Here is a 51,586-nt window from a genome sequence, read left to right on the forward strand (position 1 = left end):
GGCCGCGCACCGGTAAAGTGCCGTGGAACGGACAATTAACGTCCTTGCACTCCTGTTTTGGAGCCTGGACGTCCAATCCAATGTTTTGTGCCATTATGGTATCCTCTTAAAGTCTTATGCTCGCTTGAGCCTCTTTTCAGGAGCCAGAATCAGTGCGGATCCATGTATCTCAACAAGGCTGTTGTCGGGCAGACGGGCCCGGAACGTGCTCCCGGATTTAGGGAGCTTTTTTATTCCGGTCTCAGTCTGCAGGACAACGAGGTTCCTTGTCTCATCGATGATGTGTCCGCCCAGTCCCGCGTGTGAGGGATTGGTGGCTCCTGCTACCAGAACGTCAAGGCCGATCAGCTCGTGCCGTGCGACGTTCTGGCAGGAGATCATACGCGGCTCCTGCGGTTCTTCTCGGTCATCAGGCGGGCAATGGTACGGCGGAGTTCACGGATGTGGCCGGGGTTCTCTGTTGCCCCACCGGCGCTGACCTTGCCATAGTGCTGGACAAGTTCCATCTGGAGTTTTCCCATCTGTTCCTGCAGTTCGACATCCGTGAGCTGCTGGACATCGTGTGCTCTCAAGATTGCCATTTACTGCACCTCGTCACCGATGTCGTCAGGAAGTGCCGGCTCTTCCGTTTCTGCGGAGTCTACCGGGGCGGCAGCTTTGGGAGCTGCCGGCTTTTTCTTTTCCTGCTCGATCACCGCAAAGTGGTCGGGCATCTTTGCATCGGCGGGCACGATCTTGACCTGAACACCGATAACGCCGAGTTTCTTGATGGCGATTGCATAGCCTTTCTCGACGATGGTGTTGCTCGGTTCACCGCAGTGTTTGATGTAGCCTTCGGTGAACTTCTGGGTCCGTGCACGTGCACCGGTCAGCTTGCCGGCGATCACGACTTCGCAGCCGAGAGCGCCTGAGTCCATGACCCGGCGCATGATGCTGGAGCCTGCCTTACGGAAGTACCAGCCGCGTTCGAGCGCGTTTGCCAGCCGTTCTGCCATGATCTGGGCGTTGAAGCTGGGGTTCTGGACCTGCTGGACCTCGATCTGCGGCGATTCGACACCGTAGTTCTGCGCAAGGTCCTGGGTCAGCTGGTGGACGAGCTTGCCGCCCTTACCGATCACGATACCCGGCTTTTCTGCAAAGATCGTGACCTGGGTGCCAAGAGGCGTGCGGGCAATGTCCATGCCGCCGTAGCCTGCGCGCTTGAGTTCCTTGGTGAGGTACTTCTCGACGCGGGCCTTTCTGACGCCTTCAGCAATGAATTTTCTTTCGACTGCCATGTTACGCCACCTCGCGGACAACGATCTCGATGTTCACGGTTTCCCGTGCCTTGGGAGATGCCCTGCCCATTGCCCGGGGGAAATAGGCTTTCTGGGCGCGGCCGCGGTTTGCCGAGACGTGGATGATCTCCAGGTTCTCGGTGTCAAGACCGGAATATTCCGCGTTCTTCTTGATCGATTCGAGGATCCTGATGTAGGCCTGGGATGCCTTGACCGGGTACCGGCCTGCGTCCCAGTTGCCGGGAAGACCTCTCTTGTGGGCAACGTTCCGGTTAAAGTGCCGGAACGGGATCGCCTTCTTGAGCGCCACAACATCGGCGAGGTACTTGAGCGCATCGTTGACGCGCTGGTGCCGGATGAACCCGGCGATCTCGATCGAGTGCTTGGGAGAGATGGAAAGCTCGTTTGCTTTGCCACGGGCGATATTGTCGCCCTCAACCTTCTTTGAATATGCAATGCGTGCCATTTCCATCACTTCAGCGGTACGTACTTGCTGCCCCTCGTTGCACCGATACCGGCGGAACCGTGGGTGACCTTCTTTCTCGTGAGTGCGAATTCCCCGAGGTAGTGGAAGACCGACTCCGGCTGGAACTCTACCTTTACGAACTCCTTGCCGTTGTAGATCTCGATGCTCTTTCCGATCATCTCGGGCATCACGATCATTTCACGCAGGTGGGTACGGACTTTCTCGTCCCCTCCCCGGATCTTCTCAAGGAGTGTCTCTTCGCCGCGGTTCAGGCCGCGGTTAAACTTCCGGCGTGCGCGGGCTGGCATCAGCGGGATGAGTTCGCTTAAGCCCATCGCCTGGAGCTCGTCGATTTTGTGCCCGCGATAGGTGAACTCTTCACGCCGTCTGGGCATTCTCTTCTGTGTTTTCTTTGGTGCTGCCATATCCGCTCACTTCCTGCTTCTGCCTGTCTGGCGTGCTGCTACATGTCCGACCGTACGGCCTGGAGATGTTCCGCGGGCAATGGTCTTCGGGCGTCCCGGGTGCTGGTGTCCACCGCCACCGAACGGGTGGTCGATGACGTTCATTGCGACACCACGGACACGCGGCCAGTTCGATGCAGTGTTCCGCATCTTGTGGGCCTTGTTGCCGGCCTTTACAAACGGCTTTTCCACGCGGCCGCCACCGGCGACAATGCCGATGGTTGCGCGGCAGCGTACGTTAAACCACTTGGTCTTGCCGCTGGGCATCCGCACACCAACGCGATCGCCAATCTTGTCGACGACGACAGCCTGGACCCCGGTCGAGCGGACAAACTTGCCGCCATCGTTGGGGCGCGACTCGATGTTGCAGATGTAGGACCCGGTCGGGATGCTCTGGAGCGGGAGCGTGTTCCCGTTCTTTACCTCGACATCAGTTCCCCAGGCAACGACCTCGCCAACACCGACACCCTCGGTGACCAGCATGTAGACTTTGGTGTTGTCCTCAAGCTGGACACGGGCAATCGGGGCGTTCCGTGCCGGGTCGTGTTCGATATCGATGATCGTACCGGTGATAGTCTCGGAGCCATCGCCGATATGTTTTAACTCTGCCTTGTACCGGTGGGACGGGGCGCGATAGGTCGGGCCTCCCCTGCCACGGTTCTGTGTAGTAATTCGATGTCCCATGTTCCCCACCTTACATGATGCCAAGCCGGCTCAGGATTTCCTCGGCGGCTTTATCGTTCTCGAAGCTTATGACGGCTTTCTTCTCGCCGTGCATGGTCATGACCGTGTGGACTTTCTTGACCTTCTGGTCAAATGCCTTCTCGATGTCACGCTTGATGTCCTTTTTCGTGGCCTGCCTGTCGACAAGGAACTGGATCTTGTTCTCGTTTTCCAGGGACACCATGGCCTTTTCTGTGACAAACGGGTGCTTTAAGGTAGACATTTACCTTCCCTCCAGGCGGGTAACCGCACTCTCGGTCCAGACCGTCAGGCGTCCTGCCTGCATGCCCGGGGCGAGGTGCTCGACATTGAGCTGGTCGACCGTTACGACATCCACTCCGGCGAGGTTGCGTGCTGCGCGGAACTCGGGGCCGGATGTGACAATGAGCAGGCTCTTCCTCTGCCTGTACCGGCGGCCACGGAGCTTGCCCCGGCCTGCACGGACTTTCCTGCTGTCCTTTGCCTTCTCGACATCCGCATAGACGCCTGCACTTATCAGTGCAGAGATTACATCCTGCGTGCGGGCGAGGGTCTCGAACTTGTCCTCAAAGATGCACGGGACTGCGCCATTAAAGAGGTGTCCCCTGCCGCTGAGAAGCTCCGGGACGATACTGGCTGCAACCGCAGAACGGAACGCCTTCTGCTTCTCCTTTGCATTGATCTCCTTGATGAGGACCTTTGCGGTTGTCGGCGGGTGGGCCTCACGACCTCCCTTTGCCTGCGGGACCTTTGCTGCACGCGAACCGTTCTTGAGACGGGGGACGTGCGATGCACCGCGACCGCTTCCCCAGCCGACTGCTGACGAGCAGATACCGGCATACGGGTAGGAGCCGTGCGGCTGCCTGCGGGTGCTCTGGAGTGCAAGAACTGCCTTCCTGATCAGATCGGGGCGGTACTCTTCTGAGAACATGACCGGGAGCTCGATCTCCTTTGCCACGCCTCCATCAATCTTTTTGACCTGCGCTTTCATCTCTGATCACCCCTGCTTGCTCTGGACGCTCACGAACTGGATCGCGGGCGACCGTACTGCGTGTTCTCCCTGGCGGATTGCCGGGCGGATGCGGATCAGTCTCTTTGCGGGGCCGGGAACCGAACCCTTGATGATGACATACCCGTTCCGGAGGACACCGTAGTTGAGGAAGCCTCCTGCCGGGGTAATTTCCGCACCGTTCTCGCCAATCTTTAAGATGCGCTTATTGAATTCGGTGCGCTGCTGGTAGCCCATCTGGCCACTCTGCGGAACCTGCCAGCGGATGTGGTGGGGGTTCCACGGACCAAGGGTACCGACGTGGCGTTCTTTGCCACCGACAGAGTGTTTCCTCTTACGGAGGGTGACACCCCAGCGCTTGACCGGTCCCTGCGTGCCCTTACCGATAGTGATAGCGGTAATGTCGGCATACTGGCCAACCTGCATAACGCTGTTGAGCTGGACCTCTTTTCCTAAGAGACCGAGCGCAAACTCGTACTGCTTTGCAATATCCCCACCGGCGACCTTGATCTCCATGAGGTCGGGTACCTTTTTCGGGACACCGCTCATGATGGCTGGCTGGGTGTATGCAAGTGCATAGAGCTCAACAACAGTTCCGGCGGCAACCGCATCTGCCAGTTTCTTCTTGGCTGCAGTGCTGTCGTAGTTCTTCGGGACGGTAATCCGGCGGGAAAGCTGGTTGTCCAGCGGTTCTGCCCAGAGTTCCGTGAATGCATGCTTGCCGTAGGTATCCTGCGAATAGGCACGCACTGCGGCAACCTTCATGGTCGGGATCTCAATAACGGTCACCGGTACCATGATCTCCTTGCCTTCAGTCGGGCTGTCCTTGTGGTCATCCACCATGAGAACATGCGTCATCCCCACTTTATAGCCGGCAAAGCCAAGCAGCGCCGGTGCGCCGGTGTGCTCGGGCCATGCTTTGTATTTGGGTATGGGGCTCTGCGCACGCTTCCGTGGGCTGAATGCCAGCGAGCCTCGACGTGGTCTGTTTATCTTTGGCATGTGTCAATCAATCCTTTTCATTCGTGTTTTTTTGATTTTTTTTGGTGACACGAATTTTTCAAAGATGATTCCGAGACTGAAGTGATATCACGTGCCTGTCTGGTAAGCCAACACGCGACCGGCAAAATATAAAAAAACCACCGGAAACCGGTGGTTTTTCCTTTGCCGGCACACCTTCACCGAAAAGCCGGGCACATTACTGCCCGGATTCCCGGTTCGGGTGTTTTTTTTCGTTTTCGCGAAAGAAGACCCTGACATTGACGCATCCCCGGGTATTCCAGGGAACAGGCTCGTTTCTCTTGGAAACGTCCACCCGTGCGTCACGGTCAGATCCCACTCTGTCAGCCCGTTGTGACGGATCACAACTCCTTCTCGGGATCCCCCGCATTGTGTGCGGGGGTCACCAATCGGGAAATATCCTTACGGCAGGATCGTCCCTGTGTCGTTTCCGGTCCGATCCCGGCCGCTGCATCCTCCCGGGTTAAGGGGAGATATACGAGGAAATTTCCTTATCGGCTTCCTTAAATATTGACCAAAAAAGCATATATATCTATGCCCCCGATTTCAGGGCACAGATTGCAATACCGGATCCGGTAGCATGTCCGGAGCTACCATCGATGCAGCTTATCCGAAATAGATCTCTCCGTCATCGGTAATATAGATCTGCACATCCTCGCAGATGCACCGTGCCTTATAGGATTGCGGGCGGGACTCGCGCAGCCGGTTGATAAGGGAGATCGTATCGTACTTCACTTTGATCTTTGCCTTCTCCGCTTCGGCAAAGATCATCCCCGGGACTTCGAAGAGATCGGTCCCGGAGGGGATGGTGCAAAGGTGCGTTGCATCGAGGGTATACAAAAATTCCAGCGTCTCCTTTGCCCGCCGGATATTCTCCATTGCAGATTTCTCGATCGTGCAGACATTGGCCTTTGAGGTCTTGATAATGTCTGCGATCTGCTGCTGGGTCATCCCCTGTTTGCGGTAACGGAGCACTTCCCGCTGTCTGTCGGTGAGCAGACCATCTTTCATAATATCCATTCCACCCCATTGATTTAAACACTTTTCGTTAACACTGCAGGTTCCGGCCCGGTTCTTCCAGGGCCATAAGGCGGATAAATCTGACACTTCCCCGCCCCGGTCCGGCCCAAAACCCGGGCACGCACCGGGCGTCAGAGGAGCCCCGACCATACAATCCCAAGGTACAACGGACAGATCTGCCGGCGTAAAAAGTGATTTCAAAATGTTTATAAGAATACCGGGTCATATTAACGTTCTATAAAACAAATAGAGGTGAAATTTTAATGGTTGTTAAAGTAGGCGTAGCCAAGTTAGGAAATATTGCAAGTGGTGTAATGGCAGAACTGCTCCTCGACGAGAGAGCAGACCGTGAAGACATGCAGACATTCATGGCGACCAGCGGCACAAAACTCGAGCCGGCAGATGTCGACCGTGTAGTTTCAAACCTGAAGGCATACCAGCCGGACTTCTGTATTGTCGTTTCCCCCAACGGGGTTCTCCCCGGCCCGACCGGTGCCCGCGAACAGCTCGCTGCAGCAGGTATCCCGACCATCATCATCACTGACGATGTAACCACGAAGAAGGAGTGGGAAGGCGTCAAGGCTGACACCAAGTTCGGCTATATCATCATGAAGGCAGACTCCATGATCGGTGCACGCCGCGAGTTCCTCGACCCCGTCGAGATGGCCGACTACAACGGCAACCTCGTCAAGGTTCTGGCAATTACCGGTGCATTCCGCAAGCTCCAGGTAGCTCTCGACAAGGTCATCGACCAGGTCAAGGCAGGCAAGAAAGGCACAGAGATCGAGCTCCCGAAGATCATCATGACCACCGACAAGGCGGTTGACGGCGAGTTCACTAACTCCTACGCTCTTGCTAAGGCACGCGCTGCACACGAGATCGCGATAGCTGTTGCAGGCCAGAATGTCAAGGGTTGCTTCATGACCAAGGAATGGGAGAAATACATCCCGATCGTTGCAAGCGCTCACGAAATGATGAGGGTTGCAGCAGAGCTTTGCGATCAGGCCCGCGAGCTTGAGAAAGCAGGCGACAGCATCCTGCGCCAGCCCCACAAGAAGGATGGCACGCTCGTCCGCAAGACCAAACTCGTTGCAAAATTCGAGTAACTTAATTTTTTTCTTCTTTTTTTCGATATTTCGTAAGCCAGAACTGTGCTTATCTGCCTTCACTCCGATAGTACCGGCCGAGCTCCTCCGGAAGCGTCATGATGATCGGCTCATTGTGGAGACGCTCCATGAACGCCGAGTCGCTTGTTGAGAGAGGATTCGGATTGATCCGGGAGATGAGCGAACAGAATGCAGAAAATTCCTCATCGTTTTTCCGGGCAAAATAGATCGCCATATTATACGCCACGGTCCCGAGTTTCTTATAGAGCGAGATGACCCGGAGTATCCCCTCGGAAAGGGTATCGATATAACTCTCCAGCTCATCCAGTCGTGCCACCGGGATAAGCCCCCTGACCTCGCGCTCCCCCACCGGCACGGCATGTGCGGACCAGAGGATCTCGTCCCCAAACAGGAACCGCTCCGAAGACCGTTCCTGCTCACGCACCGTTGCCCAGTAGGAGGTTTCGGTCTTTCTCCGGTATTCCTTACCTGCGGACAGGTACCGCTCTACCAGCCACGACGGGCGGGTATCGCAGATCCCCTGCATATGAGGATGGATGATACTGGCACCGGAGGAAGGCAGGTAATTCCAGTTGATCGAGGGATAGCCATCAAACCGCAGGAGCGATGCAACCTGGCCGCGAAGCGCATCGGCTATCTGCTGTCGGGAAAACTCCGGAACCGTATGCGCCCGGGTGATCACTGTCACCGTGTGCCATGCGGCAAAGGGGAACATGTTGGGAAACGTGACACTCTCTCCCACCATGATACGTTTCCCATTGGGGAATTTCGGAGTTATTGAAAAAATATTTTGTTCGCAGAAGGGGCAGTCTGCTGTTTCCTGCGGAAGCTCAAACGGGTGATCAATATGGCGCTTGACCCGCTCCGGGCTGATCCGGCACCGCAGGCCGGTAAACCGTTCCTCCCGGTATTGTAATGTTCCCCGCCCGGTTGCAACATCAGTTACGGTAAACAGGTCCATATTCTAAAGGGAGTACTTCTTTTGGACCAGATAGTCATTTGCAATTTCCCTTAGGTTCACAGGATAGTCCAGTACGCAGGATCTCTCATGCACGAGAGGTCAAAGACGAAAAAGAAAAAAGGTTTTTTTACTATCTGCCACGGTTCCCAAAGGGAACTTTTTCGGCGGTATTCAAAAGCAGATAATTTAGATCTGCTTATACGACATACTTGCCGAGCAGGCGGATAGAGGTGGTCATGTCAGGACCGAGTGGTGAACCGAAGATGATCTGGGTAACGCCGGCCTTTGTAAGGTCTTCGCACTTTGCCTTGACCATTTCAGGGGTACCTGCAATGGTAAATGCGTCGATCTCCTTGTCGCCTACAAGTTCTCCAACGGTCTTGAAGTCGAACTTGCCGAGTGCTGCCTTGATCTTTGCCACGTTGTTGAGGTCAAGACCATGGCGGGTGAGCAGTGCTTCCGGAGAGCCGGCTGCAATGAATGCGGCCACGATCTTTGCTGCATTGCGTGCCTTCTTCTCGCTGCGGTCAATCGACATAGCGGTGTATGCACCGACATCAAAGGTCTTCTTGCCGGCTGCATCGGATGCCTTCTTGATGATCGGGATCGCGATCTGGAAGTCCTTCGGGTTGGATGCGTTGATCAATGCACCGTCGCCGACCTTTCCGGCGAGCTCAAGAACCTTGGGGCCCTGTGCACCGATGTAGACCGGGATACCCTTCTTGCCGGGGAGCGTGACACCAGTCAGCTTTGCACCATCGTAGTCGAAGAATTGCATGCCGGACTTGTTAACCTGTTCGCCGGCAACGAGCTTGCGGAACTGGACGACTGCCTCTTCGAGGCGGGCAACCGGCTTCTCTGCGTGGATAGCGATCTTTGGCAGGGTCGAGAGGTCGCCGGGGCCAATACCGAGCACTGCACGCCCGTCAGAGATTTCATTGAGGGTGCACATGAAGGATGCCATGGCGGCCGGGGTGTCGGTAAACGAATTCATGATACCCGGACCCATCTTCAGGGTGGTGGTCGCCTGTGCGACTGCGGCAAGGACGGGATAACAGTGTCTGTTGTTGTAGTGGTTGGTGATCCATGCGAAGTCAATATCTTTGGATTCAGCAAGTTTGCAGAAGTTTACAACCTGCTTTACGTTGACATTTCCTGGTACAAATTCAATTCCATATGTCAAGGCTTGTTCACCTCATGGAGTATTACCGTACACGCATTTAAATAAATTATCATTTAAATCTTGACGCAGGAGCCCCTCCGCACGAATTGGTGCCCGATTATTCGTTTTTGGGCCGGGCATAAATGAAAAAACCGGCAAATCCGGGATAAACGCAGGAAGAACCGGGGATTCAAAGACTGATTTTCGGGTTACGGGTTTTCAGGATAATGCTGATGGGTCCATGTCAAAATCTTTTTCTCGGGGTACCGGCCGGTACACATTTTTAGCGGAAGATATCCTATAAGATATTGAAGAACAGAGGAGAATATATACGGTAGATTATCAGGGTGGGAACCCGACTCGGGTTCCTGTGCGGGCGTGAAGGATGAGGATACTTGCGATTGGCCTAGGAGGTGCCGGCTGCCGGATAGCGGATGCTCTCTATGCCAACGACCGCAAAAGCAGTAAGGTGACCTGCGTCCAGGCATTTGCAGTCGATACCGACAACGAAACGCTTGCCCGGTTATGGGCCCTGCCCGAACATGCAAGGATCGGGTTTGAGCCGCTGGACGCAGGCCTCTCGCCCGTAACCAGCACCACCAGGCAGTCCGGGGTCGATATCGGAGAGATCATGGCCCGTATCCAGAACCGGGAAGGCGAGGAACCCGATGCGATCCTGGTCTGCTGTGGTCTTGGCGGGAGCCTGACAGATGCTGTGCCCGGCCTGGTTACTGCCCTCAAAGGGTCAGTCACGGTACCGGTCTTTGGCCTCATTACCCTGCCCGCACTTGCCGAGGGCGAGAAACGATCGGCAAAGGCCGCCGATGATATCGAGCAGATCGCTCCTCTCCTTGACGGGACAATCCTTTTCGACAACGAAACATGGTTAAAAAAGATCGCCCGCCGCCGCGACCAGATCGTTGCCGATATGAACAACGATAAAGGCTTTTTAGGCCTTGGCAAGAATGCCCCGAAACTCACCCCGCAGGAAGTCACTGACCGCCTGCTCAACCAGAATATTATCCGCCGGATCAGCCTTATCCTGCGGGCCGGGGAGTTCCGGGCAGACGGGGGAATAGATCTTGCCGAAGTCGTGATGGATTCAAGCGAGGTGCTCAATACCCTCAAAGGCATGGGGTTTGTCGCTATAGGATATGCGGTCGAGCACCTCCGGCACAGTCCGCTGGCCTTCCTCTCAAAACTGCGCTCCACGGATAATTCCGAAGAACAGCGGAAGAGTGCCGAACGGATTATCGAACTGGCAAAACAGGCGATCTACCAGGAAGTTTCTGTCCCCTGCGACATGACCAGCGCTGCAAAGGCACTCATCCTCGTTGCCGGCCCCTCCCATGAGATCTCGATGAAAGGGTTCATGACGGTCCGTAAATGGATCGACCGCAGTATCGCAGGCATGGAGACCCGGTCCGGGGATTATCCGGTCACAAACTCGAATTATGTTGCAATCATCGTTGTTTTGAGCGGCCTCCAGAATGTCCCTCGTATCACTGAGATCCAGGAGATCCGCGACCAGTATCGGTACGGCTCCGTGCGGAGAGCGCCACCGGCCGGGTTCAGCCTGCCGCCCGAGACCCTCCGCGAGGCGTCCGCAGTGCTTCCGGAGTTCTATTCCGACTCGGGCAGCAGCGCTGCCCGGGACAATATGATCGCCATTCCCCGGGAAAGACCACAAAAACAGCACTACGAACCGCAACAGGTACCGACGGAGCTGCCGGCGTACGAGGAAGTCCCGCTGCGCACCGCAAGACAGAGTGCGCCGGGAGGATATCCACATGCAGCGCCGGCGACCCGGCCTGTTCAGGACCGCCAGAATGCAGGCACCTCCGGAAGGGAACTGCCTCAGCCCCGGTACCAGGATACCCGGGTAACTCACGAGGATGGCACATCCCGGGGAGTTTCCCCCAAACGGCCTTCATCACCTCCGGACACAAGTCGGACAAAAGAGCCGGAAGAGATCCTGACTCCTGCAGCAAGGAGCGGCAGAATCTCGAATCCCGAACGGATTGCATGGGATCTGCAGAAAAAACGGGAGCAGGCCCGGCATACCGCCGTACGCACGGAAAGTACGACCGTCAAACCACATCCACCGGTTCAGGAGGTTCAGGAAAAGAAGGTTATCCTTCGGAGATCCCCGGTAAAATCCTCCCCACAGGGATCCTCTGCCCTGTCCGATCCCGCAGAGAGAACAGAGAAGCGGACCATCATCAGGATACGAAAGAAAGAACCAAAAGCAGAAGAGCCCGTGGACTGGGACGAACCAAAAGAGTCCGCAGGTCCGATCCAGGAAGAACTCGAACCCCTCTCAGAACCGGATACCGGTATGCCTGTACCCATCGATGAAGATGTGATAACTGCCTCTAAAGAGAGGAAGGCTCCCTCGCATGACGATATGTTCCTTGGGAAAGCTATCACGAAAAAAGAGACCCTGCGGTCAAAAGACTCCGCGCTTCTCCATACGGATATCGGTACAAAAAAACCAAAACACGTCCCTGATGAAAACATCCAGGAAAGCCCCCAGGCAGAGCAAGAACCAAAAGGAAAAAAGCCCAGGAAACCCTCGGCGCATGGCGATGATATTTCCTGGGTCAGCGATTGATATCGATCACTTTTGAAAGCGAGATATTCCCGGCGCCGATCTCCGTATGGATATCGAGACCCTGCTCGACACAGCTGCCGATATGGTTGAGACCGCTGTAGGCCACGATCGACAGCCGGTACGGATTATCCGGCAGATTGAACACCTGGTTTCCCATTGCCACCGGGAAGACAAAACCGCAGTCGTTCATCTGCTTTATTGTCAGTTCAACCTCGCTCTGGGCAGAACAGGGGACTTCCCGGACGTTTGCAAGGGCGATCCCGGTCCGGGTTTTCGTAAAGGCATTGATCGATGTCAGCCCCGAGGAGATAAAGAGTTCCAGCGGGTCGATGGTGGTTCCCCGGTACCCGATGAGATCGCGGAACCCCAACGGCTTGTTCTCTTCTATCTCAAGGCGCCCGCCATACGCCATCTCCACCGGGATCCCGTTTCTCTGGAAGACACCGTCCATCGTGATACTGCAGAGCGTGATCACGCCCACACATCCCGGGGGCACCCGGGGGTCGTGGTCGATAATACGGTACGAACTAAAAAAACCGCACCCCGCTTTTATCACCGCATCGAACCCTGCAAGCGCCAGATCGAGGCTCTCCTCCGGGACAATCGAGAGGTTGTAAGCAACATCGCCGGTCCCGGTCACAGGGTCAAAGGTGCTCCGGTAGGCCAGGCGTTCGAGTTTTGAGATGATAAATCCAATCCGGTTATCGACGAGGGCATGATCGGATTCCTGGAGCCCGGCTGGAGTCAGGAGCCGACCCTGGTTCCCGATCTTTTCGGTAAACCCCATCGAGTCCAGGTAACTGAGATAATACTGGACGGCCCGGTCGCTTAAAACAAAACCGCGGTCCGCCATCAGTTCGGAGAGCCGCTTTGCACCCACCGGCTCCCGGTGCTCCTTTAAGATGCGCAGGATCTCGATATACTTCCTCTCGGTCCGGATCATTTCCCTTTTGCCTCCATAACGCCGACACTGTCCTGGTACCGCCCGTTATACCGTTCCCCGCCGTTTCGAACCTCATGCAGGATCATCTGGACGATCCGGTCTGATGCATGCAGCTCGATATCCGCAGGTCCCATGTTGGTAAGACAGAGCGTCAGCTGTCCCCGAAATCCCGGGTCGACAAAACCCGCACCCATCAGCACTCCCCGCCGGCCAAACGATGACCTGCAGCGAAGGGTGCCTGCAACATCTGGCGGCAGTTCCACGTGTTCTTTGCTGGGCACAAGTGTGCAGGTACCCCGAAGAAGCCGGGTATCCTCTGCTGCACGGAGATCATATGAAGCAGGCTGCTGGCATTCAGATGCATAGGGTTCGATGACCAGTTTTTCCTGTACGCTCTCGGTATGAATCCTGCGGATAATCTCCTGGGCAGACAGAATCATTCACTATTCTATCGGTAGAGAATACTTAATATCTTTTGATAGAGAAACGTTGGGGAAGGATCCATAGGGTAGAGGACATCCTCTTGGGCTTCGAACCCAAGGACGCGGGTTCGATTCCCGCTGGGTCCGCTGATTTTTTTAAAAATCACCGGTACAGATACCGGCTCTTTTATTATACCCAACCCGTCAGGAAAAAAAGAAAAGATCAGATCTCGTCACGTCTTCCCGAGGAATGGTGAGCCGCTCTCCTGCCCACAATCCGGAGGATTAACACAATGACGATTATTACCAGGATACCCAGCCCGATCATGGTAAGGAAACCCAGGTCGAGGTTCTTCTCAAGCGTGATAGTCAGGGGGGACGTAGTATTCCCCACCGAAACGGTCTGCTGGACGGTCTTGGCACGGAACCCGTCAGCAGTCACGGTAATATTGTAGGGGGTGCCGTACACCAGCTGGGTATCCAGCTGCCCGCGGGTATCCGTGGTCCCTGCAGAAGCCCCGTTTAAGAGAACGGTGGCACCGGCAATATTCTTCTGGTCGGTGTCCTGGACATAGATCGTCTGGCTCACTGAGGATAGGGATAAGATCACGGGAAATTCGCTGGACTCGTTTACTATCGTGATCGTCTGGGTCACGGGCGAGTACCCGCTCTTCTTCACAACAATCGTATAACCCCCGGGAGTCATGCCCGACAGCGTTGCACGACCAAAGGAATTGCTGGTTGCGACAACGGCGTTGTCGATCGAAACCTCAGCCCCGTTTACCGGCTGGTTATTCTTATCATAGATAAAGACGAAGGCACCGACAGGCACCGATGTGAGCTCGACCGCATCGACAGCTTCGCTGGAGCTGATGGTCTTAAGCTGGTTAACCGTCTGGTAGCCATCTTTACTGATCGTGATGGAGAGCGATTTTCCTCGGCTCAGGGACGTAGTCAGGACTCCACGTGAATCCGTGGTTCCTAACAGCGCAGAATCCACGCTGATGCTCGCACCGGGAACAGCCTTGTGCGTTGATTTGTCCGTTACCACAAACGAGTACTGGTTGCTCGACAACAGCCAGTATTGCACGTTCTGGTCTTTCGAGGCCATCTCGATGGTGTCGCTGCGGGGCTGGTAATTGGACGCGGAGATATTGAGGCCGTAATAGGTATAGGCGGTTGTTGCGAATGTTGCCGCACCGTTGGAATCGGAGGTCTTGGACTGCGATGAATTCCCCGACACCAGATCGAGAGTTGCCCCGGAGACCGGCTGGAGCGTATTGGAATCGTACAGCAGGACATTAAGAGTGAGAGTCCGTCTGACCAGGGTCACTGAAAGGGTAGTTACATTTCCACTCACGGTGTTCGACCAGTCGTCATAACCGTCAAGGGATACGCGCAGGGGGAGATCTCCCTGGCCGGACTGGAGCAGGAACTGGCCGGCATTGTTGGTCAAACCGACATTTGCACCGCTCAGGTAGACCGTGGCATGGGGAACGGTCGTGTTGTCGATACTGTCCTGCACCGTGATCAGCAGGTTCGTTGCCTGTACTGCGCCGCAGAGCATCCCAAGGCACAGCAGCACAAAAAGGAAACGAATTCGATGATTATACATACTAAAATATCCTCCCTTGCTCGTATTTTATCCCATCGGTTCTTAAAGCCCGCTATTTTTTACAGTTCCGAAGGAGAGGGAACCCGGTCAAGGAGCATCCCCTCGACAATCACCGGCATGAGGTGCCGTCCTTCCTCGATTGCTTTCTGGAGCCGCCATTCCCGGTCAGCATAGATCGTAAACAGGGGTTCGCCGGCCTTGATCAGTGTCCCCTTCTTTGCGTGGAGCAGGATCCCGGCACCCCGGTCGTGGGGGGCGCCGGCCATCCGGGCAAGCGTGATGAGGGAGGTATTGTTCATCTCTATCACATAGCCGGATGCAGGGGAGTTTACCACGTACTCGCGATCCCCGGGCCGGATATCCCCGGACTTGACGTTGGGATCCCCTCCCTGGATCTCAATGATCTGCCGGAACTTTTCCAGGGCCTTTCCGTTCGAGAGGATCTCCTGTGCCATCTGGGCACCGGTTCCCCGGGCAGCCTTACCGGACATTTCAAGGGCGATCCCGGCAAGCGACACGCTCTTCTGGATAAATGAGTTCGGCTCGGATGCGCCCTCCAGAACGCGGAGTGCTTCCATGACCTCAAGGTTCGGCCCGATGCTGTGCCCGACCGGGATATCCCCGTACGTCAGGGCACATTCCACCTTCATGCCCAGCCGTTCCCCGAGTTCGATGAACTCGCGGGCCAGTTTCCTGCCGTCCTGCATGGTGGGGACTTTGGTACGACTGCCCACCGGGATATCGATGACCACCAGGTTTGCACCGACTGCAAATTTTTTTGCCATGACACTTGCGAGCATCTGGCCCCTGGCATCGATCTTAAACGGGTACTCCTGGATAATGATCCGGTCGTCCGCCGGGGCAATATTGGTCGCCCCTCCCCAGACAATGGTACCCCCGACCTTCTCGGTCATCTCCTGCACTTCGCGGGCAGAGAACTCAACATTCGCAAGAACTTCCATGAGGTCGGCGGTCCCGCCGGCCCCGGTGATCGCACGGGAACTGGTTTTGGGGATCTTGAGCCCGCTCGCTGCAATGATAGGTACGACGACAAGAGAGATCTTGTTGCCCGGCACACCGCCGATCGAATGCTTGTCGACAATGGGCCGGGAGGCGAACTTGATCTGTTCCCCGGTCTCGACCATGGCACGGGTGAGGTGCTCCACTTCATCCATGTCAAGCGGATTGATGTAGGATGCCGTGATAAAAGCAGTCAGTTCCGCTGCCGAGATATCATCGTTGACCACATCTTTTATGATCGTCATGGTCTCGTCTTTGGTGAGCCGGCCGCCATCCATCTTCTTCTTGATAAAATCCAGCGATGCCGGCCGATCGGCCTCGCGTATCTCTACTTCCTCGTCATCTGCAAGGTTCAGCCGTTCGTTGGTAATCCGGTAGATCCCGGCATTTCCCTGGCCGGCAAGCGTGGATGTTGTCGTTACAACGGCGGTTGTGGCGATCCCGTTCTTCGGGTTAATCACCTGGACCCGGTCGCCATCGAGAACGCCGATGTTCCGGGCATCGATGCGGTTGAGCAGCACGCCGCGCCGTGTTGCAATATCGAGGATCTTGATCTTGAATTTCATACTAAAAACACCATTTCCCGGGAAAGACCCGACCGTATAGAGAGGGTATGGATCGTTCAGGCTAAAAAAACGTCCGAAACCTGAAGGTAATAGAATACTATCACAAAATTTCCGCCGGTCACGGCAAAAACTATGGGGAGATCACGTGCCGTCGAAGGTAAAGAAGACGGAGCAATAAAAAAGAAAAATTTAGATTTTAGTTCAGTGCTTGCGCACGACAAGGAGTGCAACTGCGCCGAGACCAATCAGGGCAACCAGTGCACCAAAGCCCGGCTGTGTGGGGGTCTTGGTGGGGGTAGCTACTGTGGTCGGGGGCTGGGTTGCAATCGTGGTCGGAGCTGCAGAGGTAACGTTCGCAACGATTGTCGGGGTTGCGGTCGGGGCAGATGCCTCGAGAACGTTGAACAGTGCAGTGCCGGTTGCGTCCTGGAGGACGGCAGATTCCTTTACAAGGTACTCGTCGGGCTTGAACGTGGATGCGTCAACATCGAACGAGATCTTGTTAAGGCCGCTGTCACCCTTCGTGACTTTCACGGTGCCTGTTGCGCCGCTGAACTCACCGCTCTGGCTCTTCTGAGTCGGCTGGAATGATGATGAATAGACCTCTACGAGAACTTCGTCGTCAACGGCGAGGTTGGTCGTTGCAGTGATGGTGAACTTGTCACCGACGTGCCTGTCGCCAACCGGGTCGACGTTAATGACCGGGTTCTCGATGAGGATCTGGAGCTTGGTGTAGGTATCATCGACATTGGCGCTGTTGATTGCTTCAATCAGTGCCTCTGCCGCATCGGATCCCTGCAGGCTGTTCATGCCGCTGAGTTTGAAGTCGATGCTCGGGGCCGAGTTGACGGTGTTTGCCTGATCACGTGTCCAGACAACAGCTGCCTGGTTTAAACCGATAACGGTGTTTTGACCAGCAGCATCAGAGGGATACACATCAAACCGGTTGTTCTGCATCGGGTGCTGGGCAACGATGAAGTACTGGCCGGCGTAGAGAGGCTTTGTAGTCTCTTTCTTGATCTCGTACGAGAACGAACCATCGGAGTTCACCGACTGGGTTACAATGTTTGCATAGTTCTTGCCGAGGATCCAGATCATGACGCCCGGTGTGGGCTGGCCCTGTGCGGTACCGGTGATGAAGACTGCGTCACCCTGTGCAACGGTCGACTGAGAGGCAGTTGCGCTGATGAACGGCTTCTTGATGATGATGGATACAGTACCGTACGCTACCTTGGACAGCGAATTTGAATAGGCAGATGCCGGCTGGCTGGTGGCGTAGATTGTGTAGGTACCTGCATCGAGTGCAACGCTTGCAGTTCCCCACTTGTAGCTCCAGGTGTTGTCACCCTGAACTGCTGCTGAAACTCCGACCTGATCTGCGGACGGGAAGTTATCCAGAGCGGCACTTCTCGGGTCATATCCCTGGAAACTGGCACCATTCGTACCAAGGTTCGGGCCTGAAATGAACAGGTAGGTAGTCTGGGACTCGGTGTTGGTACCGGAGAACTTAATCTCTTCCCCGAGATAGTAGCTCTGGTCGCCGGCAGCAACGATTGTGACTGCGCCCTTCTCAACCTTTACGTCCACTTCGTCACTCTTGTAACCAATTCCACTGCCGAAGTACTGCTCGACGCGGATGGTGTACTTCTGGGCCTTGGTCCAGTTGGTCGTGGTGAATGCAACAGTCCTTGTACCGGAGTTGCTCATGGATACGTTTGCATACAGCCGCGTACCGTTTGAGACCTCCTGCGAGTTACCAGCAATTTTACCGGTAGTATCCTGAACGAGGTTCTGTCCGCCACCATTCTGGTAGGTGTAGTTACCGTTGACAATGGATGCATTGGCCAGGTCGCTAACAATCACAGGTATACTGTAACCATTGACGAGACCATTAACGCTGTCGGTTACAACGCCGGCCTGGTTGGCTGCAATCATCGGGGGCTGGTCATCGTAACCACCGGTCATGGTGCTGACGCCCTTGACCCACACGTGGTAGACCTGGTTCGGCTTACCGGTGATGGTTACCGAGAACTGCTTGCTGCGGACAACAGAGTCCTTGTTGGCCTCGATCTTGAGCGTGTTGGACACGATAGTGATCGTCTGGGTCTCTGCTACGGTCTTGCCAGTGTATGCTGCGCCACCGGTCTTGTAGTTGTCGTACATACCGTTCATGTAGGACTCTGCCCAGACCTGGTAGGTGCCTGCCGGGTATGCCTGCTGACCCGTGGAGTCAAGCGCATCGGTAGACCAGTTATATCCATTTGCAGCGTTCAAGAACCACTGACCGTTATTCGGGCCCAGTGCCTTCAGGTTAACCGTGTTCGTAGAGATGACTGCGGGTGTCGAATACAGTGCCGTCAGCGTGTTACCTGAATCGGTCTTTACCTTGACGTCAAGGTACTTCTGGGTATCATTGGCATTTGCATCCGCCCTGCGGAAGATATTAACTGCCGGTGAACTGGAGTTCAGACGCAGGATCGGGTCAATTGCCGGATACAGGTTGTTATCAACCCGTACTGTCAGGTTTTCACCCTGGATAACAGACTGGCCATTTACATTCAAGGCCTGACCTGCATCCCAGACAACAACGGCGAGACTCGGGTCTGAAATCGTGAAAACACCCACAGTCTGGCCATTTACGCGGTTACCCGTGGAATCGGTCAGATAGTAAGTACCTGTGTATGGGAAGCTCGATGGCAGGACATACAGGTTACCGGGTGTAGTTCCGACAGGGACTGTGATAGTCGGGCTGGTAGAACCAATCTGAGCTGCCGATGCCCACCAGCTGACGTATGCGTCGGTGGTATTGATAGCCACATCGTCACCCAGGTAACTGGGAGTGCCATACTGCGAAAATGCAGTTGCATTTGCCTGGTTCAGAGCATGGGTAATGTTGAGACCCTGCTCCCCATAAAAGACAGTTGCACCTTTGTTGATCGTCGAGTTGGTCGAGTAGAAGGTTGCCGATACCGGCATAACTGCTACAAGGACCAGTGCGACCAGTGCAATCAGTGCAATGGTTAATCGCTTAGTCATTCGTTTTCCTCCAAAGTATACATCATACATTTCAAGCCGGAGAACCGTTTCGACATTTGCCGAATAACGATTCTACGAGCCCCATACTCCGTTTAAACGGAATATGGAGGAATATTTGTAAAAGTGCCAATATATCCTTTGTGGTTGATTCGGCTTTCTTATCCGGGGGAGAATCCATGTCGGATCCTTGTTTCCCCACTATATTGGAGTTCTTTGCCACCCGGGGACCTGCAGGAACACCCGGGAACCTTCACAGGTCCGGCTTAAAGACTGATCCGGTTTCGCGCATCTGGATTGTACGATACCAGGTACCCGATACGGGCTCCTTGTACAGACATGCACTATATAGATTCTCAGCACAGCATCTGCAGTGTCTCACAATGTTACGTAGTATATACGTACATCTCAAAGCACTTACCGTTTCCCCAAATTCTGCTACAATATTATAACCGCACTACGGAGACCACCTGCTCACAGCCCCAATATTGCAACACATATATCGTACCGCCGCCAAACGCTACTCTCATGAGAGTGATCCGGGCTCCTGCAATAGGGAAGGCACACGAACTGGTCGTAAAGATGATCCTTGAGAAAGGGTGGATCCTCCGGACCGAAGATGCCGAGGAGACCGTGGAGTTCGAGGAAGTCGCCCTCCAGGTAGATACTCCGCTTGCAGAACCGCTGGTGAGCCCCTACTCCCGGTTCCAGCAGAGGTTTGTCGAAAAGTACGCGTCTGACCTGTTGAACGGCTCGAAGGCATCGTTCGAGTACGACTACCACGGCCGGCTCTTTGACTGGGGAGAGCGACTCTCGGTCAACGGCGAGCCGGTGCATGTCGACCAGATCGAATATATCGTGGAGAAACTCCGCCAGTCCCCGGTCAGCCGCCGGGCCATCGCTATCACCTGGAACCCGGTCATCGATGAGAAACTCGACGACTGCCCCTGCCTCCAGCTCGTCCAGTGCGTGCTCCGGGACGGGAAGCTTGCCATGCGGGTGATCTTCCGGAGCAACGATATGCTCACTGCGGCAGGGGCGAACATGTACGCTCTTGTCCAGCTCCAGAAGTCCATTGCCGACAAGCTGGGAGTTCCTATTGGGACCTACACCCACATCTCGCTCGTGCCGCACATCTATTACCTCCGTGACATGAACGACATCGAGCCGTTCTGCGGAAAGGGGCAGTTTATCCAGCCAGTACAGGAAGTCTGCCGTGCCTGCGGCAGATGCCCCCGGGCAAAGACTGCCTGATGGGGCCCTAAAGCCGTCAGTTTAATTAAGCAACAGCGGCAAAAAGTATGAGGCAACATAGCCCGGTAGTGTAGCGGTCAATCATGCGAGACTCTGGATCTCGCGACAGCAGTTCGAATCTGCTCCGGGCTACTCTTTTGTTCCATTGTTTTTCTGGCAGACCGTAAGGGGGGTTTTGCTGCATGCGTAACCTTTGAGGTGGCGGGCAAACGTATCCGGAGGGAAATAGTTCCGGGCCGTACCGGTTTTTTTTGCCAAAAAAAGATCCGCGAAAAAAATTTCAGCTGAAATTTTTTAGAAATTTTCAACTTTCAAACCAAATTTTTTTGGGCCGGCCAACTTTCAACCGGAATTTTTTTTGTTTTTTCAACTTTCAAACCAAAAAAAATCCCGAAAATGCAGATCGCGGGTGATCGAATCGCGGCCGGTCTACGACGTGAATGTGAGTTAGTTAGCTAACTAACACCTTTTTTTCCAACTTTCGCGCCAACTTTTTTTGGATTTTTCAACTTTCAACCGGAAAATTTTTGCGATTTTTAACTTTCGCGCCGAAAATTTTTCCGCCCGGGAACTTTCAGGCCAAAAAAATTGCGCGGAAAAAATTTCAGCGCGGGCGTGCCGGGCCCGATCGGTTGTACAGGATTTTGTACCGGATCCTCCTCTCCATCGGTGAAGTCGATCGTGAACGGGCGTTTTTCCGGATTTTGCTGCGATCGTCCGGAAATTTTTGGGCCGTACGAACTTTCGCGCCAGAAAAATTCCGGTAGCCGGCCGTTCAAACGCGAAAAAGCACCTGAAAGTCTGTTAAAAAAAGAGCCGGCACAATCTCATGCAATAATGGCCGACAGGATGCAGCCGATAAAGATCGCGCCGAACGTCCCTGCCCCGCCAATACTGACCTGCGGCACTTCGAGATCCCCCGCATGGGGCAGGTGCGCGATGTTCGCACCGAGCAGGATGCCAAAGACTGCGCTCACAAACGCGATGACCCCCGCGGAAAGGCCAAGTCCCTGCGCAAACAGGATCCCGCAGAGAAGGGCCGTAAGTCCCGGGACAAAGAGCGGGGTACGGATCCCAAGGCCAACCACCGGCCGGGTCGTCACGTATGCAATCGCCGCGACAATCAGGATAGCCACCGCCACCTGGAGATACAGCGTGTCCCCGGTCATGACATCCGTGGCCTTGTACAGGAGCCAGCAGGCCATTACCGCGGGGATGATCGCCCCGCCAAGGTTTACCGCAATCGAGGTCTCCCACATCCCGCCGACTTCGGTAGGCGTGAACGCATCCGGGAACTGCCCCGCCTCGCCATGCGGCATCCTGATCGTCTCTTTTCTGACCTTCCAGACCGGGATGTTCACGAGACTGCAGATCAGGATCAGGATGACAAGCGCGGTCGCGGTAATCCACGAGAGGCCGACAAGGTTCGTGAACGCCTGGCCCACGAGTCCCAGGAACAGAAGCGGGACAACGATAACAATGAGCCCGATGATGACCAGCAGTGCGATGACGGTCAGGGGGCTGGCAGAATACACACGCATATCGGATGGCATGATGATCCCGGAAGGTTATTTTTTACAGATAATGGCCGCGTGGTCTTGGTGGTAGGGGGCAAGCCATGTACTCTCAACTACTGTGAGCCCGGCAGAGATGAGGATATCGAGCGTGTCGCGGAAGACTGCGGCCGGTTCTTTCCTGATATCCACGCTCCGGGTCTTGAGCATGAGGATGAGGTATCCGCCTTTTTTTAAGAATGCGCAGTTCCTGATCGCGATCGCTGCCTGGTCCGGCTGGGCAACATCCTGGTAGAGGAGGTCGACTGCCTCCACCAGCATTGCATACTGCTCGGGGCAGGATGCATCGGCAAGGATCGGCATCACGTTTTTGCGCCGGCGGGCCACTTCGAGCAGGTCCTGCATGGGGCGCGGGGCAAACTCGATGGCATAGACTACTTCCGTGTAATCGGCAACATGGGAGACCGTGGTGCCGTTTGCAGCCCCGAGATAGAGTACCTTCATATACGACACGAGTTCGATGCCGTTTCCCACAAGGTACAGGGCCGCGAGCTTGCTTCGGTACGGGTCCCAGACCCGGTACCCGTCCAGCATCCGCTCGCTGTACACCCCGCCTTCGCCTTTCGATACGAGCACATCGCCGATCCGGATCATGACCTGCCGCCTCCGTCCCCGCCGGCATCGGGGGTTCCCGCACGGTCGATCGTTGCCTGCGCATCTTCAAGGAATGCCGGTTCCGCCCGGCCCCGGTAGTAATCGATCCGGGCGGCAATCGCGAGCTTTGCGGCAAGCACCCGGGCTACCTTCCCCCGCACCTCCCGCGGGGCATTGTGCACCCGCCGGTGCTGGAAGATGATCCCGTGTTTTGGTGCAGGAGCATGCGTGCGTATGTGCGCAAAGAGCGCGGTCCGGGCCCCGAGCACCTGTATCGTACTTCCCGGGAGCCGCGAGAGTTCCTTTAATCCCCCCGCGCAGGAGAGGAGCCGGGCCGCGACAAGCCCGCCGATGAGCTCGCTTGTATTGGGCATCACGCCGCATGCCCGGGCCGAGACCTCCTTTGCAAGCGCAGTCCGGGCTTCGGCAAGGCCGGCAATCTCCTGTGCAACCCGGTTGAGTGCTCCGCCCCCGCCGCGCTCCCGGCCCCGTTCCGCAATCGAACGGACGAGCACGTGCGCCGGCGTCCTGCGGTACTTGCGGGAGAACGAGGGGTGCCGGATCTGGTACCAGTCCGCCACCCGTTCAGAGAGGAGATTTGTTACCGTGTCCATCTCGTCAAGCGTCCGCACCATCTGGAGCAGCTCGACATCGCCCGAAGCGTACCGCTCCCGTATCCCCTGCTCCGATCCCGCAATGCAGACTTTCTGGAGGATGGCGAGGTATTCCGCACGGTCGCGGCAGACCCCGCAGGCCACGGCCTGCTCCCAGAGGAGGGGGGTAAAATTGTCCATGCCGACCCGGCTCTCTTTTATCCGGAGGGCATACGCTGCGGCGTCACCGGTAAACGGGGCGCACGTTTCCCCGGAAATGTCGCCGAACCAGCAGGACTGCATGGTACAGATGTGGGGGCGCACGGCTAAAAAAAGATGGCCCGCAGGGAACCCGTGCCCCGATGGTCAGATCCACGCAATCCCAAACGAGTACAGGATAACCGGCACCATGATGGCGCCCATGCAGTAGACCCGGGAGACGTTTATCATGTGCGGCACGAGCCCGAGAAGTACCGCAAGGACGAGAATGAGGATCCCGAACGGCCCGGTGAGAACGATACAGAGGCCCACGACAAAGAGGATCACTGCCCGGTTGAGCATCCGGCCGTTGATCCCGTCGAGCCTGCCTGCGGATCGGGACAGGGCGATCGTAATGACATAGGCAAGGCAGGCCGCAAGGACACCGATCACCACGAGTTCGCTCATGGACGGGAGCGGCAGTTCGGCGAGCGCGACCATGACGCCGTTTCTGGTCCGTGAGAGCGCATAGAGCGCGGCAAGGCCGATGAACGCATTTGCCGTGTTCGCTGCGCTCGTGGCAAGGATGTAGGCCCGGCGGTCCTTCTCGTACCCGATCACCGAGGCAAGAGCGCCGTTTGCCGTGGCAGTCGAGAGCCCGGGCAGCCACCCGACCGCGATGCCGGCAAGGGTGCCGAGCACAGAGCTTTTCACGACCGTCCTGTTCTCCACCCGGAGGCCCCGGAACTGCTGGACGGGAAGCCGGCCCTGCGCAGCAACGAGCAGGACGGAGATCCCAAAGAGGCCGGCAAGGAGCGGCATGAGTACCGCGGTAGTTCCCCCGAGCGTGTGCCAGCAGAGGAAATCGTACCGCAGCGCAAACGCACCGAGCAGGCCGGAGACCGAAAAGATTGCAAGCGCCCACCCGGGCGATTCGCTCATGACGATCATGTAGCCGATGACAGCAACGATCAGGATCCCGATGCCCCAGTCGAAGTACGGCTGGAGGGCGGGCAGGAAGACAAAGCAGAGAACCGAGAGCGGGACGGAGATAATAATCGCGCAGGCGCTCCCGAGGGCGGCGATCCTCACCGCCTCCTCGCCGTTCCCTTCAAGGCAGAGGGCATGGGCCGGAAGGACCGCAAGCGAGGTGTCTGCATCGGGAATACCCAGGAACGTGGACGGGATGCACTCGACAAAGGTATGCGTGATCAGGGCGGCAAAGAGGGTGCCGGCGAGCGCAAGCGGTCCGAGTACGGCAAGAAGGACGGCCTGCGCACCGAGCAGGATCCCGGCAAGCGTGTTTGCGTGAACGCCGGGGACAAGACCGCTCGCGGTGCCAAGGATGACGCCGAGCAGGACACCGATCACGATCTCGATCATACCAGAAGGTACGGGAGAATGGACATAAATCAACCGAAATGCATACCCTCTTAACATACGGGGGTGAAAAATCCACCAATGAAGATCGCAGTCACGCGCCTTTCAGGGAAGGAAGAACGGGATGCGGCACGGTGCGCAGCGTTCGGGCACTGCTGTTACAGCGTCCACCCGCTCCGTTCGGAGATCCAGAACAAGGTTGTCTCCGCATTTGCCGAAGCCGTGGAACGGGGCGAGTTCGACTGCATCTTTTTCACAAGCGCCCTGCCTGCAAAGATCCTGGCACCGATCCTGGTAAACCCCCCCCGGGTAATCGCTATCGGCCCCGAGACCGCACGGGAACTCGAACGGTGCGGGATCGCGTCCGAGACCCTGCCCGGTTTCTACTCGCGCGATTTTGTCCCGTTCCTTGGCGCATGGATCAGGGGAAAGACCATCGGGCTGCCCCGCGCCGATGTCCCTAACGCCCCCCTCATCGGCACCATTGAGGCGGCCGGCGGCATTGCCAGAGAGTTCCGCTGTTACCGGCTCGCGCCCACAAACGAACCGCTCGACCTCGCGCAGGCGGACGCCCTCCTCTTTACGAGCGCAATGTCGTATAAGAAGGCAGTCTGGACTCCCCGGTGCGGCCTGCTGGTGATGGCTATTGGCGATGTCACGGCCGATGCAATGCGGTGCGGGGGAACGTTCCCGGATATCGTGGGAGACGGGTCGCTCGAAGGGACGCTCGCGGCGCTCAATGAATACCGGGAAAAGACACGGATAGTGCGATGACAGACTCCACAACGCAGGAACAAACAGAAGCCCCGCGAGCCGTGCCGCTCTGGCACGGGGCCGGCATTGTCGTGATCGACAAGCCCCGGGGGCCCTCCAGTCACGAGGTTGCCGCATGGGTGGGAAAGATGCTCGGCTGCCAGGTGGGCCATGCCGGCACCCTTGACCCGCAGGTCTCGGGGATCCTCCTGGTGATGCTCGGGAACGCCGTGCGTCTCGCCCCATTGCTCTTAAAGCACGACAAGGAATACATCTGCCTGATGCGGCTCCACAAGGAGGTGGACCGGAAACGGATCGATGAGATTGCCGCGGAATTCACCGGCCGGATCTACCAGCGTCCGCCCCGGAGGAGCGCGGTCAAACGCCTGCTGCGTATCCGTACCATCAAAAAGCTGGAGATCCTCGGGGTTGAAGGCCGGCTCGTGCTCTTCAGGGTCGAATGCGATGCGGGGACCTACATCCGCTCGCTCTGCCACCACATGGGCCTCGCGCTCGGGACCGGGGCGCACATGCAGGAGCTGCGCCGGACCCGGTCGGGAGTGTTTGACGAGCGTGTCATGCACACGCTCCACGACCTCCAGGACGCCCGCGTTGCGGCAGCGGCAGGAGACCGGGCAGCCCTTGCATCGATGATCGTTTCTGTCGATGCAGCGGTTCCCGAGCTTCCCGCGGTGATTGTGCGCGGGACTGCGGTAGATGCACTCTGTCACGGTGCGGCCCTCGCCGGGGTCGGGATGCTCCGCTGCGACGAGTTCAAAAAAGACCAGATGGTCGCCGTGCTCACGGAAAAGAGAGAGTTCGTGGGCCTTGGTATGGCGCTCGCCCCGTCCTCCTCATGGAAGCCCGGCACAACCGGTCTTTTCGTTGCCATGACCACGGTTTTTTTAGCGCCCGGCACATACCCGCGGGGCTGGAAAAAAGCTGCCGGCCCCCGGAAACCCGGGCCCATGAAAGGATAGCATTAAAAAAATACCCGGCAAATACATGGGATACACTTTTTGCTGAGGTAGTCTAGCGGTAGGGCGCAGGCCTGGAAAGCCTGTGGTGCGAAAGTGCCTCGGGGGTTCAATTCCCCCCCTCAGCGTATTACCTTCTTTTGAAGAATCGGGCAGTTATCTGGGGTTATTTTACGGGGCGGTCCCGGCCGCCCGGCCCAGCTCGAAGGCTTTGGTATTGACCGCGACCGTCTTTGGCGGGACGAGCTTTTTTACCGCTTCCAGCAGGGACTCGGCTTTCAAGGGGATCGACCACGAGGCCGCCCCGAGGATCACGACGTTCTGCGCAAGGGCGCTCCCTGCTTCGACTGCAATCTGGTCGGCATCGATGATGCAGGGCGCAAACCGCGAGAGCTGAGCTGCTATCTCTTCTTCCTTCGGGGCCGGGATCTTCTGGGTGAAGACGGAAGTCGGGAGGACCATGTGGCGGTTGACCACCATCTTCCCGCCCTCCCTGAGATAATGGGAATACCGTAATGCTTCAAGCAGGTCAAAGGAGACCAAGAGATCGGCGGTACCGGGCACGATCAGCGGACCGAATTCCCCGTCGATCCTGATATGGGTCTCGACCGAACCGCCGCGCTGGGCCATGCCGTGGGTCTCGGCGCCCTTCACGTGCCGGCCCTCGCGGAGGCAGGCCTCGCCAAGGATATTGGAAGCAAGGATAGTACCCTGCCCCCCAATCCCGACAATCAGGATATCGAAGCTTTTTGTCATTTCCGTCCCTCCTTTGCAATGGCCCCGGTGGGACAGAGCCGGGCGCAGACCGCACACCCGCTGCACAGGTCGTTGATCCGCGCCATCTTGTCCGCGAACTCTATCGCCGGGCACCCGAACCGGACGCAGGTGCCGCAGCCTATGCAGATCTCCGGGTTGACCACGTAGCGGCCCCGTTTGACCCCGGTACGGCGCGCCACGATCACGCACATCTGCTTGGCGATGATCACCTTGACGCCCGGTTTTGCCTTTGCTGCTTCGAGCACGTTGAGCATCCCCGTCATATCGTACGGGTCGATGGTCTCGACAAAGGTCGCCCCGCAGGCGCGGCAGAGGGCATCGAGGGATACCGGGGGTGTCTCGACACCCGCAGCTGTCAGGCCGGTGTTCGGGTTGGGCTGGTGACCGGTCATTGCCGTGATCCGGTTGTCGAGGATCACAACCGTCATGTTCGCGCCGTTGTACACGGCATTCATGAGCCCCTGCACGCCCGTGTGCAGGAATGTTGAATCCCCGATGGTGCAGACCACATCACGGGTGGCATCGGAATGGGCGAGCCCGCTCCCGACCGTGATCGACGCGCCCATGCAGATCGTGGTGTCGACCGCACCGAGCTGGAGCCCGAGCGTGTAACAGCCGATGTCGCTCGGGTAGATCGCCAACTCCCCGAAGACCTTCTTCATTGCATAGAACGCGGCCCGGTGGTGGCAGCCTGCGCAGAGGATAGGCGGCCGGGGCGGGAGGTTTTGCACGGCGTCCCTTGTGGCAAACGGGTTCTCTTTTAAAAACCCGGCCTTTACCATCACGGCAGCGACGATCGCCGGGTTGAGTTCCCCTTCATACGGGGCATACCCGTTGATCTTCCCAAAGACCGGCACGCACCCGGCAACCTGCCGGACGGCCTCCTCTACCACGGGGGCGAGTTCCTCGATCACGAGAATCTTCTCGTGCTTTCTGGCGAATTCACCGAGCCATCCCTCGTCGATCGGATACGCCCCGATCTTCATGAACGAGACGCCCTTTGGCAGGAGCTCCTGCACGTACGAGGCACCGATGCCGCTTGCGATCACCGCGGTCTTCCCGGCAACGGTAGCATGGTTGAACCCGAGTTCCACGAGGCGCTTTTTTAAGGCCGGCTGCTTCTCGTTGAGTTTCTTGTGCAGGATACGGGTGTGGGCGGGGATTACCACGTACTGCCGCGGGTCCTTGTGGAACTCGCCCTTGCGGGTGTTGGGAACGGCTTTCCCCAGGGTCACGTCGCCCTTCGAGTGACAGATCCGGGTCGTGGGGCGGAAGATCACCGGGAGACTGAACTCCTCGGAGATCGCAAACGCAGCGGGGATCATATCGTGCGCTTCCTGCACGCCCGCGGGATCGAGACAGGGAAGCCGGGCGAAATGGGCATAGCAGCGGGTGTCCTGTTCGTTCTGGGAACTGTGCGCGAACGGGTCGTCTGCGCTCAGGATCACAAAACCTCCCGTGACACCGGTATAGGCGCTCGTCATGAGCGGGTCGGCTGCGACATTGAGCCCCACATGTTTCATGGTGCAGATGGCGCGGAGTCCGCTCCACGCGGCGGCAAGCGCGTTTTCAAGCGCGACTTTCTCATTGACCGACCATTCCACATGGTAGCCGGGGTCTTTTACTGTACGGAGCACATCGACAACTTCCGACGATGGGGTTCCGGGGTACCCGCTGACAAAACCGATGCCCGATTCGAGGCACGCGTGGGCGATTGCCTCGTTCCCGAGAAGATACTGCCGTTCCATGATCCCTGATCCTGTAAACATGTATTTTTTATCCCCGCTTGGTAAAGCATTATCCTGTTCGCTCCTGTCCGCACCTGCGCCCAGCAGAGGATTCACAAACCTATAAAAACTCTAATGGAATATCTAATAAGGTAAATTTCAAGGCAATCCTTTTGGGCCCGTAGCATAGCCCGGTGGTGCGCCCGGCTGATAACCGGGAGGTCATGCGTTCGAATCGCATCGGGCCCACTCAATCATTTTTATATTTTTAAAATATTTTTTTCCTACGGCGTGAATTTTGGTCACCCCCCATCGGGGATCCCCTTTGCAAAGGAAAATAAAAAAGTTATTTTGATGCAGCCGGGGCTGCAAAAACATAGGCAATTACTTTTTCGAGCGCGTCGAGGAGTTCCTGTTCTGCCGTGGAGTAATCGCGGACTGCCTTATACAGCATGAACATGATGTCGTACCCGTACTCCTCCAGGGCGGCCTTTGGCTCAATCGGATTAAGATACGAGTCGGTGACAAAGCCGTCGCTGCTGTACATTAACTCGTAGAACTTTCCCTTTTCAGACAGGACGCAGAACTGGTCGGCGATCTTTTTGGCGGGATTGTCGGGGCGAAACGGGGCGGGTTCTGCCTTCCCGAGGATAATCATCTTCTCGGTGTAATAGTTGGTATCGTACAGCTCGTTTTTCGTATCCTGTTTGCCGATCTTGAGCAGGTTGAGCCCCACCGAATCCACTACAGGCACAGCCAGTACGGCCATGCGCCCCAGCAGTTCTCCGTCATGTTTTCTGACGTTTTCCGCGAGCGGGGCATCCTTCTTTTTCATCTCTTCGATCTTTTCCATGATCCGGGTAAATCCGGTCTCGATCTCGTCCATCTGACATCTCCTCGTTATGCTGGCGTAAAACAAGAATAGGTGCGGGTTATGCAATAAACCATTCGTCATGGGGATGACGGGTCCGGTACCTTCCTGCCCATGAAGAAATATTTCCGGTCGCGGGTGAGGACGGCATTGATACGGGATCCCAGCGGCAGGTCTTTTCCAAGAACCACACCGGTATACTCGGCGGTCCGGGCCATGACCGAGCCCGGCCGGAGTTTCTCGGTCACCATGCAGGAGACCGTTGTCCCGAGCAGGGACCGGTTTGTCGCAGAGTACTGTTCTTCGGCATACGCATTGAGTATCCGGGACCGGTCTTTCTTGACCGCATCCGGGAAGTCCTTCTCCTCAAACGGCCCGGTGAACGGGCGCTTCGAGTACCGCGTAACATTGACCTTGGCTGGCCGCACCCTGCCGATAAGCGCCAGGGTCCGGGAAAAATCCTCTTCGGTTTCGCCGGGAAAACCGACAATAACGTCGGTCGAAATACCGATTCCGGGATAGCGTGCGCGGAATGCGGCAACGATCGTCTCGAACTCCTGTACGGTATAGCCCCGCCCCATCTGTCCGAGAATGCGGTCCGACCCGGACTGGACCGGCAGGTGCAGGAACCGGAAGATCCGGTCGCTGGAAAACACGTCCACAAGATCGTCAAGGAGGGGAAGGACGGTTGCCGGGTTCATCATCCCGACGCGGATCCGGTAGTTCCCGGGGACGCAGACGATGGCAGAAAGGAGCGCCGGCAGGGACGTACCGGTATCGTGGCCATAGGCACTGACATCCTGTGCCGTCAGCTGGATCTCGCAGGCACCCGCGGCAACAAAAGCCTGCACTTTCCGAACAATCTCCTCTGTCGGGAAGCTGACAAGAGGCCCGCGTGCCCTGCGGGTGAGACAATAGGTGCAGTGCCCGAGGCACCCCTGCGCGATCTGGACAATCCCGACACCCCCGGCAGGGGAGACGGTCAGCACAGAACGGTATGCCTCCCGGATGGTGTCGGGATGGATGAAGACGGGAGTGCAGACCGAGAGGATCGCCTCGCGCTGGACAAGCGGCATACAGCCGGTGACGTACAGCAGTTTTTCCCGCAGGGCAGAAAGGCGCCGGAGCATACGGCGTTCCGTCGGGCCGACCACCGTGCAGGTATTGACAATCACTGCATCTGCCTCCTCCGGGGATTCGACAACAACACTCCCGTAATACCGGAGAATTTCAACAAGGTTTGCCGAATCCCCGAAATTATAGGCGCACCCGTAGGTCTCGATATATACCCGCTTTCCCGCAAGCGGCGCAAAGGCAGAAACTGGATCTGTCAGCGGTTCGCCGGGCCGGGGAGGTTCCATGATCGGTTCACTATTGTTCTGGGAGACAAAACCAGTTAAAGATCGGTGAACGTGTCCCCCTTTTGTGGGTAACCATTAATCCATGGTACCGATAACCTGATCACCATGTTACGCATCGGGCTGCTGGGATGCGGGAATATCGGGCACATCCTGGCACAGAATGCAGAGGGGTTTGTTGTCTCTGCTGTCTACGACAAGGTTCCGGAGCGGGCCCGGGATCTTGCCACCACCTGCCATGCAAAAGCCTGTGATACGTTTGGAGATTTCCTGAACGCAGATATTGATCTCGTCGTTGAAGCAGCATCGGTAGCTGCCGCGCGGGAACATGCCCGGGAAGTGCTCCGCCACAAAAAAGATATCGTGATCATGAGCGTCGGGGCGCTCACCGATACCGCGTTTAAGGACGAGCTTGTTGCAACAGCACGAACGACCGGGACAAAGATCCATATCCCGAGCGGGGCAATCTTCGGTCTCGACAACCTCAAGATCGGGCAGATCTCGCCGATCAAAAAACTGCTTCTCGTAACCACGAAGAGCCCGCAGTCGCTGGGCCTGAAGACCACAAAAAAAGAACGCATCTTCTCCGGAAAAGCACACGAATGCATCAAGTCCTATCCAAAGAACGTGAATGTCTCCATTGCGCTGGGCCTTGCCGCCGGGCAGGATGCAGACGTGGAACTCTGGGTGGACCCGGCCGCAGAAAGGAACGTCCATGAGATCTATTTCGAGGGCAGCTTCGGCGAGACCTACATCCGGGTGACCAATCTCCCGAGCCCGGACAACCCGGCAACGAGTTACCTTGCCGCGCTCTCCATCCTCTCCCTGTTAAAGAACCTCGACAGCCCGCTCGTTATCGGGACATAAAAACAGGTATACCTGTCATGGTGCCGCTGGAAGAACTCCTGAAATTTGTCCTGGAGGATGCGCCGTTCGGGGATGTTACCTCCGATGCAGTCATTCCGGATATGCACTGCCATGCCGTCATCCGGGCCGAGCAGGACGGCGTTGCCGCAGGTCTTGGGGAGGCAACAGCCCTCTTCTCACACTTCGGGGTAACCGTACGGCAGGATACCTGCGATGGAGATTCCGTAAAGAACGGCAAGGTGCTCCTTTCGCTTGACGGGCCTGCAAAAGGGATCCTGCTTGTTGAACGTACCGCGCTCAACCTTATCGGGAGAATGAGCGGGATCGCTACCCGGACAAACATCCTGGCGGAGATGGTGCGTGCGGAGAATCCCTGCTGCCGGGTTGCAGGAACGCGAAAGACCGCCCCGGGCCTCCGGGCGCTGGACAAGAAGGCGATTGCCCTCGGCGGCGGCGATCCCCACCGGTCCAGCCTGAGCGACGGGGTGCTCATCAAGGACAACCACCTTGCACTTGTACCGGTAGCAGAGGCAGTAAAAAAGGCAAAAACGGCAAGTGCCTACCGGAAGATCGAAGTCGAAGTCGAATCCGCTGAAGATGCATGTACGGCTGCCCGGGCAGGAGCCGACATCCTCCTCTTCGACAACATGACACCGGCACGGGTACAGGAGACCATCAAAGCCCTGCAAACCGCAGGTCTCCGCGAGAAGGTGCTCGTGGAACTCTCCGGGGGGATCACGGCAGAGACCATCCGGGACTATGCCCGGACCGGAGCGGATCTTATCAGCCTCGGGGCACTCACCCATACGGTGAAAAACTTCTCCGTGACACTCGAGATCCAAAAATAACTTTTTTAGAGAGCCTCACCACGGGTCCTTCACGGGATTTGCCGGATATCCTCGGCTGAGCCGATCACGATCTCTTTTTTGCCCTCATACGTCTGGACCGTACCGTAAAGGGTTACCTTGGTCCCCCTGGCAAAGGACCGGTCACCGGCAACCGTTGCCGGGATAAACACCGAGACGTTCCGAACCGACAGGATAACGTGGCCGCCGTTTTTTATCACCGTAGCCTGATCGATGGCACCGTCCAGACGCACAAGGCTCCCATCGGCACTCTGGGGCGTATACGGCGAGGCAAACGGCTCTTTTCCCACATACCCGAGTACGAGCTGGGCGGCTATCACGGCAAGGGCTACGCCGCATAACAAGAGGATCGCGACCCGTTCCTGGCGCCCGAGCATACCAGTGGATTGAAACCGGGCATATAAATTACCGACAGGTTGATATGTTAACACTGTTAACACTACAATCATGTATCAGCAAACTTTACCCCCATCCTCAAAGACGGTCCTTGCGATACTCGACACCGGTGGTGCCATGACCCACAAGGATCTGGTACAGAAGAGCCGGCTCGCACCGCGGACGGTGCGCTATGCGCTAAAGAAGCTCAAAGAGCGCCATCTCATCATCGAGAAGTTCAACTTCCGCGATGCACGCCAGATCATCTACCAGAACAGACCGTTAAACAGTACTGAATCGCAGCCGGCGCTTGTATGACCAAACACACCTGCACGCTCATGCACTGTGATAGCATGGTGCGAAACCTCCTGCCCCCGATGAGAGCGGAGATGGTATGCAGGCTCGTAAACAAGCAGGGCCTCAGCCAGAGCGATGCAGCAAAGAGACTGGGCGTCACCCGCGCGGCAGTCTGCCAGTACATGAGTAAGAAGCGGGGATATGGCGCAATCGAACTGTCATCCGAGCTCGATGCAATGATCGACCGCTGGGCGCTTGCCGTTGTCACCGGGGAGAGCGATATCAACCTCTGCGATGTCTGCCAGTGCGCGCTCAAGAAATTCTAAAACAAAGAAGTCCTCACGCCCGTCGTGATGCTATTCCTGTTTTTTTAAAGATGAGCTTAAAGAGCGGCAGCAATCCTTCCCTGCAGTGCACCATCACCGGCGGTGCTTCCGGTAATACAGGACACCAAGAAGCCCGATTACCGCAAGTACGCAGGCAATTTTGAGATAATCTGCGGTTTTCTGCGGCGAGCGCACCGCCGGGCTCCAGTCTGCATCGAAAACCTCTTTGAAGTACCGGGCTACCCCGGGCTGTTCGATAATGACCCCGGTCTCCCGGTTGAACCCGGGTGAATTCGTGTTCCAGTTGATGCTGCTCACGAGCACCGCCCGGTCATCGACAATAACGCCCTTGTTGTGGATCTTCTCAAAGCCGTTTGCCGCGAGATCGACACACCGGGCCTCCAGCGGAAGATGCTCATCCGCCGCGATCCGGTTGATCAGCGCGGCCATCTCATCGTTATCGGCCTCGTCTTCCGTGTTGTACCAGTACGAATCTAGGAGCACCCGTACCTGCACCCCGCGTCGGGAGGCATTGATCGCTGTTGCAAGGTACGGATTGAGCCGGGTCTTTGACTCGTTGGTGATATAGGCCTGCTCGATCTCGATACTATCCTGCGCAGAATTGAGCAGGTCCGTGATCTCACTGCTGGTATCGGGCGCGATAACCGGCGTCACCTGTGCGTCGGAAAACGTTACCGGTAAAAATACCGGGGTATATGCGGATCCGGTACCTACTTCCGGAGATCCCGCACTGCCGTACACCGGTACGATAGCCGGGCCGCGCATGTCCTCAAAGAAAAGGTCACGGAAATACGCAGCTGTTGCCGGATCCTCGATCCAGACGCCCCATCCCCGGTTCCCGGTCTCACCGGTCGGGGGAAACCCGGTATGCCCGAAGTTCTCGCTTGTCACGAGCACGCTCCGGTCGTCGACGACCACGTATTTTGCATGATCGTACCGGTACGGCGCGTGCCCGCCTTCCTCCGCGGCCATCTCAAAGACGGGTATCCCGCTCTGGTTTAACTGCCGGATTGCCGATCTCTCCTCGTCACCGATCCCGCCGACCGGCCCGCCTTCGAGAAGAACCGTTACATCAACGCCCCGCTTCCGGGCGCCGACGAGACTGTCCGTGATATTCGTACTCGTGAGCTCGTAGACATTCACGAGAATCCGGTCCTGCGCGGAATCAACTGCACGGGAGAAGACCGCAAGCGAACTATCCGGGGAGGCAAATGTCGTCACGGTCGCGTTCCGGAATGTTTTCGGGCCACGCCGGGACTGGCCGAGCATGAGCACGCGGGGATCCCAGGTACCGTTTTCAAGGTAATGCACCTGGCCCTGCCGGGGTCTGACATCCCCGGGCCAGGAAATGTTCTGCACGAGCCGGCCGTCCTGGTAAAGCTTCAGCTCGTCCGCAGAATTTGCAAGCCGGAGGTTACCTCCGGAGATCACATCAGGGACCGCAGGGGAGTTGTCCTGCCATTCAAAATCCGGATACTTCCCGTGGGTCTTTTGGTACGCGGGGCCGCTCCGTGCAACCGTGAGCATCCCGTCTATCGTGGTGCCTGCCGGAAACCGAAATCCCCCGTGGTTGTCAGAAACTGCCACACCGTCAAGGGAGCCATGGCCGGCAATGACCACATACTCGTCCGGATCATCGGCCAGATAGGGGTCGGGGCAGAACTCAACGATCTGCACGGCGCTGCACGGGACAACACAGAGAAAGACCAACAGGAGTACCCAGATACAGCGCATGAAAAGCCCCGGCATCTTTCCTTTTATAATCAGGGAATATAACAGTTGGGAGATACCATGCAGGAGGATCGCCACGGCAAAAAAACGGGAGGGCTCGTAGTAAAAGTGGGCGGCAGCCTCGCCCCGCATATCCCGGCAATCGTCCCGGTCCTGCAAGACTCCCCCCGGCCCCTCCTGGTAGTTCCGGGCGGCGGCCTGTTCGCCGATGCAGTCCGCACGTCCGCATGCGCAAACAATGCCGACGCCGCCCACTGGATGGCCTGCGCTGCCATGGACCAGTACGGCTGGCTGATCGCTGCCAACGGGCTGGTGACCACCACGCAGATCGCAGTCCCGGAAACGACCACGGTCCTCCTCCCGTACTGTGCCCTGCGCCGGCACGATCCCCTGCCGCATTCATGGGACGTGACCTCGGACACCATTGCAGCATGGGTGGCAAAAACGGCGGGGTGCGACCTGCTCGTCCTCAAGTCCGTGGACGGGATCGAAACCGGGGGGAACGTGGCGCCCTGCATCGATCGTGCCATCGCCACGGATACCGTGGACCCCTGCTTTATCCCCTTCGTGCTGAACCACCGGATCAGGACCTTTGTCATGAACGGATCCGATGCAGGACGACTTGCCGGGTGGCTGGAGGGAAAAACCGTGCCGGGAACCCGTCTTGGTACAACCTTTTAAAGGTACTAAAAGAGATACTATAGGAATCCTTAAAGGAGCGATATCATGTCAGATAAAAAGTGTACGTCCTGCAGCGCTCCGCTTGCAGAAGAGGGATCAACGGCTTTCGCGTGCCCCTCGTGCGGTGTCGAGATCACCCGGTGCTACCGGTGCAGGGAGCAGAGTATTCCCTACGTCTGCCCGAAATGCGGATTCGGGGGACCGTAAGGCATGGGGAGCGTTGTAGCCATTCTCAGGGTCATGCCGGAATCTCCCGAAGTCGACCTTGAAAAATTAAAAGCCGCGCTCAAAGAGAAGCTGCCCGGCATCAAAGACATCCAGGAAGAACCGATCGGCTTTGGGCTCAAGGCCCTCAAGCTTGCCGTGATCGTCAACGACGCCGGCGGCGAGACCGATGCGCTCGAGGGAAAACTCAGCGCGGTTCCCGGTGTCGAACGGGCAGAGATTATCGAAGTAACCCTGAACTAAAACGAATAGGGATACCAATCCTTATTCCGACCTTTTTCCCCTTTTTAAAAAGTTACTGCCCGGACTTTCCGGAAGGGTTTTTCTTTACTTTTTTCGGTGCAGACGGCTCGTTCTCGCTTTCGAGCTTTGCCATAACCTGCTCGATTGAGGCGCGGATCTTCTCCACGGATTCACGGTATGCAATGACCTCGGATTCATCCAGCCGGATCGTAACCGGGAATGCACCGTTCTTGTTGATCCGGGCGGGAACACCGATACAGACCCCGCCGATCCCGTGGACCTCGCTCTTGACATAGGAAGATACCGTCAGGATCCGGTTCTCATCGCCAAGCACGGTCTTCACGAGCGACGCAATAGCTTCGCCGGGACCGTACACAGTCGAGCCCTTGTTCTTTATGATCTGCTCCCCGCTGGTCTTGACGGACTGGATAAAGTCCTGCACCGGGAGATGGGCAAACGCCGGGAGGTTGGAGATCTTGATTCCCCCGATAGTCGTTGCCGACCAGAGGGGCACCATGCTGTCGCCGTGCTCCCCGATAATACGGGTATGCACTTCGCTGACATGGACCTTAAAATAGGACGCAATGAGCGATTTGAGGCGCATCGAGTCAAGATGCGTGCCCAGGCCAAACACCTGGGTGGGCTTCATGCCTGAATACTTGAGCGCAACGCAGGTCATCACATCGACGGGATTCGTCACCATGAGGATTTTTGAAGACGGTGCAACGGTGCCGATCGTACGGGCGATGGGCGCGATAATCCGCGCATTCCCGTATGCCAGGTCAAGACGGTCCTGACCCGGGCCCCGGGGGGTACCCGCAGTAACCACAACAATGTCTGAACCGGCGATATCCTTGAGATTTGTCGTCCAGGTGACACGGATATTGGTTCCCCGTGCAGCAAAGGAATCGGCGAAATCCTGGGCAATCCCTTTTAAGAACGCTTCACGTCCTTCACGGCCGTAAAGCTGGATCTCATGGATATGGGGGTCGACAGAAACAGCATATGCGGCAAACATTCCCACGTTGCCGGTGGCACCGATAATGGTGACTTTTGACATGATATCACAGGAAACGGGGACGTGTCATCGGTCGACTGTACGTCTCTTCTATCGCCCATGTACTCCTCCTCCGCCCCGTTACCCCATGGGCGCCGGATGTCTGCGGTAAGTCTGCTCCCTTCCGGGCCTGAACCGGTTCCCGCAGCGACAGGTCGCCATTCCCTCCGGAATTTTGATACCTGGCCATCGACCTCATGGGACGAGGTTTCAACGTCAGAATACGAGAGGCTCCAGCAGGTCGTTGCAGCCTTCGTCAAACTTCGCCCCCCGCGTACCGACGGTTTCGGGTTACAAGTGACGCCGAGCCACCCGGGCTAGTCCCCATATCACTTGGGCTGCCGGTCAATAAATCCTTGTCACATTCAGCCCGGAGTACATCGGGGTGGCTGCGTATCAGGAATACTGCCCGGGCCGCTTACGGAACGAACACGGATCCGCCGACCCGGGACTGCCAGTCGCGGAGCAGGGCGGATACGACACCCTGATCCTGCTTGTCGAAGATATCGAGAGCCGTCACGGGCCCGGTATCGCGGGGAATTACGGATACGAGATTCTGAAAATCCCCCTGGTACACCTCAAGAACCTGCCGGCCCCGGGTCTCTGCAACCTTTTCTGGCACCCGCAGGACCGGACAGGCGGCCATCTTTGCATACTGCGCGCAGATCTTCACGTCATCGACCGCAAAATACCTGCGGTTGACGCCGATATTGACCGCAGACCAGAACGCTGCGGCATACCATGCATCGTTCAGGATAACATGCGGAACGCCAAGGCTTGCCGCAGCAAGACCGAGCGTGCCCGGCCCCGAACAGGCATCCACAAAGAGCGGCGCCAGGGGCTTTCCCACGCGGGCAGCAACCGACCGTATCTTGGGATACCCTGCACGCGGGAACTCGACATGGATCACCGACTGCTGCTTGTAAACAACGAGCGTCTGTTCGCCCACCGGGACAAGGTCTGCCCGGACATCGCACCCGGCAAGGAGCGTGTGGGACCGGGGTACCGCACCCGGTTCATGGGAGGCAAGGCCGGGGATCCCGGGCGATGTCTGCACCACACCCTGCACTTCCGGAACTTCAGCAGCGATCCGCCGTGCAGTCTTTTCGGTCACCTTCCCGGACAGCAGGACCAGGGATTTTTCCGGGAGGAACGGGGGCCGGTCCATGGCAAACCCCGGGTGGACGAGCGGCGAACCGACTGCAATAAGCGGGTCGTCCCGGGTGAGATCCCCCTCTTCGCGCATGATCACGTAGAGGTGGGCGAACACCCCGTCGATAAACCGTTTCCCGCAGGAACAGGGTTCGGGATAGGTCAGGACAGGAAGCGGGGCACGCTTGTCAAGCACCTGCATCCGGCAGGAGGGGCAGGGAAAAAACCGCGTGGGGAGTGCTGCGAGCACCTCATGCGCCGGGCGTACACAGTCACCGCCACACACGGGACAGTCCATGGTGCTTGCTATCTTTGCCCTATCATAGATACTTTGCCAAATATACGTTACCGGATTTTTTTTTAAAGGAGCGGGGGCTCCCTGCCCGGCTAAAAAATGGTCCGACCCCCTGCATCGTTTTTTGCGTATTACGACGAAAAATCCGATCATCCCATCCTTATTTTTGTATCCGACCCCCTACAGGGGTACCCCACAACTCTGCAAAAAACGGGTGTCTTACCGAAGAGAAGAATGCATTGCCGGGCGCAACAGCGCATGATGGGGGTCGCGCAGGTACTTAGTAGTTTTACGGATGACATTTGGACAACGGGCCGGACAAAAACGCTAAAATCAGACCGTGCGGTTCCAGTGAGGGGATGAAGAAAAAATGTCAGAATGGGCCTGATGCGATTCGAACGCATGACCGCCCGGTTATGAGCCGGGCGCTCTAACCGGACTGAGCTACAGGCCCAAAAAGCGCCGCCAACAGGACTCGAACCTGTGACATGCTGGTTAACAGCCAGCCACTCTACCAACTGAGTTATGGCGGCATTCAGGGTTTTGTGCCTTAATAGATTCTTTGTAGGGACTTTTAAAGGTAACTAAGAAACAGGCAGGGCGTAACAGGGCGCCTGCCGGCATCCGGGTCCCGGCCAAACGGGCCATCCGGAGTTATTCCCGTATTTTTAGCGTTTTTTCATGGCGTTAAGGAGCCGGATGATATCGTCCAGATCCTCATTGAGGTGCATAAAGAGTTCCCGTGTCTGCTCGGTCGCAACCGCACCGTCCGATGATGCGCGGATATAGCCCAGCTGTTCGAGCACGTGAAGGGAGTACCGGATCCGGTGGGAGGGAAGATCGAGGATCTCGGAGAGCTTCATGATCCCGATCGGCTGGTGCTCGGCAACCGCACGGGCAACCTCGATATGCCGGCTCAAGAGCTCGATCTCGTCCTTCATCTTCCCAAGCATGGTACCTCCCGGAAACGGATCTCCTGTCGGGTATCCTTACTCTTACCTGCACCTCAATGCTCATGAAGCCATGCCTTTGTAGCACGGTACTTCCCGATAAAATTCCAGCTGAGCACCGCGGCAACTACCAGCATGATGACAACCGCGGGGAGCCGGTACGGCTGGGGCGCAAGGAACACAAACAGGATTGCAAGCGCAACCAGCAGGATGATTGCGTTGAGCTGGATAGCCAGCCGGTAAAATTTCCACTTGAACTGCTCTTTTGATTGCTCGTCCATTGCACGTACGTTGATTTCGGGAATAAAAGTACTTGACGTTTCAGCGCGTACTTCTATGGCAATGGATCCACTGGACGCTGCAATGAAGGCGAGCGGGGCGGATGCGTTCGTCCACTACGCTGGCGGAGAGGACGCCGATATGCGCTACCTCACCCGGTTCGTGATGCATGATGCTTTTGTCTTCTATAAGAAGCGCAGGCTTCCGGGAACCATCATTGTCCCCCAGATGGAGGCCGAACGCGCCGGGCGGGAATCCTGCGCTGCCGTGGTCACCCGGACGCAGGCCGGCCTTCCGGATATCGTCAAAAAAGAGAAGGATCCCTGGAAAGCGGCCGCGCGGATGATTGCGGGCCAGACGGGAAAGACCCTCCTTGTCTCGCCCACGCTCCCGGCAGCACTCCTGCGGGCGCTCGAAGAGGAATGCCGTGTCGTGGTCGACAGCGGCACAACAGAGAAGATGCGGGCGAAGAAGACACCGGAGGAGATCCGGCTCATCCGCGCCGTGCAGAAGCGGACTGAAAAAGCAATGGCGCTCGGGATCGGGCTTATCGGCAGTGCAACGACAAAGAAGGGCGTGCTATACCACGACGGCGCGCCGCTCACCTCCGAGATCGTGCGCAACGCTATGCACAAGCAACTCATGGACGAGGGGTGCCGCGCGGTGGAGACGATCATCTCGTGCGGAAATGATACCGCGTTTCCCCATATCATCGGGAGTGGACCGCTGCGCCCCCACGAGCCGATTGTAATAGACATGTTCCCGAAAGACGAGGCAACGGGATACTATGCGGACATGACCCGGACGGTCTCGAAAGGGAAGCCTTCGGGCCGTATCGCCGAGATGTACGAAGCGGTAAAAGAGGCGCAGAAGATAGGGATTGGGAAGATCCGCGCCGGCGTGCCGGGCGCAGAGGCCCACAATGCGGTGGTGGATTACTTTGCGGATCGCGGCTTTGAGAGCGATACCCGGGGATTTATCCACAATCTCGGCCACGGGGTCGGGCTCCAGGTCCACGAGATGCCCACGGTCGGACCTTCCGGCGGGCCTCTCGAAGAGGGGTCCGTGGTAACGGTCGAGCCGGGCCTGTATTATCCCGGCACCGGGGGGATCCGGCTCGAAGATATGGGCGCGGTGCGGGCAAAGAAGTTCGAGGATTTCACAAAGTTTGAGGAGACGCTTGTGCTATGATGAACGATGAGATACTGGATAATTACAAAGCGGCAGGAAAACTGGCAGTAAAGATCCTGCACGAGGGAGTACAGGGTGTCAGGGCGGGTAAATCGTACCTTGAACTCATAGATTCCGTGGAAGACCGTATCCGGGCCGAGGGCGCCGATCTCGCGTTCCCCCTCAATGTCTCCTTAAACGAGGACGCGGCCCACGATACCGCATCTCCCGGGGACGAGCGGGTCTTTGCGAAGGGAGACGTGGTGAAGTTCGACCTCGGCGTGCAGATCGAGGGATACGTTGCGGACACTGCGACAACGGTTGACCTGGGGAACAACTCCCTCCTCCTCGACGCATCCCGCGCTGCCCTCGATGCAGCGATAGCCTGTGTCCGGCCCGGTGTCACGACCGGGGAGATCGGCGCGGCGATCGAACACGAGATCGTGACAAGGGGCTACCGGCCCATTGCCAACCTGACCGGCCACGGCCTCGACCAGTACGTTGCGCACATGGACCCCTCGATCCCCAACATTGCCATCTCCGGCGGTACGGTGCTCGAAGAGGGCATGGCCATTGCAATCGAGCCCTTTGCCACCACCGGCAGCGGGAGGGTCGGGGAGAAGACCCGGGTCGAGATCTATTCGCAGATCTCTGAAAAGCCGGTCCGCACCCCGTCCGCCCGCGGGGTCATGGAGAAGATTCGGGAGCGCCAGGGACTCCCGTTCTCGCGCCGCTGGCTAAACGATAAAAAAGCCGGCCTGGCGCTCATCGGCCTGTGCCGGTCCCAGATCCTGCACGGCTACCCGGTCCTTTCAGATATCCCGGGATCGCTTGTCTCCCAGCACGAGCACACCATGATCGTGACAGAAGACAGCTGTATTGTGACTACCCGATAAGATAGGTATATGTTTTCAGGCGTGAAATAATGAAGGTTACAGCCATGTCCGGAGATAGCGATAGCCTGCGCATCATGGAAGTCCTGCTGACGGCAGAGATTTTTAACCAGAACCCGACGCTCGACCTCAATGATCTGACCCCGGCCTGCCGCGAGATCTTCTGTTCGGGAGACACCAAGACCATCAAGCGCCCCGTGTACGTGAGCGACGGGATGGTCAAGCGCACCCTCGGGATTGCCGATGCACACGAGAAGATCGCCAAAAACCCGTTCGTCTCGTACGAAGATTTCGGCCAGCGCCTGAAGATCACGACGTTAAAACCGGCCGCCGAATGGTTCCTTGCGCAGGGCGGCAAACCCCTTATCGGGGTCAACCCCGCGCTCGCGTTCTTCTTTGAATCCTTCGACAGTACCGGCGTTTCCTATGCCGAGGTCAGGAAAGCAAACCCGCCGTTTGAGGACACCAAGGCAAGCCTCGATCTCAAGATCACCAAGATCATCGGCGAAGACGAGAAGATACGCAACGCGCTCGACCTTGTGATCGTCACAGCCCCCGAAGAGGTCGAGCAGAATATGGAAGACCTGGTCTGTTCGCCGGAACAGCTCGCGGTCATTGCCAAGATCCACCACGCGCTCCACCACCGGGACTTCCTGTGCAAACACCGGATCTACGAGGTGGGAAAGCTCCTCTTTGTCGGCCCGCCCGGTACCGGCAAGACCTCGCTTGCCCTTGCGATGTCCCATTCCATGCACATGCCGGTGCTTGAAGTCCGGCTCTCGATGATCACCTCCCAGTACCTGGGGGAGACCTCGAAGAACATCGACAAGATCTTCGATCTCGCGAAGAAACTCGCGCCATCGATCCTCTTCATCGACGAGTTCGACTTCGTTGCAAAGAGCCGTGTCACCGACGACCACGGGGCAATGAAGCGGGCGGTCAACGCGCTCTTGAAAAATATCGACCGGATCAGCCTGATCCGGAACGGCGTGCTCCTGATCGGCGCCACCAACCACCCTCAGCTCCTCGACGAGGCTGCATGGCGGCGGTTCGACGAGGTCGTGGAATTCTCCCTGCCCGGGGAAGAGATGCGCCGGGAGATCCTCAAAAGCGTAACCTCGTCCATGACCTGCACCTGTGATTACCAGGAGATTGCAGCCATGACCGAAGGGTTCTCGGGGGCGGACATACGCCTCATGATCAAGGAGGCGCTCCTGTCGGCACTCATGGACACGCGCGAGGCCATCAACCGCCAGGACCTCGATAAAGGTATCCGCATGGTCAGGAACCGCGATGCAATCCGGAACCTGAACTGGAAGCAGGAATGAAGTTTGTACTGCTCGGGACCGGGGACGCCATCGGGACACCGAAGATCGGGTGCGACTGCCCCCAGTGTACCCGCGCAAAGAATACAGGTACGGGACGGCTGCGGAGCTCGATCCTGATCGAGAAGGACGGGCACCATATCCTTGTCGATTCAACCCCCGATCTCCGGCAGCAGCTCCTGCGGGCCGGCTCTCCGCACATCGATGCCGTGATCTGGACGCACGGGCATTACGACCACTTCATGGGATTCGGGGAGTTCTACCGGGTCCAGAAGATCCCGCCGGTCTATGCCGCCGAACCGGTGCTCCGGTACTGCGGCGAGACCTTCCGGTTCCTTGATTTCAACCGCATTCCCGTAGTGCCGTACGTGCCGTTTACTCTTTTTGGGATCACCATCACGCCGTTTATCGTAAAACACCCGCCGGCGTATACCTGCGGGTTCCTCTTTGAGGCGGAGGGAAAACGCATCGGGTATACCTCGGATACCAACCGGGACATCCCGCAGCAGAGCCTTGCCCTGCTCGAAGACCTCGACCTGTTGCTTCTGGATGCGATCGTCCCCTCGCACATGACGATCACCAAACACATGAACTATCTCGATGCCTGCACGCTTGCCGAAAGCCTGCATGCAAAACAGTTCCGGTGCATCCACATCAGCCATGTGATGCCGTGGGAATATCCTCACCTGGCCCATGACGGCGAGACGTTCGGGTTTCCTTAAACCGGGTGCCGGGACAGGAGTGGCCCCGGCATACCCGGGCCCACGGCCGTACCTCACCCATACCTTAATAGTTTACAGGTTCCCAAACATAGGTGCATGATTGTAAAGGTACTCGAACTCGAAAAAGATAAGGCACGACTCGTCATCCAGGGAGAGGGTCATACGTTCATGAACACCCTGGTTGAGGAACTCCTGGCCGATCCGGACGTCGATGTCGCAAAATACACCATCGAGTTCCAGTTCTCCGACCCCGTACTGCTCGTGACCACCAAGAGCGCAAAGAAAAACCCCTTAACCCTCGTCAAGAAGGCCTGCAAGAAGATCTCCGGCAACTGCGATACCCTGCTCACGGGCCTTGCAAAACAGAAATAATACTCCCGGAGATACGCATACTTTTTTCCCGCACAGAGTGCGGGTTTCCCTTACATAGTTCCTTTAAAAAAAACGAATCTGTTACGAAAGCTGCCTGCCGGAAGATTGCAGGTTAAAAAAACAGATGCCGGGGTGACCCCGGCGATATTAACGGACTGACCTATTCTGCCCTTTCGGTAAAGACGATCGAACCGGAGATCCGCGAGATTCGGATCTTCACGCTCTGGCCGGGCTTTGCATTTGCCACGTACATGATGTACCGGCCCATCTTGACAACACCGTCGCCACGCTTGGAAAGCGACTGGATCTCGACGTCCATGATCTGCCCTTCTTCAAGGTTCTCAGAAGCCGGCTCGGTCCTCACCTTTCGCTTCCGGACCGGCCTGTGGCCACCGCAGGCATCGCAACGGAGGGTAAGAACCCGGTCATCCTTTACAAGACGCGTATCAGGCTTGCCGCATTCGGAACAGATCACGTAATCGTCGACGTAACTCTTGATGATCATCTTAAAAAGCGAGATCTCGAACTTTCCGTTAAAGATGGCCCGGTTCCCGTCGATCTTGCCCGAGGTTCCCAGCTCGCCGAGGATGTACTTCATCAGGTGGTCCTTGTCGCGACGGACTGTGTCGGCGATTTCGGCAAAATTTTCCAGGATTGTTGTCTTCCCCTCGATGTAGGCCTTTGCCTCAGGAACAACAAAACGTTCCGAGGATTCGGTCTTCTCGGAAATGTGAGAATAGGCCTTTTTTAAAAGGTCGTCATAAGAGTCCGTCATATGTGTATAGTATAAAGGCTACACCGGTGCAAAAGTCTTTCCCAGAAAAAAAGAGACGGTTTGCCGCCGGATGCGGACCGACGTTTTACGGCCGCGCTGCGACTGCTTATCCAAGGTAGGAAGGGACTGCCGCTTTTACGAAACGAACCACATCTGCATTCTTCGTGTCGTCTTCGATATCTTTCTGGTTGATATCCTTAAAGCCGGCAAACTGCATACCCTTTCCTTCGATCCATTTTTTGAAGGTCTCTTCGGCCTTCCCGGGTTTTCCGCCGTGCGTTGCAAAGGCGACGGCGTGCTTCTTCTCGCAGCCGGAAAGGGCGTTAATTGCCGTGTGGATGGCAGGTGTCGGCTTGAACGCCCAGACCGGCGATCCAAAGACAAGCAGATCGTACTCCCGGACATTCAGCTGCGCCGGTTCGATCATTGTTGTGTCCTCGCTCATCGCGGCCTTGCACTGCATAAGGAAGCGGGTGACCCGGGAATGCTCTGCACGATCGGCGATCTCGATAAGCCGGCTGTCGGGGAAGGCGGACGCAATGTGCTGGGCAATGTGCCGGGTATTACCGGTCTCGCTGTGGTAGATGATGCAGATCTTCATGCAGAAATGATAGTACCCGATCCCCAAAAAGATTTCATACAAAACCGGGCGTTTTAGCGGCTTACTTCAGGTAAAAAAGATATGAAGGTTATTTCCTGAACTGGGGCATCATTGCCCGTACTTCCTTGCCGGTCGTTTCAAGGAGGTGTTCTTCGTCGGCCTTGGTGAGGGCGGTAAAGACCGGGCGGTTGACCATATTCTCAAGCATCCATTCCTTTGCAAATTCCCCGCTCTGGATCTCACCGAGGATCTCTTCCATTGCTTCGTATGCCTCAGGCCCGATTACCCGGGGCCCCCGGGTCATGTCGCCGTACTGCGCCGTGTTGCTGACATACTGGCGCATGTTCGTAAGCCCGCCTTCGTAGATCAGGTCGACGATCAGTTTTGTCTCGTGGCAGACCTCTAAATATGCCATCTCGGGCGCATACCCGGCGTCAACGAGGGTCTCAAACCCGGCCTTGATAAGCGAGGAGATACCTCCGCACAGTACTGCCTGTTCGCCAAAGAGATCGGTCTCGGTCTCCTCGCGGAACGTGGTTTCAAGGACAACCGCACGCGTTGCCCCGATACCTTTTGCATATGCGAGCGCGGTCTTGTGGGCCTTACCTGTGTGGTCCTGCTCGATCGCAATAAGGGCAGGCACTCCCTTGCCTTCCTCGTACTGGCGGCGGACCATGAAGCCGGGGCCTTTTGGCGCGACCATGATCACATCGACATTTGCCGGCGGCACGATCTGGCCGAAGTGGATGTTAAAACCGTGCGAGAACATCAGGGTCTTGTTTTCGGTAAGGTGCGGCATGATCTCGTTTTTGTAGACTCCCGACTGGAGTTCATCCGGCAGGAGGATCTGGATGATATCGGCCTTCTTTGCCGCTTCCGCGACCGTCATCACGGTCATGCCGTCTTTGGTTGCCGCATCCCAGCTCTTTCCCTTGCGCAGGCCGATGATAACGTCGAGGCCGCTGTCGCGCAGATTCAGGGACTGGCCGCGTCCCTGTGACCCGTACCCGATCACGGCGATCTTCTTGCCCTTGAGCACCGAGATATCGGCATCGGACTCATAGTATTTTTTCATCATAGTCGATCCCTTGTGATATCGGCAACAAAGCACATAAATATTATATGAAAAAACTAAAGAAGCACACTTGTAAAACCTGCAGGGAAGCGATGACTTATTAAGCACCCAGAAGCGGATAAAACCCCTGAGGAGCCGTTCAGCGGGAAACTCCCCGATGTCCAGGCAACCTCCCCGGACGTCAGGATCAACCTCACACGTGTCGGGGTAAAGAATGTCAAAAAACTCGTTGAGGTCACCCGTCCGGATAAACGGCCGGTGGTCTTTATCTCGAAGTTCGATGTCTACGTGGACCTGCCCGGCAGCCTGAAAGGCGCCAACCTCTCACGGAATTTTGAAGTAATTGACGAGGTTCTCCAGCAGGCAATCGATGGCGAGGTCAACGAGATCGAGAACCTCTGCAGTGCCGTTGCACGCAAGCTGCTCGACCGGCACGAATATGCCGACCGGACCGAGGTGCTCATGCGCAGCGAGTTCATGGTCAAGCGCGAGACCCCGGTCAGCCATACGACCTGCCACGAGGTCGTCAAAGTCCATGCACGGGCGATCGCAAAAAGGACGTTCCGCGAACCGATCGTACGAAAGAGCATCGGGGCGGAGGTCACCGGCATGACCGCCTGTCCCTGCGCCCAGAATATCATGAAGGAGCGTGCGAACCACGTCCTCGAAGGGCTCGGGGTCGATCAGAAGACCATCGATGCGTTCTTTGTCGAGGTCCCCATGGCCACCCACAACCAGCGCGGCAGGGGATTCCTCTGTATCGAGACCGATGACGACCAGCATGTCAACCTGGAAAAGATTATCCAGGTCCTCAAGGAATCCATGAGCGCCGGCATCTACGAACTCCTGAAGCGCGGCGATGAAAGTGCGGTCGTACTTGCCGCGCACAAAAATCCGCGGTTTGTGGAAGACTGCGTGCGGGAGATGGCAAAGAAAGTACTGACCGGATTTTCCTATCTTCCGGGCGATGCGGTCGTTACCATCAAGCAGACCAATGAGGAAAGCATTCACCAGCACGATGCATATGCCGAACGGAGGGCAACGCTCGCAGAACTGCTGGACGAACTCAATGGCGATAAAAACCGTTCCGGATAAAGCGGGGAGGTTTAATAAATCCCCCCATATACAGGCATAAAAAAAACGTGTTTTTTCTTACCGGTCTGCGCTGCTGAAAAAAACAGGCAAATTTTCTTTTGATTCTATTTTAATGGCCGATACACCCGTTATTTCACACGGGCCTTTTCCGCAGATTAAAACAATAAACGTTATAAAAGGGTTCGTTAAAGATAGAGATGAACGTACTTTGTACGGTCAATTATCTCTAGAGATGAGAGATGTATAGAGTAATTTTGTACTGTAATACGAACAACTCAACATAACATGAGGCGATTATATTGTCGAAAGTTGTAGAGATTTCCCCAACCACAAGACACGAGGGACACTCGAAGCTTGTCCTGAAGGTCAACGATGCAGGCATCGTTGAGACAGGCAACTGGTGTTCCATTACTCCGGTGCGGGGAGTTGAGAAACTCGCAGTCGGAAAGACCCCTGAACAGGTACCAAAGATTGCATCCCGCGTCTGTGGTATCTGTCCTATTGCCCACAACCTTGCAGCAACAGAGGCAATGGAGGCATCCATCAAGGTCGAAGTACCTAAGGATGCCAAGATGCTCCGGTACATCCTCCAGATGGCTAACCGGGTGCACAGCATTGCACTGCATGATATCCTGATCCTGCCCGATCTCTATCTCCCGGGCACCGATGTCAAGATCAACCCGTTCTCCCCCGAGGAGCCCGTCCGGTCCGTTGCAAAGCGGATCCAGAGACTCCGTGAGATCGGTCAGACCATCGGCCAGATTGCCGGTGGAGAAGCCATCCACCCGAGCAACACCCGCGTCGGCGGTATGTACATGAACTGCTCGGAGCAGGCAAAGATCAAGATGTACGACCTTGCAAAGGAAGGTCTCGTCCTTGCCCACCAGCAGATGGACTTCATGATCGCAGTCCTGCGCAACTACCAGAAGAGAGACTGGGTCGATGTCGGCGGCATGAAGGTCGCACTGCCCAAGGATCTCGGGTACCACGACCAGGGCTACCTTGCAACCCACCCGTTCTACGGCTGCTCCAGCATGGACGAATGCCCCACCTGGGACATCAACCGGTTCAAGGAAGTCCGGCCCTGGGACTGGTACATGGGCGAGATGGAGATTTCCCTCGAAGAGCCCAAGTACCCCGTTGGCGGAACCACCAAGCTCGGCACCAAGGTCAACCCGCAGATGGAAGCCTGCACCGGCATCCCGATGTACGACGGCGCACCCGTTGAAGTCGGTCCCCGTGCACGTCTTGTCAAGTACAAGAACTTCGACGAGAAGGGCACCATCGGCCAGAACGTTGCCCGTGAGATGGAATACACCGACTCCTTCTACGAGATGATCGACTGCATCGACGCACTTAACCCGAAGGGTAAGGTCGTTGCAGACTACATCCCGAAGGGTGACGGTACCCTCGGCTGGGCTTCCAACGAAGCACCCCGTGGCACGGATGTCCACCTTGCAAAGGTCAAGGACTGGAAGGTCCAGTACTTCTCAATGCTTGTTCCGACAACCTGGAACTTTGCAACCTGCAGCGCAGCACTCACCGGTGCACCCTGGCAGCTCGCCGAGGTCATCATGCGCGGGTACGACCCGTGCGTCTCGTGCGCTACACACATGATCGTAGTCAATGAGGACAACAAGGTAGTCGCCCAGAAACTCATCCAGCAGTGAGCGTACACACAATCATGCTGTATCCGGAGATTGTAATCGCAGGGTGTGGAAACCCCCTGTTTGCAGACGATGGCTTTGGTCCGGCAGTCATTGAGGAGTTGCAGAAACTCACACTTCCCGACAATGTAAAAGTAGTGGATGCAGGCCTTGGCGGCCCGCACTTTATTTTTACGCTGCTCGACCCGGAAGTGACCAAAAAACTCGTGATTGTCGATATCGCTGACTACGGCGCAGAGCCGGGATCGATCACCAAGCTGCGTGTCGAGGACCTGCCCCCGGGCAGTTACCGCGATGCACACTCGTGGGATCTCGCAGAGCCGCTCCAGCGGATCAAGGACAAAATCGATATTATCGTCATCGGATGCCAGCCTGCACGTGTCACCGATCCCGAAATGGAGATCGGGCTCTCGGATGAAGTTTCAAAGGCAATTCCCAAAACGGTACGGATAGTACTGGAAACAATAGGTGTTGATTATGGGACTGCTATCAAGTGTCTTCAAGAAGAACGCCAGCGAGGCTCCGCAGAAACCTGCGGCACCTGCAAAAACAGCTGACGTAGCACAAAAAGTGGAAACAACTAACAAGGAGGTTAAGCCTGTGGTAGACAAGATTTCAGTGGGCTATACGCACCTGAGCGGATGCACCGGTTGCACGGTTGCACTCGCAGACAACTACGGCGGACTATTAACACTCCTCGACCGGTATGTCGACCTGAAATACCACCTTACGCTTGCCGATGTCCGGCACATCCAACAGGTCGATGTCGCAATTGTCGAGGGTTCCGTCTGTATCCAGGATAAACTTGCAGTTGAGGAGATCAAGGAAACCAGGGAAAAGGCAGCAGTGGTCGTCGCACTCGGCGGCTGTGCCTGCTACGGTAACATTACCCGGTTCTCCCGCGGCGGCCAGCAGAACCAGCCGGCGCACGAGTCCTACCTGCCGATCGGCGACCTTATCAAGGTCGATGTGTACATCCCCGGATGCGCCCCGACCCCGCAGATGATCAGGAATGTCTGTGTCATGGCATACCTGCTCCTCAAGGGAAC

The 51,586-nt window shown here is 56.8% G+C and carries 55 protein-coding genes, 6 tRNA genes, 1 other RNA gene and 2 pseudogenes; 25 read left to right on the forward strand and 39 right to left on the reverse strand.

The genetic code is table 11. The annotated features are described in order from the left end of the window. The 11 genes and pseudogenes from rps17p to BP758_RS11715 form a co-directional block, all read right to left on the reverse strand. A pseudogene (gene rps17p, locus BP758_RS11665) lies at positions 1-94 on the reverse strand (30S ribosomal protein S17); the annotation flags it as partial. A 20-nt stretch (positions 95-114) separates the two neighbouring features. Beyond that, positions 115-381: a ribonuclease P protein component 1 gene (locus BP758_RS11670; protein WP_292371062.1), complete on the reverse strand. Its 267-nt coding sequence runs from the start codon at positions 379-381 to the stop codon at positions 115-117. Continuing rightward, complete coding sequence (rpmC, locus tag BP758_RS11675) at positions 378-581, reverse strand: 50S ribosomal protein L29 (protein ID WP_292371063.1); 204 nt, start codon at positions 579-581, stop codon at positions 378-380. Before rpmC ends, BP758_RS11670 begins: the two co-directional genes overlap by 4 nt. Continuing rightward, positions 582-1,277, reverse strand: a complete 696-nt coding sequence (locus tag BP758_RS11680; RefSeq protein ID WP_292371064.1) for a 30S ribosomal protein S3 — start codon at positions 1,275-1,277, stop codon at positions 582-584. It abuts the gene before it with no gap. A 1-nt stretch (position 1,278) separates the two neighbouring features. Continuing rightward, entirely contained in the window at positions 1,279-1,743 is a 465-nt protein-coding gene (locus tag BP758_RS11685; RefSeq protein ID WP_292371065.1) for a 50S ribosomal protein L22, read from the reverse strand. Between the two features lie 5 nt (positions 1,744-1,748). Continuing rightward, a complete protein-coding gene (locus BP758_RS11690; protein WP_292371066.1) occupies positions 1,749-2,168 on the reverse strand; it encodes a 30S ribosomal protein S19 in 420 nt (139 codons plus the stop codon). A gap of 6 nt (positions 2,169-2,174) precedes the next feature. After that, entirely contained in the window at positions 2,175-2,891 is a 717-nt protein-coding gene (locus tag BP758_RS11695) for a 50S ribosomal protein L2 (RefSeq protein ID WP_292371067.1), read from the reverse strand. A 10-nt stretch (positions 2,892-2,901) separates the two neighbouring features. Beyond that, positions 2,902-3,153 carry a 50S ribosomal protein L23 gene (locus tag BP758_RS11700; RefSeq protein ID WP_292371068.1) on the reverse strand — a complete coding sequence of 84 codons (252 nt, stop codon included), beginning with the start codon at positions 3,151-3,153 and terminating at the stop codon, positions 2,902-2,904. Next, positions 3,154-3,900, reverse strand: coding sequence for a 50S ribosomal protein L4 (rpl4p, locus tag BP758_RS11705; protein ID WP_292371069.1), 747 nt, complete (start codon positions 3,898-3,900; stop codon positions 3,154-3,156). Between the two features lie 6 nt (positions 3,901-3,906). Then, complete coding sequence (locus tag BP758_RS11710; RefSeq protein WP_292371070.1) at positions 3,907-4,920, reverse strand: 50S ribosomal protein L3; 1,014 nt, start codon at positions 4,918-4,920, stop codon at positions 3,907-3,909. Between the two features lie 624 nt (positions 4,921-5,544). Further along, positions 5,545-5,949: a Tfx family DNA-binding protein gene (locus tag BP758_RS11715; RefSeq protein ID WP_292371071.1), complete on the reverse strand. Its 405-nt coding sequence runs from the start codon at positions 5,947-5,949 to the stop codon at positions 5,545-5,547. 272 nt (positions 5,950-6,221) lie between these two features. On the opposite strand from BP758_RS11715, the gene BP758_RS11720 reads away from it, so the two are divergent. Continuing rightward, positions 6,222-7,064 (forward strand): F420-dependent methylenetetrahydromethanopterin dehydrogenase, encoded by an 843-nt coding sequence (locus tag BP758_RS11720; RefSeq protein WP_292371072.1) that lies wholly within the window; start codon positions 6,222-6,224, stop codon positions 7,062-7,064. 49 nt (positions 7,065-7,113) lie between these two features. Here BP758_RS11720 and BP758_RS11725 read toward each other — a convergent pair whose 3' ends face one another. Both BP758_RS11725 and BP758_RS11730 read right to left on the reverse strand, forming a co-directional pair. Then, the gene (locus BP758_RS11725) at positions 7,114-8,046 is read right to left on the reverse strand and encodes a galactose-1-phosphate uridylyltransferase (RefSeq protein ID WP_349680513.1); all 933 of its coding nucleotides are present in this window, start codon (positions 8,044-8,046) and stop codon (positions 7,114-7,116) included. A gap of 196 nt (positions 8,047-8,242) precedes the next feature. Next, positions 8,243-9,229: a 5,10-methylenetetrahydromethanopterin reductase gene (locus BP758_RS11730; RefSeq protein ID WP_292371073.1), complete on the reverse strand. Its 987-nt coding sequence runs from the start codon at positions 9,227-9,229 to the stop codon at positions 8,243-8,245. A gap of 364 nt (positions 9,230-9,593) precedes the next feature. Here BP758_RS11730 and BP758_RS11735 point away from each other — a divergent pair, with 364 nt between their 5' ends. Then, positions 9,594-11,822, forward strand: a complete 2,229-nt coding sequence (locus BP758_RS11735) for a hypothetical protein (RefSeq protein ID WP_292371074.1) — start codon at positions 9,594-9,596, stop codon at positions 11,820-11,822. Here BP758_RS11735 and BP758_RS11740 read toward each other — a convergent pair. Beyond that, positions 11,812-12,765, reverse strand: coding sequence for a DUF128 domain-containing protein (locus BP758_RS11740; RefSeq protein ID WP_292371075.1), 954 nt, complete (start codon positions 12,763-12,765; stop codon positions 11,812-11,814). The genes BP758_RS11735 and BP758_RS11740 overlap by 11 nt on opposite strands. Then, a complete protein-coding gene (locus tag BP758_RS11745) occupies positions 12,762-13,205 on the reverse strand; it encodes a dCTP deaminase (protein ID WP_292371076.1) in 444 nt (147 codons plus the stop codon). The genes BP758_RS11740 and BP758_RS11745 overlap by 4 nt, the downstream gene beginning before the upstream one ends. A gap of 57 nt (positions 13,206-13,262) precedes the next feature. Between BP758_RS11745 and BP758_RS11750 the strand changes: the two genes are divergently transcribed. Further along, positions 13,263-13,334 (forward strand) — tRNA-Arg (locus tag BP758_RS11750). A gap of 76 nt (positions 13,335-13,410) precedes the next feature. Here the strand turns inward: BP758_RS11750 and BP758_RS11755 are convergent. The 3 genes from BP758_RS11755 to BP758_RS11765 all read right to left on the reverse strand — a co-directional run bounded on the left by BP758_RS11755 (position 13,411) and on the right by BP758_RS11765 (position 19,424). Next, positions 13,411-14,772 (reverse strand): carboxypeptidase regulatory-like domain-containing protein, encoded by a 1,362-nt coding sequence (locus BP758_RS11755; protein ID WP_292371077.1) that lies wholly within the window; start codon positions 14,770-14,772, stop codon positions 13,411-13,413. 89 nt (positions 14,773-14,861) lie between these two features. Further along, positions 14,862-16,388 (reverse strand): AMP phosphorylase, encoded by a 1,527-nt coding sequence (locus BP758_RS11760; RefSeq protein WP_292371078.1) that lies wholly within the window; start codon positions 16,386-16,388, stop codon positions 14,862-14,864. Positions 16,389-16,589: 201 nt separating this feature from the next. Next, positions 16,590-19,424, reverse strand: coding sequence for an MEMAR_RS02690 family S-layer glycoprotein (locus tag BP758_RS11765; RefSeq protein ID WP_292371079.1), 2,835 nt, complete (start codon positions 19,422-19,424; stop codon positions 16,590-16,592). Positions 19,425-19,949: 525 nt separating this feature from the next. Between BP758_RS11765 and BP758_RS11770 the strand changes: the two genes are divergently transcribed. Continuing rightward, the gene (locus BP758_RS11770) at positions 19,950-20,675 is read left to right on the forward strand and encodes a thymidylate synthase (RefSeq protein WP_292371080.1); all 726 of its coding nucleotides are present in this window, start codon (positions 19,950-19,952) and stop codon (positions 20,673-20,675) included. 59 nt (positions 20,676-20,734) lie between these two features. Further along, positions 20,735-20,807, forward strand: a tRNA-Gln gene (locus BP758_RS11775). Positions 20,808-21,211: 404 nt separating this feature from the next. Here BP758_RS11775 and BP758_RS11780 read toward each other — a convergent pair. The 5 genes from BP758_RS11780 to BP758_RS11800 form a co-directional block, all read right to left on the reverse strand. Beyond that, positions 21,212-21,454, reverse strand: a complete 243-nt coding sequence (locus tag BP758_RS11780; protein WP_292371081.1) for a hypothetical protein — start codon at positions 21,452-21,454, stop codon at positions 21,212-21,214. Positions 21,455-21,502: 48 nt separating this feature from the next. Next, entirely contained in the window at positions 21,503-22,228 is a 726-nt protein-coding gene (locus BP758_RS11785) for a DUF1614 domain-containing protein (protein ID WP_292371082.1), read from the reverse strand. A gap of 15 nt (positions 22,229-22,243) precedes the next feature. After that, positions 22,244-22,843, reverse strand: a complete 600-nt coding sequence (locus BP758_RS11790; protein WP_292371083.1) for a fibrillarin-like rRNA/tRNA 2'-O-methyltransferase — start codon at positions 22,841-22,843, stop codon at positions 22,244-22,246. Continuing rightward, positions 22,840-23,739 (reverse strand): NOP5/NOP56 family protein, encoded by a 900-nt coding sequence (locus BP758_RS11795; protein WP_292371084.1) that lies wholly within the window; start codon positions 23,737-23,739, stop codon positions 22,840-22,842. The genes BP758_RS11790 and BP758_RS11795 overlap by 4 nt, the downstream gene beginning before the upstream one ends. A 63-nt stretch (positions 23,740-23,802) precedes the next feature. Beyond that, entirely contained in the window at positions 23,803-25,017 is a 1,215-nt protein-coding gene (locus BP758_RS11800) for a tripartite tricarboxylate transporter permease (RefSeq protein WP_292371085.1), read from the reverse strand. 78 nt (positions 25,018-25,095) lie between these two features. Between BP758_RS11800 and BP758_RS11805 the strand changes: the two genes are divergently transcribed. The 3 genes from BP758_RS11805 (at position 25,096) to BP758_RS11815 (ending at position 26,872) form a co-directional block, all read left to right on the forward strand. Beyond that, positions 25,096-25,788: a uroporphyrinogen-III synthase gene (locus BP758_RS11805; protein WP_292371086.1), complete on the forward strand. Its 693-nt coding sequence runs from the start codon at positions 25,096-25,098 to the stop codon at positions 25,786-25,788. Beyond that, a complete protein-coding gene (locus tag BP758_RS11810) occupies positions 25,785-26,747 on the forward strand; it encodes an RNA-guided pseudouridylation complex pseudouridine synthase subunit Cbf5 (protein WP_292371087.1) in 963 nt (320 codons plus the stop codon). The genes BP758_RS11805 and BP758_RS11810 overlap by 4 nt, the downstream gene beginning before the upstream one ends. Before the next feature lie 41 nt (positions 26,748-26,788). After that, positions 26,789-26,872, forward strand: a tRNA-Ser gene (locus tag BP758_RS11815). Positions 26,873-26,915: 43 nt separating this feature from the next. Here the strand turns inward: BP758_RS11815 and BP758_RS11820 are convergent. Continuing rightward, positions 26,916-27,500, reverse strand: a complete 585-nt coding sequence (locus tag BP758_RS11820; protein WP_292371088.1) for an indolepyruvate oxidoreductase subunit beta — start codon at positions 27,498-27,500, stop codon at positions 26,916-26,918. After that, the gene (iorA, locus tag BP758_RS11825) at positions 27,497-29,269 is read right to left on the reverse strand and encodes an indolepyruvate ferredoxin oxidoreductase subunit alpha (RefSeq protein WP_292371114.1); all 1,773 of its coding nucleotides are present in this window, start codon (positions 29,267-29,269) and stop codon (positions 27,497-27,499) included. The genes BP758_RS11820 and iorA overlap by 4 nt, the downstream gene beginning before the upstream one ends. Positions 29,270-29,423: 154 nt before the next feature. Between iorA and BP758_RS11830 the strand changes: the two genes are divergently transcribed. After that, a tRNA-Ile gene (locus BP758_RS11830) sits at positions 29,424-29,497 on the forward strand. A gap of 97 nt (positions 29,498-29,594) precedes the next feature. Here the strand turns inward: BP758_RS11830 and BP758_RS11835 are convergent. Continuing rightward, positions 29,595-30,134 carry a hypothetical protein gene (locus tag BP758_RS11835; protein ID WP_292371089.1) on the reverse strand — a complete coding sequence of 180 codons (540 nt, stop codon included), beginning with the start codon at positions 30,132-30,134 and terminating at the stop codon, positions 29,595-29,597. A 65-nt stretch (positions 30,135-30,199) separates the two neighbouring features. Further along, complete coding sequence (locus BP758_RS11840) at positions 30,200-31,480, reverse strand: tRNA (N(6)-L-threonylcarbamoyladenosine(37)-C(2))-methylthiotransferase (RefSeq protein WP_292371090.1); 1,281 nt, start codon at positions 31,478-31,480, stop codon at positions 30,200-30,202. Between the two features lie 105 nt (positions 31,481-31,585). On the opposite strand from BP758_RS11840, the gene nadX reads away from it, so the two are divergent. Both nadX and nadC read left to right on the forward strand, forming a co-directional pair. Then, entirely contained in the window at positions 31,586-32,344 is a 759-nt protein-coding gene (nadX, locus tag BP758_RS11845; RefSeq protein ID WP_292371091.1) for an aspartate dehydrogenase, read from the forward strand. Positions 32,345-32,361: 17 nt separating this feature from the next. After that, entirely contained in the window at positions 32,362-33,192 is an 831-nt protein-coding gene (nadC, locus tag BP758_RS11850; RefSeq protein ID WP_292371092.1) for a carboxylating nicotinate-nucleotide diphosphorylase, read from the forward strand. Between the two features lie 29 nt (positions 33,193-33,221). Here the strand turns inward: nadC and BP758_RS11855 are convergent, their stop codons facing one another. Continuing rightward, on the reverse strand, positions 33,222-33,587 hold the full coding sequence (locus tag BP758_RS11855) for a hypothetical protein (RefSeq protein WP_292371093.1): 366 nt from the start codon (positions 33,585-33,587) through the stop codon (positions 33,222-33,224). Positions 33,588-33,657: 70 nt separating this feature from the next. On the opposite strand from BP758_RS11855, the gene BP758_RS11860 reads away from it, so the two are divergent. Together BP758_RS11860 and BP758_RS11865 are read left to right on the forward strand one after the other, a co-directional pair. Next, positions 33,658-33,903: a MarR family transcriptional regulator gene (locus BP758_RS11860; RefSeq protein ID WP_292371094.1), complete on the forward strand. Its 246-nt coding sequence runs from the start codon at positions 33,658-33,660 to the stop codon at positions 33,901-33,903. After that, positions 33,900-34,208: a transcriptional regulator gene (locus BP758_RS11865; RefSeq protein WP_292371095.1), complete on the forward strand. Its 309-nt coding sequence runs from the start codon at positions 33,900-33,902 to the stop codon at positions 34,206-34,208. The genes BP758_RS11860 and BP758_RS11865 overlap by 4 nt, the downstream gene beginning before the upstream one ends. A 93-nt stretch (positions 34,209-34,301) precedes the next feature. Here BP758_RS11865 and BP758_RS11870 read toward each other — a convergent pair whose 3' ends face one another. Then, positions 34,302-35,963 (reverse strand): phospholipase D-like domain-containing protein, encoded by a 1,662-nt coding sequence (locus tag BP758_RS11870; RefSeq protein WP_292371096.1) that lies wholly within the window; start codon positions 35,961-35,963, stop codon positions 34,302-34,304. 57 nt (positions 35,964-36,020) lie between these two features. Here BP758_RS11870 and BP758_RS11875 point away from each other — a divergent pair, with 57 nt between their 5' ends. From BP758_RS11875 to BP758_RS11885, 3 genes are read left to right on the forward strand one after another with little or no spacing between them, the layout of a single operon-like run. Further along, positions 36,021-36,641 carry a uridylate kinase gene (locus BP758_RS11875; protein WP_292371097.1) on the forward strand — a complete coding sequence of 207 codons (621 nt, stop codon included), beginning with the start codon at positions 36,021-36,023 and terminating at the stop codon, positions 36,639-36,641. A gap of 45 nt (positions 36,642-36,686) precedes the next feature. Further along, positions 36,687-36,848, forward strand: a complete 162-nt coding sequence (locus tag BP758_RS11880; protein WP_292371098.1) for a zinc finger domain-containing protein — start codon at positions 36,687-36,689, stop codon at positions 36,846-36,848. 3 nt (positions 36,849-36,851) lie between these two features. Then, complete coding sequence (locus BP758_RS11885; protein WP_292371099.1) at positions 36,852-37,109, forward strand: elongation factor 1-beta; 258 nt, start codon at positions 36,852-36,854, stop codon at positions 37,107-37,109. 52 nt (positions 37,110-37,161) lie between these two features. Here the strand turns inward: BP758_RS11885 and BP758_RS11890 are convergent, their stop codons facing one another. The 7 genes from BP758_RS11890 to BP758_RS11920 all read right to left on the reverse strand — a co-directional run bounded on the left by BP758_RS11890 (position 37,162) and on the right by BP758_RS11920 (position 40,844). Further along, positions 37,162-38,169, reverse strand: coding sequence for a malate dehydrogenase (locus BP758_RS11890; protein ID WP_292371100.1), 1,008 nt, complete (start codon positions 38,167-38,169; stop codon positions 37,162-37,164). A 13-nt stretch (positions 38,170-38,182) separates the two neighbouring features. Then, positions 38,183-38,494: signal recognition particle sRNA (ffs, locus tag BP758_RS11895), an RNA gene on the reverse strand. A 90-nt stretch (positions 38,495-38,584) separates the two neighbouring features. Next, on the reverse strand, positions 38,585-39,616 hold the full coding sequence (locus tag BP758_RS11900) for a hypothetical protein (protein WP_292371101.1): 1,032 nt from the start codon (positions 39,614-39,616) through the stop codon (positions 38,585-38,587). 376 nt (positions 39,617-39,992) lie between these two features. Beyond that, a tRNA-Ile gene (locus tag BP758_RS11905) sits at positions 39,993-40,067 on the reverse strand. A gap of 6 nt (positions 40,068-40,073) precedes the next feature. Continuing rightward, positions 40,074-40,146: transfer RNA gene (locus BP758_RS11910), tRNA-Asn, on the reverse strand. A 135-nt stretch (positions 40,147-40,281) separates the two neighbouring features. Next, positions 40,282-40,566: a hypothetical protein gene (locus tag BP758_RS11915; protein ID WP_292371102.1), complete on the reverse strand. Its 285-nt coding sequence runs from the start codon at positions 40,564-40,566 to the stop codon at positions 40,282-40,284. Positions 40,567-40,619: 53 nt separating this feature from the next. Then, entirely contained in the window at positions 40,620-40,844 is a 225-nt protein-coding gene (locus BP758_RS11920; protein ID WP_292371103.1) for a hypothetical protein, read from the reverse strand. 55 nt (positions 40,845-40,899) lie between these two features. Here BP758_RS11920 and BP758_RS11925 point away from each other — a divergent pair, with 55 nt between their 5' ends. From BP758_RS11925 to BP758_RS11945, 5 genes are all read left to right on the forward strand, one after another. Then, positions 40,900-42,033, forward strand: a complete 1,134-nt coding sequence (locus BP758_RS11925) for a M24 family metallopeptidase (RefSeq protein WP_292371104.1) — start codon at positions 40,900-40,902, stop codon at positions 42,031-42,033. Beyond that, on the forward strand, positions 42,033-42,908 hold the full coding sequence (map, locus tag BP758_RS11930; RefSeq protein ID WP_292371115.1) for a type II methionyl aminopeptidase: 876 nt from the start codon (positions 42,033-42,035) through the stop codon (positions 42,906-42,908). Before BP758_RS11925 ends, map begins: the two co-directional genes overlap by 1 nt. A 44-nt stretch (positions 42,909-42,952) precedes the next feature. After that, positions 42,953-44,233, forward strand: coding sequence for an ATP-binding protein (locus BP758_RS11935; RefSeq protein ID WP_292371105.1), 1,281 nt, complete (start codon positions 42,953-42,955; stop codon positions 44,231-44,233). After that, the gene (locus BP758_RS11940; protein WP_292371106.1) at positions 44,230-44,952 is read left to right on the forward strand and encodes an MBL fold metallo-hydrolase; all 723 of its coding nucleotides are present in this window, start codon (positions 44,230-44,232) and stop codon (positions 44,950-44,952) included. Before BP758_RS11935 ends, BP758_RS11940 begins: the two co-directional genes overlap by 4 nt. A gap of 96 nt (positions 44,953-45,048) precedes the next feature. Beyond that, entirely contained in the window at positions 45,049-45,324 is a 276-nt protein-coding gene (locus BP758_RS11945) for a DNA-directed RNA polymerase subunit L (RefSeq protein ID WP_292371107.1), read from the forward strand. Positions 45,325-45,484: 160 nt separating this feature from the next. Here the strand turns inward: BP758_RS11945 and BP758_RS11950 are convergent, their stop codons facing one another. From BP758_RS11950 to ilvC, 3 genes are all read right to left on the reverse strand, one after another. Continuing rightward, positions 45,485-46,099, reverse strand: a complete 615-nt coding sequence (locus BP758_RS11950) for a translation initiation factor IF-2 subunit beta (protein WP_292371108.1) — start codon at positions 46,097-46,099, stop codon at positions 45,485-45,487. A gap of 106 nt (positions 46,100-46,205) precedes the next feature. Then, positions 46,206-46,700: a flavodoxin family protein gene (locus BP758_RS11955; protein ID WP_292371109.1), complete on the reverse strand. Its 495-nt coding sequence runs from the start codon at positions 46,698-46,700 to the stop codon at positions 46,206-46,208. A gap of 88 nt (positions 46,701-46,788) precedes the next feature. Further along, a complete protein-coding gene (ilvC, locus tag BP758_RS11960; protein WP_292371110.1) occupies positions 46,789-47,778 on the reverse strand; it encodes a ketol-acid reductoisomerase in 990 nt (329 codons plus the stop codon). A 96-nt stretch (positions 47,779-47,874) separates the two neighbouring features. Between ilvC and mptA the strand changes: the two genes are divergently transcribed. The 4 genes and pseudogenes from mptA to BP758_RS11980 form a co-directional block, all read left to right on the forward strand. Beyond that, positions 47,875-48,870 carry a GTP cyclohydrolase MptA gene (gene mptA / locus BP758_RS11965; protein WP_292371116.1) on the forward strand — a complete coding sequence of 332 codons (996 nt, stop codon included), beginning with the start codon at positions 47,875-47,877 and terminating at the stop codon, positions 48,868-48,870. 299 nt (positions 48,871-49,169) lie between these two features. After that, the gene (frhA, locus tag BP758_RS11970) at positions 49,170-50,540 is read left to right on the forward strand and encodes a coenzyme F420 hydrogenase subunit alpha (protein ID WP_292371111.1); all 1,371 of its coding nucleotides are present in this window, start codon (positions 49,170-49,172) and stop codon (positions 50,538-50,540) included. Between the two features lie 14 nt (positions 50,541-50,554). Then, complete coding sequence (frhD, locus tag BP758_RS11975; protein ID WP_292371112.1) at positions 50,555-51,094, forward strand: coenzyme F420-reducing hydrogenase, FrhD protein; 540 nt, start codon at positions 50,555-50,557, stop codon at positions 51,092-51,094. Between the two features lie 43 nt (positions 51,095-51,137). Further along, positions 51,138-51,586, forward strand: a pseudogene (locus tag BP758_RS11980) (coenzyme F420 hydrogenase subunit gamma); the annotation flags it as partial.

The organism is Methanoregula sp. UBA64 (assembly GCF_002502735.1).
GTDB lineage: Archaea > Halobacteriota > Methanomicrobia > Methanomicrobiales > Methanospirillaceae > Methanoregula.

Coding starts and splice junctions, on each gene's coding strand:
- BP758_RS11840 (WP_292371090.1), bottom strand. CDS start 31,480: ATGGAACCTCCCCGGCCCGGCGAACCGCTGACAGATCCAGTTTCTGCC.
- BP758_RS11760 (WP_292371078.1), bottom strand. CDS start 16,388: ATGAAATTCAAGATCAAGATCCTCGATATTGCAACACGGCGCGGCGTG.
- BP758_RS11680 (WP_292371064.1), bottom strand. CDS start 1,277: ATGGCAGTCGAAAGAAAATTCATTGCTGAAGGCGTCAGAAAGGCCCGC.
- BP758_RS11670 (WP_292371062.1), bottom strand. CDS start 381: ATGATCTCCTGCCAGAACGTCGCACGGCACGAGCTGATCGGCCTTGAC.
- BP758_RS11865 (WP_292371095.1), top strand. CDS start 33,900: ATGACCAAACACACCTGCACGCTCATGCACTGTGATAGCATGGTGCGA.
- BP758_RS11770 (WP_292371080.1), top strand. CDS start 19,950: ATGAGAGTGATCCGGGCTCCTGCAATAGGGAAGGCACACGAACTGGTC.
- BP758_RS11920 (WP_292371103.1), bottom strand. CDS start 40,844: ATGGACGAGCAATCAAAAGAGCAGTTCAAGTGGAAATTTTACCGGCTG.
- BP758_RS11790 (WP_292371083.1), bottom strand. CDS start 22,843: ATGATCCGGATCGGCGATGTGCTCGTATCGAAAGGCGAAGGCGGGGTG.
- BP758_RS11810 (WP_292371087.1), top strand. CDS start 25,785: ATGACAGACTCCACAACGCAGGAACAAACAGAAGCCCCGCGAGCCGTG.
- BP758_RS11720 (WP_292371072.1), top strand. CDS start 6,222: ATGGTTGTTAAAGTAGGCGTAGCCAAGTTAGGAAATATTGCAAGTGGT.
- BP758_RS11935 (WP_292371105.1), top strand. CDS start 42,953: ATGTCCGGAGATAGCGATAGCCTGCGCATCATGGAAGTCCTGCTGACG.
- BP758_RS11735 (WP_292371074.1), top strand. CDS start 9,594: ATGAGGATACTTGCGATTGGCCTAGGAGGTGCCGGCTGCCGGATAGCG.
- BP758_RS11835 (WP_292371089.1), bottom strand. CDS start 30,134: ATGGACGAGATCGAGACCGGATTTACCCGGATCATGGAAAAGATCGAA.
- BP758_RS11700 (WP_292371068.1), bottom strand. CDS start 3,153: ATGTCTACCTTAAAGCACCCGTTTGTCACAGAAAAGGCCATGGTGTCC.
- BP758_RS11785 (WP_292371082.1), bottom strand. CDS start 22,228: ATGCCATCCGATATGCGTGTGTATTCTGCCAGCCCCCTGACCGTCATC.
- BP758_RS11685 (WP_292371065.1), bottom strand. CDS start 1,743: ATGGCACGCATTGCATATTCAAAGAAGGTTGAGGGCGACAATATCGCC.
- rpl4p (WP_292371069.1), bottom strand. CDS start 3,900: ATGAAAGCGCAGGTCAAAAAGATTGATGGAGGCGTGGCAAAGGAGATC.
- BP758_RS11805 (WP_292371086.1), top strand. CDS start 25,096: ATGAAGATCGCAGTCACGCGCCTTTCAGGGAAGGAAGAACGGGATGCG.
- BP758_RS11870 (WP_292371096.1), bottom strand. CDS start 35,963: ATGCGCTGTATCTGGGTACTCCTGTTGGTCTTTCTCTGTGTTGTCCCG.
- nadX (WP_292371091.1), top strand. CDS start 31,586: ATGTTACGCATCGGGCTGCTGGGATGCGGGAATATCGGGCACATCCTG.
- BP758_RS11945 (WP_292371107.1), top strand. CDS start 45,049: ATGATTGTAAAGGTACTCGAACTCGAAAAAGATAAGGCACGACTCGTC.
- BP758_RS11695 (WP_292371067.1), bottom strand. CDS start 2,891: ATGGGACATCGAATTACTACACAGAACCGTGGCAGGGGAGGCCCGACC.
- BP758_RS11855 (WP_292371093.1), bottom strand. CDS start 33,587: ATGCTCGGGCGCCAGGAACGGGTCGCGATCCTCTTGTTATGCGGCGTA.
- BP758_RS11820 (WP_292371088.1), bottom strand. CDS start 27,500: ATGACAAAAAGCTTCGATATCCTGATTGTCGGGATTGGGGGGCAGGGT.
- BP758_RS11900 (WP_292371101.1), bottom strand. CDS start 39,616: ATGGACTGTCCCGTGTGTGGCGGTGACTGTGTACGCCCGGCGCATGAG.
- BP758_RS11880 (WP_292371098.1), top strand. CDS start 36,687: ATGTCAGATAAAAAGTGTACGTCCTGCAGCGCTCCGCTTGCAGAAGAG.
- BP758_RS11715 (WP_292371071.1), bottom strand. CDS start 5,949: ATGAAAGATGGTCTGCTCACCGACAGACAGCGGGAAGTGCTCCGTTAC.
- nadC (WP_292371092.1), top strand. CDS start 32,362: ATGGTGCCGCTGGAAGAACTCCTGAAATTTGTCCTGGAGGATGCGCCG.
- BP758_RS11710 (WP_292371070.1), bottom strand. CDS start 4,920: ATGCCAAAGATAAACAGACCACGTCGAGGCTCGCTGGCATTCAGCCCA.
- BP758_RS11925 (WP_292371104.1), top strand. CDS start 40,900: ATGGCAATGGATCCACTGGACGCTGCAATGAAGGCGAGCGGGGCGGAT.
- ilvC (WP_292371110.1), bottom strand. CDS start 47,778: ATGATGAAAAAATACTATGAGTCCGATGCCGATATCTCGGTGCTCAAG.
- iorA (WP_292371114.1), bottom strand. CDS start 29,269: ATGGAACGGCAGTATCTTCTCGGGAACGAGGCAATCGCCCACGCGTGC.
- frhD (WP_292371112.1), top strand. CDS start 50,555: ATGCTGTATCCGGAGATTGTAATCGCAGGGTGTGGAAACCCCCTGTTT.
- BP758_RS11690 (WP_292371066.1), bottom strand. CDS start 2,168: ATGGCAGCACCAAAGAAAACACAGAAGAGAATGCCCAGACGGCGTGAA.
- BP758_RS11795 (WP_292371084.1), bottom strand. CDS start 23,739: ATGCAGTCCTGCTGGTTCGGCGACATTTCCGGGGAAACGTGCGCCCCG.
- BP758_RS11860 (WP_292371094.1), top strand. CDS start 33,658: ATGTATCAGCAAACTTTACCCCCATCCTCAAAGACGGTCCTTGCGATA.
- map (WP_292371115.1), top strand. CDS start 42,033: ATGAACGATGAGATACTGGATAATTACAAAGCGGCAGGAAAACTGGCA.
- BP758_RS11915 (WP_292371102.1), bottom strand. CDS start 40,566: ATGCTTGGGAAGATGAAGGACGAGATCGAGCTCTTGAGCCGGCATATC.
- BP758_RS11800 (WP_292371085.1), bottom strand. CDS start 25,017: ATGATCGAGATCGTGATCGGTGTCCTGCTCGGCGTCATCCTTGGCACC.
- BP758_RS11950 (WP_292371108.1), bottom strand. CDS start 46,099: ATGACGGACTCTTATGACGACCTTTTAAAAAAGGCCTATTCTCACATT.
- BP758_RS11890 (WP_292371100.1), bottom strand. CDS start 38,169: ATGTCAAAAGTCACCATTATCGGTGCCACCGGCAACGTGGGAATGTTT.
- BP758_RS11940 (WP_292371106.1), top strand. CDS start 44,230: ATGAAGTTTGTACTGCTCGGGACCGGGGACGCCATCGGGACACCGAAG.
- BP758_RS11740 (WP_292371075.1), bottom strand. CDS start 12,765: ATGATCCGGACCGAGAGGAAGTATATCGAGATCCTGCGCATCTTAAAG.
- BP758_RS11725 (WP_349680513.1), bottom strand. CDS start 8,046: ATGGACCTGTTTACCGTAACTGATGTTGCAACCGGGCGGGGAACATTA.
- rpmC (WP_292371063.1), bottom strand. CDS start 581: ATGGCAATCTTGAGAGCACACGATGTCCAGCAGCTCACGGATGTCGAA.
- BP758_RS11955 (WP_292371109.1), bottom strand. CDS start 46,700: ATGAAGATCTGCATCATCTACCACAGCGAGACCGGTAATACCCGGCAC.
- BP758_RS11885 (WP_292371099.1), top strand. CDS start 36,852: ATGGGGAGCGTTGTAGCCATTCTCAGGGTCATGCCGGAATCTCCCGAA.
- BP758_RS11875 (WP_292371097.1), top strand. CDS start 36,021: ATGCAGGAGGATCGCCACGGCAAAAAAACGGGAGGGCTCGTAGTAAAA.
- BP758_RS11745 (WP_292371076.1), bottom strand. CDS start 13,205: ATGATTCTGTCTGCCCAGGAGATTATCCGCAGGATTCATACCGAGAGC.
- BP758_RS11765 (WP_292371079.1), bottom strand. CDS start 19,424: ATGACTAAGCGATTAACCATTGCACTGATTGCACTGGTCGCACTGGTC.